The sequence below is a fragment of the Acinetobacter shaoyimingii genome (assembly GCF_011578045.1).
Classification (GTDB): domain Bacteria; phylum Pseudomonadota; class Gammaproteobacteria; order Pseudomonadales; family Moraxellaceae; genus Acinetobacter; species Acinetobacter shaoyimingii.
In genome coordinates, this window is record NZ_CP049801.1 from 2,998,912 (window position 1) to 3,056,582 (window position 57,671).

The 57,671-nt window shown below is 39.9% G+C and carries 52 protein-coding genes, 2 tRNA genes and 3 rRNA genes (2 of these 57 only partly in view); 27 read left to right on the forward strand and 30 right to left on the reverse strand.

Annotated elements, in window-relative coordinates:
- The 3 genes from ilvC to G8E00_RS13545 all read right to left on the reverse strand — a co-directional run.
- Positions 1–387 carry the 5' end (the start) of a ketol-acid reductoisomerase gene (gene ilvC, locus G8E00_RS13535; protein WP_166012146.1) on the reverse strand. 630 nt of this gene lie to the left of the window's left edge, so the window shows 387 of its 1,017 coding nt (coding positions 1–387); the start codon lies at positions 385–387; its stop codon lies beyond the left edge, outside the window.
- Between the two features lie 110 nt (positions 388–497).
- Positions 498–989 (reverse strand): acetolactate synthase small subunit, encoded by a 492-nt coding sequence (ilvN, locus tag G8E00_RS13540; RefSeq protein ID WP_166012147.1) that lies wholly within the window; start codon positions 987–989, stop codon positions 498–500.
- Positions 989–2,713: an acetolactate synthase 3 large subunit gene (locus G8E00_RS13545; RefSeq protein ID WP_166225413.1), complete on the reverse strand. Its 1,725-nt coding sequence runs from the start codon at positions 2,711–2,713 to the stop codon at positions 989–991. The genes ilvN and G8E00_RS13545 overlap by 1 nt, the downstream gene beginning before the upstream one ends.
- A 602-nt stretch (positions 2,714–3,315) precedes the next feature.
- Here G8E00_RS13545 and G8E00_RS13550 point away from each other — a divergent pair.
- From G8E00_RS13550 to G8E00_RS13580, 7 genes are all read left to right on the forward strand, one after another.
- Positions 3,316–3,651, forward strand: a complete 336-nt coding sequence (locus tag G8E00_RS13550) for a DUF4124 domain-containing protein (RefSeq protein WP_227591373.1) — start codon at positions 3,316–3,318, stop codon at positions 3,649–3,651.
- A 120-nt stretch (positions 3,652–3,771) separates the two neighbouring features.
- Complete coding sequence (gene leuS / locus G8E00_RS13555; RefSeq protein ID WP_166225417.1) at positions 3,772–6,393, forward strand: leucine--tRNA ligase; 2,622 nt, start codon at positions 3,772–3,774, stop codon at positions 6,391–6,393.
- A gap of 232 nt (positions 6,394–6,625) precedes the next feature.
- Positions 6,626–7,186 (forward strand): LPS-assembly lipoprotein LptE, encoded by a 561-nt coding sequence (locus tag G8E00_RS13560; RefSeq protein ID WP_166225419.1) that lies wholly within the window; start codon positions 6,626–6,628, stop codon positions 7,184–7,186.
- Positions 7,187–7,196: 10 nt separating this feature from the next.
- Positions 7,197–8,183 (forward strand): DNA polymerase III subunit delta, encoded by a 987-nt coding sequence (holA, locus tag G8E00_RS13565; RefSeq protein WP_166012152.1) that lies wholly within the window; start codon positions 7,197–7,199, stop codon positions 8,181–8,183.
- A 118-nt stretch (positions 8,184–8,301) separates the two neighbouring features.
- Positions 8,302–9,666: an efflux RND transporter periplasmic adaptor subunit gene (locus G8E00_RS13570; protein ID WP_166012153.1), complete on the forward strand. Its 1,365-nt coding sequence runs from the start codon at positions 8,302–8,304 to the stop codon at positions 9,664–9,666.
- Positions 9,667–9,668: 2 nt separating this feature from the next.
- Positions 9,669–11,648 carry a MacB family efflux pump subunit gene (locus G8E00_RS13575; protein ID WP_166012154.1) on the forward strand — a complete coding sequence of 660 codons (1,980 nt, stop codon included), beginning with the start codon at positions 9,669–9,671 and terminating at the stop codon, positions 11,646–11,648.
- Between the two features lie 9 nt (positions 11,649–11,657).
- Positions 11,658–13,061: an efflux transporter outer membrane subunit gene (locus G8E00_RS13580; RefSeq protein WP_166225422.1), complete on the forward strand. Its 1,404-nt coding sequence runs from the start codon at positions 11,658–11,660 to the stop codon at positions 13,059–13,061.
- Between the two features lie 83 nt (positions 13,062–13,144).
- On the opposite strand, the gene G8E00_RS13585 is transcribed toward G8E00_RS13580, so the two are convergent.
- Complete coding sequence (locus G8E00_RS13585) at positions 13,145–13,891, reverse strand: putative type VI secretion system effector (protein ID WP_166225425.1); 747 nt, start codon at positions 13,889–13,891, stop codon at positions 13,145–13,147.
- A 418-nt stretch (positions 13,892–14,309) separates the two neighbouring features.
- Here G8E00_RS13585 and G8E00_RS13590 point away from each other — a divergent pair, with 418 nt between their 5' ends.
- Both G8E00_RS13590 and G8E00_RS13595 read left to right on the forward strand, forming a co-directional pair.
- A complete protein-coding gene (locus tag G8E00_RS13590) occupies positions 14,310–15,290 on the forward strand; it encodes a formylglycine-generating enzyme family protein (RefSeq protein WP_166225428.1) in 981 nt (326 codons plus the stop codon).
- A 155-nt stretch (positions 15,291–15,445) separates the two neighbouring features.
- Positions 15,446–16,429 carry a formylglycine-generating enzyme family protein gene (locus G8E00_RS13595; protein ID WP_166225431.1) on the forward strand — a complete coding sequence of 328 codons (984 nt, stop codon included), beginning with the start codon at positions 15,446–15,448 and terminating at the stop codon, positions 16,427–16,429.
- Between the two features lie 22 nt (positions 16,430–16,451).
- Here G8E00_RS13595 and G8E00_RS13600 read toward each other — a convergent pair whose 3' ends face one another.
- The 5 genes from G8E00_RS13600 to orn all read right to left on the reverse strand — a co-directional run bounded on the left by G8E00_RS13600 (position 16,452) and on the right by orn (position 25,256).
- Complete coding sequence (locus G8E00_RS13600; protein ID WP_166225434.1) at positions 16,452–19,544, reverse strand: hypothetical protein; 3,093 nt, start codon at positions 19,542–19,544, stop codon at positions 16,452–16,454.
- Positions 19,545–19,546: 2 nt separating this feature from the next.
- A complete protein-coding gene (locus G8E00_RS13605) occupies positions 19,547–22,378 on the reverse strand; it encodes a type VI secretion system Vgr family protein (RefSeq protein ID WP_166225437.1) in 2,832 nt (943 codons plus the stop codon).
- Between the two features lie 159 nt (positions 22,379–22,537).
- Positions 22,538–23,341, reverse strand: a complete 804-nt coding sequence (locus G8E00_RS13610) for an enoyl-ACP reductase FabI (protein ID WP_166012161.1) — start codon at positions 23,339–23,341, stop codon at positions 22,538–22,540.
- 246 nt (positions 23,342–23,587) lie between these two features.
- Positions 23,588–24,322 carry a Bax inhibitor-1/YccA family protein gene (locus G8E00_RS13615; RefSeq protein ID WP_166225440.1) on the reverse strand — a complete coding sequence of 245 codons (735 nt, stop codon included), beginning with the start codon at positions 24,320–24,322 and terminating at the stop codon, positions 23,588–23,590.
- Between the two features lie 376 nt (positions 24,323–24,698).
- Positions 24,699–25,256 carry an oligoribonuclease gene (gene orn, locus G8E00_RS13620; RefSeq protein ID WP_166012163.1) on the reverse strand — a complete coding sequence of 186 codons (558 nt, stop codon included), beginning with the start codon at positions 25,254–25,256 and terminating at the stop codon, positions 24,699–24,701.
- A gap of 123 nt (positions 25,257–25,379) precedes the next feature.
- Here orn and rsgA point away from each other — a divergent pair, with 123 nt between their 5' ends.
- The 4 genes from rsgA (at position 25,380) to secB (ending at position 27,713) form a co-directional block, all read left to right on the forward strand.
- A complete protein-coding gene (gene rsgA, locus G8E00_RS13625) occupies positions 25,380–26,441 on the forward strand; it encodes a small ribosomal subunit biogenesis GTPase RsgA (RefSeq protein WP_166225443.1) in 1,062 nt (353 codons plus the stop codon).
- A 91-nt stretch (positions 26,442–26,532) separates the two neighbouring features.
- Positions 26,533–26,946 (forward strand): rhodanese-like domain-containing protein, encoded by a 414-nt coding sequence (locus G8E00_RS13630; RefSeq protein WP_166012165.1) that lies wholly within the window; start codon positions 26,533–26,535, stop codon positions 26,944–26,946.
- A 12-nt stretch (positions 26,947–26,958) separates the two neighbouring features.
- Entirely contained in the window at positions 26,959–27,219 is a 261-nt protein-coding gene (grxC, locus tag G8E00_RS13635; RefSeq protein ID WP_166012166.1) for a glutaredoxin 3, read from the forward strand.
- 35 nt (positions 27,220–27,254) lie between these two features.
- Entirely contained in the window at positions 27,255–27,713 is a 459-nt protein-coding gene (secB, locus tag G8E00_RS13640) for a protein-export chaperone SecB (protein ID WP_166012167.1), read from the forward strand.
- Between the two features lie 90 nt (positions 27,714–27,803).
- Here the strand turns inward: secB and G8E00_RS13645 are convergent, their stop codons facing one another.
- Both G8E00_RS13645 and coaBC read right to left on the reverse strand, forming a co-directional pair.
- The gene (locus G8E00_RS13645) at positions 27,804–28,193 is read right to left on the reverse strand and encodes a cytochrome b562 (RefSeq protein WP_166225446.1); all 390 of its coding nucleotides are present in this window, start codon (positions 28,191–28,193) and stop codon (positions 27,804–27,806) included.
- A gap of 157 nt (positions 28,194–28,350) precedes the next feature.
- Positions 28,351–29,607 (reverse strand): bifunctional phosphopantothenoylcysteine decarboxylase/phosphopantothenate--cysteine ligase CoaBC, encoded by a 1,257-nt coding sequence (gene coaBC, locus G8E00_RS13650; protein WP_166225451.1) that lies wholly within the window; start codon positions 29,605–29,607, stop codon positions 28,351–28,353.
- 115 nt (positions 29,608–29,722) lie between these two features.
- Here coaBC and radC point away from each other — a divergent pair, with 115 nt between their 5' ends.
- The gene (gene radC, locus G8E00_RS13655) at positions 29,723–30,412 is read left to right on the forward strand and encodes a RadC family protein (protein WP_166012170.1); all 690 of its coding nucleotides are present in this window, start codon (positions 29,723–29,725) and stop codon (positions 30,410–30,412) included.
- Positions 30,413–30,512: 100 nt separating this feature from the next.
- On the forward strand, positions 30,513–31,424 hold the full coding sequence (locus G8E00_RS13660; RefSeq protein ID WP_166012171.1) for a bestrophin family protein: 912 nt from the start codon (positions 30,513–30,515) through the stop codon (positions 31,422–31,424).
- Between the two features lie 126 nt (positions 31,425–31,550).
- Here G8E00_RS13660 and G8E00_RS13665 read toward each other — a convergent pair whose 3' ends face one another.
- On the reverse strand, positions 31,551–32,402 hold the full coding sequence (locus G8E00_RS13665; protein ID WP_166225454.1) for a PHP domain-containing protein: 852 nt from the start codon (positions 32,400–32,402) through the stop codon (positions 31,551–31,553).
- Positions 32,403–32,448: 46 nt separating this feature from the next.
- Here G8E00_RS13665 and G8E00_RS13670 point away from each other — a divergent pair, with 46 nt between their 5' ends.
- The 4 genes from G8E00_RS13670 to mnmC are packed head-to-tail and all read left to right on the forward strand — an operon-like array spanning position 32,449 to position 35,913.
- Complete coding sequence (locus G8E00_RS13670) at positions 32,449–33,063, forward strand: inner membrane-spanning protein YciB (protein ID WP_166012173.1); 615 nt, start codon at positions 32,449–32,451, stop codon at positions 33,061–33,063.
- A 30-nt stretch (positions 33,064–33,093) separates the two neighbouring features.
- Entirely contained in the window at positions 33,094–33,399 is a 306-nt protein-coding gene (locus G8E00_RS13675) for a YciI family protein (RefSeq protein WP_166012174.1), read from the forward strand.
- A gap of 1 nt (position 33,400) precedes the next feature.
- The gene (locus G8E00_RS13680; protein WP_166012175.1) at positions 33,401–33,955 is read left to right on the forward strand and encodes a hypothetical protein; all 555 of its coding nucleotides are present in this window, start codon (positions 33,401–33,403) and stop codon (positions 33,953–33,955) included.
- Positions 33,956–33,993: 38 nt separating this feature from the next.
- Entirely contained in the window at positions 33,994–35,913 is a 1,920-nt protein-coding gene (gene mnmC / locus G8E00_RS13685; RefSeq protein WP_166225457.1) for an FAD-dependent 5-carboxymethylaminomethyl-2-thiouridine(34) oxidoreductase MnmC, read from the forward strand.
- A 96-nt stretch (positions 35,914–36,009) separates the two neighbouring features.
- On the opposite strand, the gene G8E00_RS13690 is transcribed toward mnmC, so the two are convergent.
- On the reverse strand, positions 36,010–36,321 hold the full coding sequence (locus tag G8E00_RS13690) for a rhodanese-like domain-containing protein (protein WP_166012177.1): 312 nt from the start codon (positions 36,319–36,321) through the stop codon (positions 36,010–36,012).
- A 91-nt stretch (positions 36,322–36,412) separates the two neighbouring features.
- Between G8E00_RS13690 and G8E00_RS13695 the strand changes: the two genes are divergently transcribed.
- The 3 genes from G8E00_RS13695 to G8E00_RS13705 all read left to right on the forward strand — a co-directional run bounded on the left by G8E00_RS13695 (position 36,413) and on the right by G8E00_RS13705 (position 38,109).
- Entirely contained in the window at positions 36,413–36,901 is a 489-nt protein-coding gene (locus G8E00_RS13695; RefSeq protein ID WP_166012178.1) for a YajQ family cyclic di-GMP-binding protein, read from the forward strand.
- 43 nt (positions 36,902–36,944) lie between these two features.
- A complete protein-coding gene (locus tag G8E00_RS13700; protein ID WP_166225460.1) occupies positions 36,945–37,448 on the forward strand; it encodes a DUF4442 domain-containing protein in 504 nt (167 codons plus the stop codon).
- 142 nt (positions 37,449–37,590) lie between these two features.
- A complete protein-coding gene (locus G8E00_RS13705; protein ID WP_166225463.1) occupies positions 37,591–38,109 on the forward strand; it encodes a nuclear transport factor 2 family protein in 519 nt (172 codons plus the stop codon).
- 56 nt (positions 38,110–38,165) lie between these two features.
- Here the strand turns inward: G8E00_RS13705 and G8E00_RS13710 are convergent, their stop codons facing one another.
- Genes G8E00_RS13710 through G8E00_RS13720 form a run of 3 tightly spaced genes read right to left on the reverse strand, consistent with a single transcriptional unit; the run spans position 38,166 to position 39,937 of the window.
- Positions 38,166–38,609, reverse strand: coding sequence for an acyl-CoA thioesterase (locus G8E00_RS13710; RefSeq protein WP_171522293.1), 444 nt, complete (start codon positions 38,607–38,609; stop codon positions 38,166–38,168).
- Positions 38,609–39,040 carry a thioredoxin TrxC gene (trxC, locus tag G8E00_RS13715; protein ID WP_166012182.1) on the reverse strand — a complete coding sequence of 144 codons (432 nt, stop codon included), beginning with the start codon at positions 39,038–39,040 and terminating at the stop codon, positions 38,609–38,611. Before trxC ends, G8E00_RS13710 begins: the two co-directional genes overlap by 1 nt.
- Entirely contained in the window at positions 39,041–39,937 is an 897-nt protein-coding gene (locus tag G8E00_RS13720; protein WP_166012193.1) for an alpha/beta hydrolase, read from the reverse strand.
- 134 nt (positions 39,938–40,071) lie between these two features.
- On the opposite strand from G8E00_RS13720, the gene G8E00_RS13725 reads away from it, so the two are divergent.
- The 3 genes from G8E00_RS13725 (at position 40,072) to G8E00_RS13735 (ending at position 42,482) form a co-directional block, all read left to right on the forward strand.
- Positions 40,072–40,407 carry a TIGR01244 family sulfur transferase gene (locus tag G8E00_RS13725; RefSeq protein ID WP_166225466.1) on the forward strand — a complete coding sequence of 112 codons (336 nt, stop codon included), beginning with the start codon at positions 40,072–40,074 and terminating at the stop codon, positions 40,405–40,407.
- Positions 40,400–40,825, forward strand: a complete 426-nt coding sequence (locus G8E00_RS13730; protein WP_166225469.1) for a beta-lactamase hydrolase domain-containing protein — start codon at positions 40,400–40,402, stop codon at positions 40,823–40,825. Before G8E00_RS13725 ends, G8E00_RS13730 begins: the two co-directional genes overlap by 8 nt.
- A 277-nt stretch (positions 40,826–41,102) precedes the next feature.
- Positions 41,103–42,482, forward strand: a complete 1,380-nt coding sequence (locus tag G8E00_RS13735; RefSeq protein ID WP_166225472.1) for a dihydrolipoyl dehydrogenase — start codon at positions 41,103–41,105, stop codon at positions 42,480–42,482.
- Between the two features lie 170 nt (positions 42,483–42,652).
- Here the strand turns inward: G8E00_RS13735 and G8E00_RS13740 are convergent, their stop codons facing one another.
- The 9 genes from G8E00_RS13740 to G8E00_RS13780 all read right to left on the reverse strand — a co-directional run bounded on the left by G8E00_RS13740 (position 42,653) and on the right by G8E00_RS13780 (position 51,994).
- The gene (locus G8E00_RS13740) at positions 42,653–42,991 is read right to left on the reverse strand and encodes a hypothetical protein (protein ID WP_166225475.1); all 339 of its coding nucleotides are present in this window, start codon (positions 42,989–42,991) and stop codon (positions 42,653–42,655) included.
- A 256-nt stretch (positions 42,992–43,247) separates the two neighbouring features.
- Positions 43,248–43,362 (reverse strand): 5S ribosomal RNA (gene rrf / locus G8E00_RS13745).
- A gap of 183 nt (positions 43,363–43,545) precedes the next feature.
- Positions 43,546–46,436: ribosomal RNA gene (locus tag G8E00_RS13750) — 23S ribosomal RNA — on the reverse strand.
- A gap of 455 nt (positions 46,437–46,891) precedes the next feature.
- Positions 46,892–46,967 (reverse strand) — tRNA-Ala (locus G8E00_RS13755).
- Positions 46,968–47,041: 74 nt separating this feature from the next.
- Positions 47,042–47,118: transfer RNA gene (locus G8E00_RS13760), tRNA-Ile, on the reverse strand.
- 61 nt (positions 47,119–47,179) lie between these two features.
- A 16S ribosomal RNA gene (locus G8E00_RS13765) occupies positions 47,180–48,717 on the reverse strand.
- The 16S, 23S and 5S rRNA genes sit together here with 2 tRNA genes alongside, the layout of an rRNA operon.
- A 465-nt stretch (positions 48,718–49,182) precedes the next feature.
- Positions 49,183–50,253, reverse strand: a complete 1,071-nt coding sequence (locus tag G8E00_RS13770; protein WP_166225478.1) for a DUF6670 family protein — start codon at positions 50,251–50,253, stop codon at positions 49,183–49,185.
- Positions 50,254–50,272: 19 nt separating this feature from the next.
- Complete coding sequence (gene pssA / locus G8E00_RS13775; protein WP_166010981.1) at positions 50,273–51,094, reverse strand: CDP-diacylglycerol--serine O-phosphatidyltransferase; 822 nt, start codon at positions 51,092–51,094, stop codon at positions 50,273–50,275.
- 42 nt (positions 51,095–51,136) lie between these two features.
- The gene (locus tag G8E00_RS13780; RefSeq protein WP_166010983.1) at positions 51,137–51,994 is read right to left on the reverse strand and encodes a 23S rRNA (adenine(2030)-N(6))-methyltransferase RlmJ; all 858 of its coding nucleotides are present in this window, start codon (positions 51,992–51,994) and stop codon (positions 51,137–51,139) included.
- Positions 51,995–52,110: 116 nt separating this feature from the next.
- Here G8E00_RS13780 and G8E00_RS13785 point away from each other — a divergent pair, with 116 nt between their 5' ends.
- Together G8E00_RS13785 and G8E00_RS13790 are read left to right on the forward strand one after the other, a co-directional pair.
- A complete protein-coding gene (locus tag G8E00_RS13785; protein WP_166010985.1) occupies positions 52,111–52,713 on the forward strand; it encodes a 2OG-Fe(II) oxygenase in 603 nt (200 codons plus the stop codon).
- Positions 52,714–52,852: 139 nt separating this feature from the next.
- Entirely contained in the window at positions 52,853–53,380 is a 528-nt protein-coding gene (locus tag G8E00_RS13790) for a hypothetical protein (RefSeq protein WP_166010987.1), read from the forward strand.
- Positions 53,381–53,465: 85 nt separating this feature from the next.
- On the opposite strand, the gene G8E00_RS13795 is transcribed toward G8E00_RS13790, so the two are convergent.
- From G8E00_RS13795 to G8E00_RS13815, 5 genes are all read right to left on the reverse strand, one after another.
- Positions 53,466–53,720 carry a DUF2789 family protein gene (locus tag G8E00_RS13795; RefSeq protein WP_166225481.1) on the reverse strand — a complete coding sequence of 85 codons (255 nt, stop codon included), beginning with the start codon at positions 53,718–53,720 and terminating at the stop codon, positions 53,466–53,468.
- A gap of 141 nt (positions 53,721–53,861) precedes the next feature.
- The gene (locus tag G8E00_RS13800; RefSeq protein WP_166010991.1) at positions 53,862–54,113 is read right to left on the reverse strand and encodes a DUF2789 family protein; all 252 of its coding nucleotides are present in this window, start codon (positions 54,111–54,113) and stop codon (positions 53,862–53,864) included.
- Between the two features lie 281 nt (positions 54,114–54,394).
- A complete protein-coding gene (locus G8E00_RS13805; protein WP_166010993.1) occupies positions 54,395–55,381 on the reverse strand; it encodes a malate dehydrogenase in 987 nt (328 codons plus the stop codon).
- A gap of 169 nt (positions 55,382–55,550) precedes the next feature.
- On the reverse strand, positions 55,551–56,213 hold the full coding sequence (locus tag G8E00_RS13810) for a ribonuclease T2 family protein (RefSeq protein WP_166226569.1): 663 nt from the start codon (positions 56,211–56,213) through the stop codon (positions 55,551–55,553).
- A gap of 41 nt (positions 56,214–56,254) precedes the next feature.
- A protein-coding gene (locus G8E00_RS13815; protein WP_406741471.1) for a lytic transglycosylase domain-containing protein crosses the window boundary here: on the reverse strand, positions 56,255–57,671 show its 3' portion. 488 nt of this gene lie beyond the right edge of the window; the window shows 1,417 of its 1,905 coding nt (coding positions 489–1,905); its start codon lies beyond the right edge, outside the window — the gene reads right to left on this strand; it ends in the stop codon at positions 56,255–56,257.

Below are 57,671 nucleotides of genomic sequence, written 5' to 3' on the forward strand. Positions count from 1 at the left end.
TGGCGCAACCATGATCACGTCTAAGTCTTTACGTGGCACAACTTGGTTATAAAGAATTGAGAAACCGTGAGCAAATGCTAAAGTCGCACCTTGCTTGATGTTTGGCTCGATTACATCACGGTAAAGTTGAGCTTGAAACTCATCTGGAGTCAAGATCATTACTAAGTCAGCTTGAGCTACAGCAGCAGGCACTTCAGACACTTTAAGACCAGCATTTTCAGCTTTTTTCCAAGAAGCAGAACCAGCACGTAAACCAACAGTTACGTCAACGCCTGAATCTTTAAGGTTAAGCGCATGAGCGTGACCTTGTGAACCGTAACCAATGATCGCTACTTTTTTGCCTTGGATGATAGAAATATCTGTGTCTTTATCGTAAAAAATTTGCATTGCTGTCTCCGCTAAAATGCATGTGTCCTTTTATTTGCTGTCATGATTTTTATAATATTCATGCCAGCAAATCCTTTCTTATCGAAAGGAAGAATACCTAAATTAAAATATTAAAGTGTTAAAACTTTTTCGCCGCGTGCAATACCTGACACGCCTGAACGAACAACCTCAAGGATGGTATTTTCTGCCAAAGCATCAATAAAACCATCAATCTTTTCAGTTGTACCTGCAATTTGAATCGTATACGTCGTTGGTGTGACATCCACAATCGAACCACGGAAAATATCAGCAGTACGCTTGATTTCAGCACGAGCAGAACCCAATGCTTTGACTTTAATCAGCATCAATTCACGCTCAATGTGCGCACCTTCAGACAGATCAACCACTTTCACCACTTCAACCAATTTGTTCAGTTGCTTGGTAATTTGTTCAATCTTGTGGTCATCACCATAAGTCGTCAATGTCAAACGCGACATGGTCGAATCTTCAGTTGGCGCTACGTTTAAAGTCTCAATGTTATAACCACGTTGAGAAAATAAACCCACCAAACGTGAAAGCGCACCAGCTTCGTTTTCAACGAGTACAGAAATAATATGTCTCATTATGTGCGCTCCCCTTTTGCTAACCACATATCTTGCATCGATTGACCTGCGATAAGCATTGGATAAACGTGCTCACTACGATCAACCATGACGTTAATGAATACGCATTTATCGTTGATTGCCATTGCTTCAGCAAGTTTTGATTCCAACTCATCTGCATGATCAATTTGAATACCTACGTGACCGTAAGCTTCCATTAATTTTGCAAAATCTGGCAATGAATCAACATAAGAGCTTGAATGACGACCTTCGTAATTCATATCCTGCCATTGTTTCACCATACCCAAAGCACGGTTATTTAAGCAGAGAATTTTTACATTTAAGCCATATTGCTTACATGTTGAAAGTTCTTGGATACACATCTGAATCGATGCTTCACCGGTAATACACACCACTTGTTGATCTGGGAATGCAAGTTTTGCAGCCATTGCGTATGGCAAGCCCACACCCATGGTGCCCAAACCACCTGAGTTAATCCATTGACGAGGACGCGTATATTTGTAATACAACGCACCAAACATTTGATGCTGCCCAACGTCTGAGGTAATAATCGCTTGGCTATTGGTAATTTTATCCAATGCTTGAACCACTTGTTGTGGCTTCATCACACCATCGACACCAGCTTCATAACGTAAGCCATGAACTTTACGCCATTCATTGATTTGTGACCACCAAGCTGCAATTGCTTCAGGATTTGGTTTAGAAACATTGAGCTGTTTCAATTGGACCAACATCTCTTGAAGTACAGGCTCAACTGCACCCACAATTGGGATGTGCGCCATAATCGTTTTTGAAATGGTCGCAGGGTCAATGTCAATATGAATGACTTTCGCATTTGGACAGAATTTTGCTGGGTTATTGGTTACACGGTCATCGAAACGTGCACCAATTGCCAAAATCACATCAGCATTGGCCATAGTCATATTGGCTTCATATGTACCATGCATACCCAACATGCCAATGAATTGCTCATCATTTCCTGGGAAAGCACCTAAGCCCATAAGCGTATTGGTCACTGGGAAGTTCAAAAGATGTGCAAGTTCTGTCAATAATTCAGATGCATTACCTTGAACAACACCACCACCCGTATAAATCACTGGGCGTTTAGCATTCAACAACTCATCAATTGCTTTACGAATTTGTCCTGTATGACCACGATGCGGTGGTTGATACGAGCGCATTTTTACTTTTTCAGGATATTCGTATGCAAATTTTTCAGCTGGGTTTGTCGCGTCTTTTGGAATATCGACAACTACAGGACCTGGACGACCTGATGATGCAATATAAAATGCTTTTTTAATAATTGCAGGAATTTCACTTGCATGACGCACTTGGAAACTGTGTTTAACGATAGGACGTGATACACCGACCATATCGGTTTCTTGGAATGCGTCTTCACCAATTAAATGTGTTGCCACCTGACCTGACAAAATCACCATTGGGATTGAGTCCATATAGGCAGTTGCAATTGGTGTGACTGTATTTGTTGCACCTGGACCTGATGTCACGAGTACGACACCAGTTTTACCTGTCACACGTGAGTATGCATCTGCCATATGACCAGCAGCTTGCTCATGACGTACGAGGTAATGATTGATTTTATCTTGTTTAAATAGCGCGTCGTAAATATGTAAAACTGCGCCGCCTGGATATCCAAAAACATGTTCAACGCCTTCGTCCGCTAAAGCACGAACAAGCATTTCACCACCAGATAAAAGTTCCAACGTATTCACCCTAATCTTTATTCCACGACGTTATGGGAGACATAAATCGTGATTCATTCATTGATTGTATGCACTGTTATAGCACACATATTTACTGGTTTTTGCTGCAATAAAAAAATATTTAGGTCCACAGCCGTTTGAGCTGTATCTGCATAATCAATATGTTGGGATAAACATATTTCAGCGAATTCATTTTCTCGGCTTAGAGAAAACGTTATTGCAAGCTATGAACTTTATTCGAAGGGTGATCGAATAAAACATATAAAACTAGTGCTGCATTTTTAGTTATTTTGGCGATCAAAGTCAAGGTTTCCATCGTGTTTTTTATTGATTATTTACCAAGCGCACGATTTGCAATCTATAACTTTTTATTTTATAAATTATAAAAAATATTTCAATGACTTATAAGATTATAAATTTACAAAAGAAATATTCACAACACACTCAACTAGATTAAAATACAATCAACAACGAACAGATATCGACTTTAGAAATTTCAACATACAAAAACAACGATTATCTTCTAAAATTGATTGAGTATATTTAGGGTAATAGCCATGATTCATAAAATATTTAATTTTAAATTGTTAGTGGGAATAACTGTGTTATCTGTTTTCACTCTAAATTCAACTTCTGTTGTAGCGGCTGAATATTACAAATGGGTAGACAGCAAAGGCACTACACACTACAGCAAAACACCGCCACCTAAATCTGCAAAAAAACGAACCACTGTAAAAACGTATGGTTATAGAGGTGATAGCTCTACTGCTGCCACACCCGTCAATAATGTTGAAAATCAAAATCAGCCTGCAGTAGTTGAAAATCAAAATACTCCAACTGTGGTCGAACAAACGCCTCCGCAAGTTGTAATTCCAGTAAATCCACAAAATGTTGAAGTTTCACCACCACAACTGGCTGAGCAACCTGTCTTAAAATAATGTGATTACATTTTATATTTAATTTTCACCGCGAATTGTATAAGCAAAATTCACTTTTAGGTGCATTTTGCGCTATGCTGTGCAACAAACTTTTTCACCGTAATTCATTAATACGTATATATGACTACTCACATTGACTCAGAATATCAAGCCAGTGCGATTGAACCTCAAGTCCAACAGGATTGGGAAACTCGCAAAGCCTTTAAAGTTGCCGACACTGTAGAAGGTCCACGTCGTTATATCCTCTCAATGTTCCCATACCCAAGTGGCAAGCTACATATGGGTCATGTGCGTAACTATACAATTGGTGACGTGATCAGCCGATTCCACCGTTTAAAAGGTGAAACTGTTCTTCAACCTATGGGTTGGGATGCTTTTGGTCTACCTGCTGAAAATGCTGCGATTGCACACCAAGTTGCACCAGCAAAATGGACTTTTGAAAATATTGATTACATGCGTAATCAGCTTAAAAAACTAGGTCTTTCAGTCGATTGGGATCGCGAATTTGCGACCTGTACACCAGAATATTACCGCTGGGAACAATGGTTATTTGTTCAGCTGTATAAAAAAGGTCTGATCTATCGCAAACTTTCAACAGTAAACTGGGATCCTGTTGATCAAACAGTGCTTGCAAACGAACAAGTGGAAAATGGTCGTGGTTGGCGTTCAGGTGCATTGGTTGAAAAACGTGATATTCCAATGTACTACTTCCGCATCACAGACTATGCACAAGAATTACTAGACGATTTAGAAACATTAAAAGACGGTTGGCCACAACAAGTCTTGACCATGCAACGTAACTGGATCGGTCGCTCACAGGGTATGGAAATCACCTTCCCTTCAGCAAATCCAGAAATCTATGCAGATGGTTTAACTGTATTTACGACACGTGCCGATACTTTAATGGGTGTGACTTATGTTGCTGTGGCAGCAGAACATCCAATGGCACTTAAAGCGGCTGAGAACAATGCTGAACTTGCAGCATTCATCGAAGAATGCCGTATGGGTTCTGTGGCAGAAGCTGACCTTGCCACTGCTGAGAAAAAAGGCATGGCAACTGGTCTTTCTGTGAAGCATCCAGTCACAGGTGAAGAAGTTCCAGTTTGGATCGCCAACTACGTGTTGATGTCGTACGGTTCAGGTGCGGTGATGGCAGTTCCATCACACGATGAACGTGACTTCGAATTTGCCAACAAATATGGCTTAACCATCAAACAAGTCATTGATGCTAAAGGCGCTGATGATAGCGATTTTGATGCAACACAATGGCAAGAATGGTACGGTTCTAAAGAAGGTAAACTAGTTAATTCAGGCGAATTTGACGGTTTAGATTTCCAAGGCGCATTTGATGCATTCCTTGCAAAACTTGAGCCGAAATCGCTTGCGAATGTAAAAGTTCAATTCCGTTTACGTGACTGGGGTGTTTCTCGTCAGCGTTATTGGGGTTGTCCAATTCCAATGATTAACTGTGAAAAATGTGGTCAAGTACCCGTACCTGAAGATCAACTTCCTGTTGTACTTCCAACTGACGTTGTACCAGACGGTTCAGGTAACCCATTGAACAAAATGCCTGAATTCTATGAAACAAAATGTCCATGCTGTGGTGGCGACGCACGTCGTGAAACAGATACTTTGGATACCTTCGTAGAGTCTTCTTGGTACTACGCACGTTATGCATCTCCTGACTTTACGGGCGGTATGGTAAAACCAGAAGCAGGTCAAACTTGGCTTCCTGTGAACCAATACATTGGTGGTGTTGAGCACGCGATTTTGCATTTGTTATACGCGCGCTTCTTCCACAAATTGATGCGTGATGAAGGTGTGGTACAAGGCAACGAACCATTCACCAACCTGTTAACTCAAGGTATGGTGCTTGCAGATACCTATTACCGTGAAGCAGAGTCAGGTAAGAAAACTTGGTTCAACCCTGCCGACATCGAACTTGAGAAAGACGAGAAAGGTCGCATCACGTCTGCAAGATATAAAGAAGATGGTTTGGATGTGATCGTCGGCGGTCAAGAAAAAATGTCGAAATCAAAAAACAACGGTATCGACCCGCAAGCGATTATTGACCAATACGGCGCAGATACAGCACGTGTATTCATGATGTTCGCAGCACCACCAGATCAATCTCTTGAATGGTCAGATGCAGGTGTTGAAGGTGCAAACCGTTTCTTAAAACGCGTATGGCGTTTGGCGACTGGTTTCCTTGAACAAGGTAACAATGCATCAAACATCGACAAAGCTACGCTTTCTACTGCTGCGCAAGACCTACGTCGTAAAACACATGAAACCATCCAAAAAGTGGGTGATGACATCGAACGTCGTCATGCATTTAACACTGCGATTGCAGCAATGATGGAATTGCTTAATGCAAACAACAAGTTTGAAGCAAAAGATGACAATGACGTGGCTGTTGCTCGTGAATCAATCACTACCCTGTTAACTTTACTTGCACCATTTGCACCGCACTTAAGCCAAACATTATTGGCGCAGTTTGGTATCGAGTTAACAACTGCTCAGTTCCCTACTGTTGATGAGTCTGCGTTAACACGTAATACCCAAACGATTGTGGTTCAAGTGAACGGTAAACTTCGTGGCAAACTTGAAGTATCAGTTGATGCATCGAAAGATGACATCTTGGCTCAAGCCAAAGCATTACCTGAAGTTCAACAATTCTTGACGGGTCCAACCAAGAAAGAAATTGTTGTACCGAATAAACTCGTGAATTTGGTGGTTTAATTTAATCCCCCTAAATCCCCCTTTATAAAAGGGGGACTTCCCAACCCAAATAAAAAAAATGAGGTCTCCTCCCTTTTTTTAAAGGGAGGTCGGGAGGGATTAAAAAACAATTCCCAAACAAAGCCCGTTGCCAGCCAACGGGTTTTGACCTTACAATTCCTATTCAGTTAGGTAACAATTTTCTAACCATCTGACAGTATTTAGTTGGTGAACCAATCCAAAGAGGTCTAGCATGCATTTAGCTCAGCGTTTAACAGCAGTTGTTTTAACTTTAGGTTTAAGTGCAGGCTTGGTTGGCTGTGATTTCCATCTCAAAGGCACCAATCCCACGGCGACGCCTTTGGTGTATACAAAACTCCAGTTGGCTATGCCTTCAAATACTGAAGATTTTGAGAAAAAATTAAGTGTTTACTTGGCCGCTACAGGTGTTCAACTCAGCAATGCTGAAGATGCTTATGTACTACGTATTCTCGATTACAAACCTCAACGTCACGAACTCAAAGGACGTCTTATCGAGGTTCTGTTACGCTTAAATGTGACTTTCCAAATTGAAGATCGTGCGGGTAATCCATTAACGCAACCACGTACAGTCAGTGCATCACGTAGTTACCAATACAACATTGCAACGGTAAACACCGACGACCAACAAAATCGCTACTTGAAAGAAATCTTGATTGATGATGTAGCTCAACAAATTTCACGTCAAATTGGCGCAAATCGCTTACCGAAAGCGAATATCAGCAGTACCGTGCCAACAATCCAAAATAGTAATGTATCAAACACCTCTGAGTGATTGATTCCAGATGAAAATTGACTATCTCCAAGCGTTAAAGCGCATAGATGAAGCCCGAGGCGCTTGGATATTGCATGGTCAAGAACCCCTACTCGAACAAAATTTATCAGATGCTTTTCGTCAAAGCTGGATCACACATGATTTTGAACGTCAACGCTATGACATCAATAGTGTAAGCGATTGGAAAAATGTGTTTAATGCATTAAATAGCCTGTCATTATTTTCGCAAAATTTAGCGATTGAAGTACATGGCAACATTAAACCAGATGCCAGCAGCTTAAAATTACTCAAACATTATATTCAGCATAATGAGCATAATCTTTTACTCATTATTATGCCGAAACAAGACAGCGCCAGCTTGAAATCAGCATTTTTTCAATTGGTGGAAGCCAATGGCGTGGTGGTTGCCTTAAATGCATCTTCAGCACAAGATCGGCAACGTATTTTAGCAGTTGAAGCCAATAAACTCGGCATTCAACTGGATCAAGAGGCATGGCTTTGGCTTGAACAAAATCATGAGCACAATTTATTGGCCGCTAAAAATAGCTTAATGCGTGTTGCTGATACTTTTCCTGAATTAAATCAAATCGGAATTGAACAACTGCATGAATGCTTACAAGATCAATCTCGTTATTCGACATTTGATTTAAGTGATTCGATTTTACGAGGCAACCTCAATCAATCGATCAAAACATTTCAATACTTGGTGGCATCAGGTGAGCCCAATAGTCTCATTCTGTGGACATTGAGCAAAGAAATGCGTTTACTCATGCAACTGTTTGAGCAACCGCAAAATGCATTACAACTTGGCATTTGGAAAACCAAAGTCAGTCAATATCAGCAAGCCTTGCGCCGACTGAATCCACAGCATTTCCTGATGTGGCCTGATCTTCTTTTGCGTATAGATGCATCAATTAAAGGGATGAGTCAAGAAAACCCTGAACATTTAATTCAGCAGTGTATCGCAGAAATGTGTGGTTATCGTTTATTCAATTAACTAAAGCTTTTGTTAAATATCATATTTTTTATTTATCTTGTTTTAAAAAAAATTCACGCTTTATCCTTATTTCATCATTATAATTTGTATAATTTTCTTTCACCATGTACATACCAATATGCCAAAAATAAAACCGATTAAAGCTCTGTTCATTGCAATTGGCATTGCCTTGATTGCATTTGCTGCATGGTACTTCTTTATTAAGGAAGAACCTATAAAAAATCAGTATATTACCGCCAATGTAATGCGTAGCGATATTGAAAATTCAGTCCTTGCAACAGGTGTGCTTGAAGCAACCAAAATGGTCAGCGTCGGTGCTCAGGTCTCTGGTCAGGTCAAAAAAATGTACGTGAAACTCGGTGACCAAGTGAAACAAGGTCAACTGATTGCACAAATTGATTCGATCCGTCAGGACAACGATGTAAAAAACTCAGAAGCAAGTATTAAAAATCAACAAGCTCAATTGGCAGTTAAACAAGCAAACTTAGCCAAAGTTGAAGCAGAATATAACCGTCAAAAAGCCATGTATGCTCAAGATGCAACATCATTGGCTGAGCTTCAAGGTGCTTTAGCAAGCTATAAAACAGCTCAAGCTGACATTCAAGCGATCAATGCACAAATTGAACAATCTCGTTTGACCTTATCAACGGCCCGAGAAAATTTAGGCTATACCCAAATTGTTGCGCCAATGGATGGGACCATTGTGGCGATTGTGACTGAAGAAGGTCAAACCGTAAACGCCAACCAAAGTGCGCCAACGATTGTTAAATTGGCACAATTGAACAACATGACCATTAAAGCTGAAATTTCTGAAGCCGATGTCATGAAAGTTCAAGAAGGTCAAACAGTTTACTTCACCACACTGGGTGATAACGAAACCAAGCACTATGCAAAACTTCGTCAAGTTGAGCCAGCGCCAAACTCGATTAATACAGAATCTAATAGTAATTCTTCATCTTCTTCATCAAGTTCAGCGGTGTACTACAACGCTTTATTTGACGTTCCAAATGAAGATGGCAAATTACGCATTGATATGACTGCTCAGGTTTATATTGTTTTAGATGAAGCAAAAAATACCTTAAGTATTCCGGCATCTGCAGTACAAGCATCGAACCGTCCACAACGTAATCGTGGTGCAAATAATAGCAATGGTGCAGAAGCATCTGCTCGTGATGGTGAGCGAGGCGATAAAGGACAACGCGGTGAACGTCCTGAAGGCGAACGTCCAAAACGTCTTGAACTGAACGAAAATGAGAAAGCCCTCATTGCTCAAGGTAAAGCCTCTATGGCAATGGTACGTGTTGTCCAAGCCGATGGTTCTGCGAAACCAACACCTGTGCTGATTGGTTTAAACAACCGTGTAACTGCACAAGTGCTTAAAGGCTTAAAAGAAGGCGATAAAGTCGTTATTGCTGATGGTTCAGATACTTCAAACGATTCTGCAAAACGTGGTGGTGGTAGCCGCGGCCCAATGAGAATGTAATCATGAGTCAAACTCAAAAGCCTCTACTGGAGGTCAAGGATCTGACTCGTGAATTCCCTGCAGGTGAAAGCACGGTTCAGATTCTCAAAGGTATTAATCTAGAGATTTATCCAGGTGAACTGGTGGCCATTGTAGGTCAATCAGGTTCGGGTAAATCAACCCTAATGAATATTTTGGGATGCTTGGATAAACCGACGAATGGTAGTTACAAAGTCAAAGGTCGAGAAACTCGCGAGCTTGAACCTGATGAACTGGCACAACTGCGTCGTGAATACTTTGGTTTTATTTTCCAGCGTTATCATTTACTCGGTGATTTGACTGCTGCTGGCAACGTCGAAGTCCCTGCCATTTACGCAGGTGTCGATGGCGAAGCTCGTCACCAACGTTCAACGGAATTGTTGACAGATTTAGGTCTAGGTGAAAAAACTCAAAACCGTCCAAGTCAATTGTCAGGCGGTCAGCAACAACGTGTGTCTATTGCACGTGCGCTGATGAATGGTGGTGACGTGATTCTTGCCGATGAACCAACAGGTGCATTGGATAAGAACAGTGGTGTTGAAGTAATGCGTATTTTACGTGAACTCAATGCCAAAGGTCATACCATTATTCTGGTAACCCATGATATGAATGTTGCTAAAAATGCAACGCGTATCATTGAGATTAGTGACGGGAATATTTTATCTGATCGGCCCAATGTTCCAGAATCAGATGGTGAACCATTAGAAAAACAGCAACTGGTCAAACAAGCGCAAAAGAAAACCGCGTCTTGGCGGTCTGCATTTGATCGCTTAGGTGAAGCATTCAATATGGCACTCCTCGCCATGAATGCGCATCGTATGCGAACTTTTTTAACCATGCTCGGGATTATCATTGGTATTGCATCAGTGGTTTCTGTTGTAGCACTGGGGAATGGTTCACAGAAGCAGATTTTAGAAAATATCAGTAGTTTGGGGACCAATACCATTACCGTATATTCAGGTAAAGGCTTTGGTGATAATTCCAGAAGTTCTCAAGTTAAAACCCTGATTCCTGCCGATGGTGATGCTTTAGCTGAACAACCGTATGTCGATGGTGTCAGTCCAACAGTCACTTCAAGTGTCACTGCTCGATTCAAAGATACTGAAGCTTCCGCAACCGTCAATGGTGTCAGTGAAGACTACTTTTATGTCAAAGGTTTAACCTTCCAGTCAGGTCAGCCTTTTGATAAAGAAAGTGTCACTCAACAAACCCAAGATGTGGTGATTGATAGTAATACCAAAAACACCTTCTTTAGTGATGGTACTGATCCTGTAGGTCAAGTCCTGCTACTGGGCAGTGTTCCAAGCCGTGTCATTGGTGTGATTGATGCACAAAAGAACATGATGGGTAACTCCGACAGTTTAAATGTGTATCTACCCTACTCGACTGTGATGAGCCGAATGTTAGGTCAATCCAATGTACGTAGCATCATCGTACGTATTAAAGATGAATACCCAAGTGCTGCTGCAGAAAATGCGATTTTAAATCTGTTGGTTCAACGCCACGGTGCTCAGGACGTATTTACCCAAAATGCCGACAGTATTCGTGAAACTATTCAACAAACCACACAAACCATGACTTTATTGGTCTCTGCGATTGCGGTGATTTCTTTGGTGGTTGGTGGTATTGGTGTCATGAACATCATGTTGGTGTCTGTGACTGAACGTACGCAAGAAATTGGGGTACGTATGGCAGTCGGTGCACGTCAAAGTGATATTTTGCAACAGTTCCTGATTGAAGCCGTACTAGTCTGTATATTAGGCGGTATTTTAGGGGTGCTGTTATCGCTCGGTATTGGTCAGTTGATTAGTCATTTTGCCGGTGGAACATTCCAAATGGCGTACTCAACCACGTCTATTGTCGCGGCTTTCGTATGTTCAAGTATGATTGGTATTGTGTTCGGATTTATTCCTGCTCGTAATGCTGCACAGCTTGATCCAGTTGACGCACTGTCTAGAGAATAAGGATTTATCATGAAAATCAAAACAACTCGTCTGCTGACTGCACTAATTTTAAGTGGTTCATTGTTTGGCTGTGCAGCAATCGTGAAATCACCTTATGAACAGCCAAGTGTCAATGTACCAAGCAGTTTCCAAAACAGTAAAACCACGACACGTACTGTTTATCAAGATGTGCAGGCCGACCAGTGGTGGACACTGTTTGGTGATCAACAGTTGAATCAACTGGTCAACCAAGTGATTGAACGTAATACTGACCTTGCAGTTGCAGGATTGAATTTGCAGACTGCACGCTTGCAAGCAGGTTTGGCTGAAAATAAACAAGGCATCCGCGTCAGTTCAAGTGTCTCTACGGGTCATAATATTGACCTGAATTCAGGCGATGACTCTTCAAAAGGATTATCGCTCAGTGGTGGCGTCAGTTATGAAACTGATTTGTTTGGGAAGCTTGCACGCCAAACTGAAGCAGCCAAATGGGAAGCTTTAGCGAGTGAACAAGACTTACAAGCCACTGCGCAAAGCTTGATTGCGACCACAGCTCAGTTGTACTGGCAATTGGGTTATTTGAATGAACGCTATAACGTGGCACAGCAAAACTTAGCCAGCACACAAAAGACTTATGAATTGGTGCGTACTCAGTATCGTTTAGGTGCAGTGTCTGGTCTAGATTTGGCGACTGCTGAGCAAGCCGTTCAAAGTCAGAAGTCGACGTTGAGTCAAATTGCACAGCAAAAAGTAGAAACGCGTACCGCTTTGGCTGTGTTGTTACAACAGCCTGTGCAACAGCTAAGTATTCAGGAACCAACGCATTTACCTGCCACGACCTTACCCATGATTGAAGCAGGCTTACCTGCGGAATTATTGGCACGTCGTCCAGATTTAAATGCGTCGGAACTTCGTTTGCGTAAAGCTTTAGCGACCAAAGATGCGACCAAAGCCAGTTATTACCCGTCGATTAGCTTAACAGGTAACTTGGGTTCATCGAGCACGTCCTTAACTTCGCTTTTACAAAACCCTGCCCTCGCTTTGGGTGCAAATTTAAGTCTGCCATTTTTGCAATATAACGATATGAAAAAAGACATTGCCATTAGCAAGCTCGATTATGAGAAAGCGATTGTGCAGTACCGTCAAACTTTGTATCAGGCTTTTGCAGATGTTGAAAATGCCTTGTCTGCACGTATTGAGCTAGATAAACAAGTGGCGAATCAGGAGCGTAATGTTCAATTGGCCGAAAAGGCGGAGCGTTTAAATGAAATCCGTTATAAGAACGGTGCAATTGCGTTGAAAAACTTAATTGATGCGCAAAAGACTACACGTGATGCGCGTGTGAGCTTGGTTCAAACCAAGCAAAATCAATACAATGCGTATGTGACTTTAATGAAAGCTTTAGGCGGTAGTCCGATTAAACAGTTGCCTTAAATAAAAAATTAAAAAGCCCTGAGGGGCTTTTTTTAAAATTAACGATTTAAAAAATCTTAGAGTGTACTAACTTTGAATTTTTTTCAATTTTTCTTATCAAAATAGTCTTTTGGGTAAGGATCATCTTGAATTATATTTCTGTATTCAAAGACGCTTTCAAGTAATAAAGAGTGTTTTTCACTTAAGAGTCGACTTGGTAATAAAAAAACCTCTTCAGGATTTTTAAATCCCAATACTTCAAAGACTTGCTCAGACTTTTCTGACAAATGTAATAAAGAACGAATTACGCCCTTCATGATAAAAATAATCACAAAATAAAATAAAAATAATACTCCAAACCAAATAATAAAAATCTCTTTATCAAAATCAATCATAAAAATAAATAATAAAATCATACCTATAGCTGTACCTAAAAAGATCAACCGAGCACCTTTCATTGCTGAAGCTGTATAAGTTTTTTTAGATGCTCCCATACCCACTGGCATATGTAATAAGCCTGATTTAGGACTTAATATTGCATAGAGTTCATATAGATTTCCTTCTACTGGTCGAGCTGCACACACCACTTGTTCATTTTCTTCTAATAATGCACGGTGAAATTGACCGACACAGATTTTATCGTCTATTTTTGCCACAATACATTGCACATGTAAACGGCTTTGAGAAGCAACAAAAAGGGTCTGTGCAGAAAGAGATAAGCTCTCTGTAGCACCAGCTAAGAGTGCAGACGACATAATTTGGCTGTCACGACCAGACCCCATAGTACCCATCATTTCATTATGAATTTCTAAAGCCTCTAGTCTACCTTCTATTTTAATAAAATCTGACATTTAAACATTCCATATTGATTTTACAAACACTTCATACTCTTCACTTTCATTTTTAAATTGTTTTTCGTAACTATTGGACTAATGATGAATATATGCTCCGTACTGCATTTGGTTTTACCTTCTCAAGAATGTTTCTTGAGCCTTCTTCAAAAGATATTAATTCATCTGGTTTTTATAAAACTTCTGTCAGATGTGTAGCTAATAGCAATAACGCTATATTCTAATTATATTTTTACTGAGGTGCTTTATAGCTATATAAAACACTTCCCTCCTTATCCTAAATAACTTAACCATCATCAATATTATGAAAATTTTGGCACACCTATTAAAACGTTATTTAACAAATTCAAACTTTATAAATATCAAAAATTTATTTACGATGAAATCAATAAATTACAACTTTGATTAAAGCAAAATAATGAAACAAAATTTAATCGCAATTCTATTGTCTAGTTTGGCGCTGACAGCTTGTGCCAAAACATCTACAGAATCTGTGAATCAACAAAATTCGACCTCTTCATCAAAGGGCAAACAAGATCCAGAGCTTCAAAAGAAAATAGATCAGCTATTAGAAAAAACTAAAAAAGAACTCATTTTTGTCAAAGGTGGCTCATTTATGATGGGAGATTTTGGCCCTCAGCATAGTAAAGATGGGTTACGTTATGACGGTGACGGTGATGCTACCCCACTCCATAAAGTGACCTTGTCTGATTATAAATTGAGTGCAACTAAAGCCACTTATGCAGATTTTGATGTTTATACGGCAGCTACAGGTCAAAAACCTATTGGCGTATTTGACGAATTTTCAAAAATAGATCGAATTCCTGAAGTTGCTGCTGGCGTAAATTGGCAACAGGCACGTGATTATTGCCAATGGTTAGGTAAACAACTCAATTTAAAAATGGACCTACCAACAGAAGCTCAATGGGAATATGCTGCTCGTAATAGAGGTCAAATGGTCATGTATCCGACCAATAACGGAAAGTTAGAAAATGGAAAAAACATCTGGAGCTTTGACCAGAGAAACTTAACTAAGAAAAAATATAAAACCATAAGAATTGTCCCTGAATTAAAACAATTCCCCCCTACCCAAATGGGCTTTTATGACATGATTACTGATAATTATGAGTGGATGTTAGATTGGTATGATCCTGAATATTATAGTAAATCTCCGGAACACAATCCTCAAGGTCCTAAAACAGGAACCAAAAAAGTGGTCAGAAGTACGTATCCAGATGATGGTCAAAATATAAAAATGTCAGGTGGGCTAACCATTAGTCGTCATGCTATCCATCCTGTAGCCGATCCAGATTTAGTTGGAGAGTTAAAAGATTTAATAGACACAAAATCTGTTGATGTAAACAAAAATAATTCTGTACGTTGTGCTGTAAATTTTTAACTCTAATAAAGTGTATAAAAAATTTCTAAGAAAAACCTTCTTAAAAAATATTGCTATATTTATTCTCACGCAATTTAACAAATTCAAACTTTATAAATATCAAAAATTTATTTACGATAAAATCAATAAATTACAACTTTGATTAAAGTAAAATGATGAAACAAAATTTAATCGCTATTTTTTTGTCTAGCTTAGCACTAAGCGCTTGTGCCAAAACATCTACAGAATCTGTGAATCAACAAAATTCGACCTCTTCATCAAAGGCTAAACAAGATCCAGAGCTTCAAAAGAAAATAGATCAGCTATTAGAAAAAACTAAAAAAGAACTCATTTTTGTCAAAGGCGGCTCATTTATGATGGGGGATTTTGGCCCTCAGCATAGTAAAGATGGGTTACGTTATGACGGTGACGGTGATGCTACGCCACTCCATAAAGTAACTTTATCTGATTATAAATTGAGTGCGACGAAAGCGACCTATGCAGATTTTGATGTTTATACAGCAGCTACAGGTCAAAAACCTATTGGCGTATTTGACGAATTTTCAAAAATAGATCGAATTCCTGAAGTTGCTGCTGGCGTAAATTGGCAACAGGCACGTGATTATTGCCAATGGTTAGGTAAACAACTCAATTTAAAAATGGACCTACCAACAGAAGCACAGTGGGAGTATGCAGCCCGTAATCGCGGTCAAATGGTCATGTATCCAACCAATAACGGGAAGTTAGAAAATGGAAAAAACATTTGGAGTTTTGATCAAAGGAATCAAACAATTTCAAAATATAAAGCTACTTTAGATGTTATGCCCCTGTTAAAACAATACCCACCGACTCCAATGGGATTTTATGACATGATTACAGACAATTATGAATGGATGTTAGATTGGTATGATCCTGAATATTACAGCAAATCTCCAGAACACAATCCTCAAGGTCCTAAAACAGGCACTAAAAAAGTGGTCAGAAGCACTTATCCAGATGATGGTCAAAATATAAAAATGTCTGGCGGACTAACCATTAGTCGCCACGCTTTATACCCTATAGCAGATCCTGAAGATCTCGAATATTATAAAAACTCTAAATATAAAAATTCTATAGATCTGAATAAAAACAACTCTGTCCGTTGTGCTGCTAACTTATAAGCCGATGCAAAAAGAGTATAACTTAAACGTTATACTCTTGATCATCCAGGGATTTTGAATCCACCAAAACGTATGGATTTTCAAATGGTGCTAACATTTCAAAATTACTAGCCATGAGTACTTTTTGATCTTTATCATTTTCATAATTTTGTATTTCTTCAAAGATTTTAAACCTATAATCATCTTGATTACGTACTAACATATAGTTGCGATGATTTTGGATTTTTTTTACCCCTTTTCTATATTCTATATACTTTTTCAGCCAGTCATTTAAATCTCCACCATATTCTATACCTTGATTGATACAATAAATAATAGTCTTAGCCCTTTCATCATTAATTTTTTGATTTTCTAGTTTGTCATAATTTAGGAAACGAATCAGATCCCCTTCTACCTTACCAAGTTCAAATTCAGACAGCTTAAAACCTCTAGGGTGAATATGTTGAATCGTGTTTTTCCATTCTGCTTCAGTAATACAAGTCGCCAAAATATTGATGATTGCTGTTTTACGCTCTGGGAAAAACCTAACATCCACATCAGTTAATGATACACTTACCTGTATATCTAAAATTGGCGCAGTTCGATCTGTCCAATGGGAAACTGCATACAACAATATGCCTTTCGTTTCAGGTGTCGCATAGAACAATTCACGGCGTCCTGTATTTGAGTTAACTCTACGAGCAGTTTGTAAACGCCCTTGATCAACATCCAACCTATTAATCCATCTTAAAAACTCGGTAGATACTTTTCTTACATCTTTTGTTAGAGTATGATTATCTCCTATACAGTATGCCAATGCCTGTGAAAGCATCAAAAAACTGACTGAATTAACAAATGCTAAAGTCTTAAAACCTGCGTAACCAAGCTGTGATTTTAAGAAGCCTGCAAAATTTATTAATTGATCGGTTCCAACATCAAAAGCAGCAGTTCCTTTAGCCCCTACCCCCCAACACAAATGTGCAGCAACTAAAACTCTAAAAGTATTACTAGCAGCAGAATAACCGATTTGGAATTGACCTTCGGCACCAACACCAGCACTTACACCACCTGTAGCAGAAGCACTAGCTATGGTCACAAATTTTGCCTCTCTATCTTCAGAAAATCCAGGGTCAAACCATTCAATCCCACCTTTAAGTGTTCCACTAACCTGAATTCCAGCAAAAGCTTTAATTTCAGCATATGCGGTATTACGATTTTCTTTAGTTTCTTCCATTAACTCTAATTTACCTTCTCCAGCTTTAAATGAAGGCCTATTTTCTTTATTCATCATTTCGGATATGGATCGCTGGGGCTCTCGAGCTACTGCTGTAATTACTTGTTTTGCCCCTTGATGAGTAATATCAACGGATAAATTGCCAGCTACACCTAAATTTGCTCCAGAAAATCCAGCTATTTCACAGCCTATTAAAAAGCGTATTTCACCTAAAGAATAATTTTGATACTCAATATTCCATCCAGATTCACTTGGAAAGAATTTTCTCCATTCTTTTTTTCCCTCAAATAAAGTCCACTTTGCTGATGCATCAGCAGATACATTTAATTTAACACCAGCTGAAGACGCACTTAATTCTGCTTCCCCTTTTCCACCAGCAACTAAACGCATCCATTGAGCTTCTTGACTAACATCAATTCCATGACTATTCGTGTACTGTTCAGCAATTTCTCCACCTAGGCCTCCTATTAAGTTATAAACAGCCTTTTCATCACTGCCTATTTCACTTTTAGCACTTATAATTTTTGATGATATAGCATCAAAACTTTTTCTAATCTTACTAACATCGGTAACGCCATTACGACCAGAGGCATCTGTAATTTCTACTCTCATTTCATGATTCAAACGTGAATTCTTAAGTTTTTCATAAGCCGAAGGTTTTAAATATCTTCTTAATAAATTGGTTTTAGTTTTACCTTTAGTTGTTTCGGCTTCTGCAATCCAAACTTCTTCCAGATCATTCCTTGATTGAAACTCTCCATTAATTTTACTTAACGCTTCCTGCTGGCTAATATTTAACCTTTTCTCCATTTCACGAATTTCATCTAAGTTTCTTGCCTGAATTGCTCTTCTTAAATTAGCATTAGTTTGGTGAACATTTTCCACTGCTTTTGCTAAAAGATTAGTTTTTTTATAAAAATCTTCATATACTGAAGGTGGCAAAATAATTACTTCATTTGTATGCGGATTGATTACAACAGGTGGCTTTCTAACAGGTCCTAATCCTATTTTATGCATAGTGTCAGGACTTGTAATCCCTTGTGTAGTAGGAAAAATGATTTGATAAATGACCTGTTCATCTACACAAGTAAAGGGCTTGTATAAATTTGAATCATTTTTCTTATCACCTAGAAAATATCGAACTTTTACTCGCCTATATGTTTCAATTAGTTTTGTAAAACCTTTTTCATTACTAGGTGCAGGTTTTAAATTTACAATTGGTTTAGTGTCTCCTTGACCAAATATTTGATAATTAATGTTTGGCATTCCTTTTCCATTTGGTAGAACAAATTGAAACATGCAATAATTTTTAAATTTTAGTCTTTTAGGTTTTTTAGTAATAACTGTATTTTTCTTTTTATACTCACTATACGAGACAGGTTCTAAGCTTTTTTCAAATACATTAGGCGTATTCGGTTGCCCCAATACCTTAGGAAATCCATTTGAATTAGGATAACTTCCTAAGTTTCCAAAAATTTTTGTTCCTTTATTATCAAACTGACCTATTCTTTTATTATTTTGTTGAGCTGTTTTTCTTATATCAATAATACGTTGTTGCAATTGTTTCTGTGTTGATAAATATTGATTTTCCGTTGGAAATTTCAAGTTATCATCTAAACTTTTTTCATTTATTTCTATTATATTAGTACCTTCAGCTAAAATAGGCTTAATTAAAGTTTTTTTACTAAAAATTGTACTATATCCTTGCACAAAAATACTCAAAGTACCATTACTGACTATTTTTATTGGCTTAGTTCTACCATCTTTGTCAGTTACACCACTATAAGTTTCTTTACTACCTTTTTTCGGTTGAAAAATTAAAGTATAAGAAACATTAGCTAAACTTTCAGCTCTCTGATTATAAAATGAGACTGTATATTCTAATATTGTATATTTATTCATTGTTAAGCTTCATTATTTTGAACAATTATATATTTAGATGCATTTTCATCAGAAATATGGACAAAAATTTTCTCAGGCCCTACAGTTTCAAAACGCTTTGTTAATCCTGATGCATTTGTCTTACCCTTTTCCTGACTACCATCATCTCTAATAATTATGTAATCAATATTTTCTGCTGGTTGGCCATTTTCATCAACTATTTCATATGTTAAATAGCAGGGTGACGTATTCAAATTAATCTGAGGCACCGCTACTCTGGCTCCTCTAGTAAACAAATGCTGCCCCGCCTTCGCCTCAAACTTACCAGCAGTTGTTGAGAAAACACCAGAACCATTAATTTTCACCTGCGAACCACCCGCAGTTAAATTAATTTCTTTCGGGCTAGTGATATAAATCGTATCTTCAGTCGAAATAATTTGAATGCCTTTACGTGCAATCACATCCAGCGCATCACCCTGAGCCTGAACTTCAATTTTTCCTTTAGCAGCAAAAAGACGTGCGCCTTCCTGTGCCGCAAAAAGACTAATCTTTTCACTTGCATGCGCAAGTAACGATTTCTGCGTCGAGATGTTAATGCTATCACCTGCACTTTGGCTGATTTGACCATCTGCCGAAATATGCACGTCTTCATTACTCGACAACGCAATCGAATTCGGTGCAGCCAAAAGCATCACAGCTGACTTAAAGGCATCTGCCTTTTCCTGATCTTCTTTGGCAAGGGTATCAATAAAACCTTGTAAATTTTCTAGAACTTGCAGAGGATCCGTCTGCTGATTCTTCGCTACTTCACTTAAGGCTTTAGCGTTGTTTAAGCTACTTTCAATCTGTGATTTCGCTTCATTGGCATCAAGATGATTACCACTGGCTTGGTCTTGTTTATGTGTACTGAGGAGTAATCCATCACCAGCGCGCACTGCACCCCACTGATCTGTTCTGAGTTCAAAACCTTCGCCTCGCCCTTCACTTTCTGCTGTATCTTTAGGGTGGCTCAAGTTACCTAAGTTGAGTTGTGTTGACCCATGACTACTTTGCAGTTGAGTGGAGATTTGCCCAGTGGTGTCATCAAAACGCAGTTGACCAAAGCCTTCGCCTCCGACTTCTTTAGAACGAATCCCTGCTAACTTTTTGGTATCTGGCAGTTGACCTTTAATGTCAAACTTGGTTGGACTGCGTTGTGCTTCGTGAATACGTCCCACCACGAATGGTCGGTCAATGTTGCCATCAAAGAAGTCAATCACCACAATTTCATTGATACGTGGGAGGAAGCGTGCCCCATAGCCTTCGCCAGCCCATGGGGTTAGAACATCCACCCAAGCAGAGTCAGTATCATCATTGTTAGTGCCTGCACCACCATCAAACTGGTGGTCTTCGTTACGGGTAAACAAGAAACGAACTTTAATACGTCCCCATTCATCAACATGAATTTCTTCACCTGCTGGGCCTACGACTTTGGCACGTTGTGGATGTGCCGCAGGACGATGCGCCAGTGGGTTGTATTCTGGAACCGTGGTGATGTTACGACGTTGTAGGACTAAGCTGTTGGCTTGGCGTTCGTCATTTTGCTTGCTGTTGCTTTGATTGGTGCTGATCAGGTTTGTGCTGGCTGCACCATTAAAACGATTCTGCGTCCATTGGCTTTGTGCCAGTAATGCATTGATTTGATCATTCAGATCTTTGGGTAAGTTGTTCTGGTTATAGAAAGTCTTACCGATAATCAGGAATTCTTTGTCTGCACCACTGTGCTGATCGATTTCTGGATGTTCGTTAAATTCAAACCAATAACCGACCTGACTATCACGTACGGTAGAGGTCGCAATAAACTGTTTGCTTTGTGCATCGTAATAATTGCTGAGGTTTTGATTCAGTTTTTCAATTTGGCTGTTGCTAGATGCTGTGGCTTGGTCTTCACCGTTTAAGTCTTGCATCCACGCTGGGCTAAAGTGCCATGCTTGTTCTAAACCTAAACTGGCATTGTCCTGATTTTGACTGTGTTGGTGTTTGCTTTGGACTGAACCTGCGCCTTCTTCTTGTTCGAGGACATCGGCTTGCCAGCGTTGTACATGAACAGCAGTGGGTTGTAGGGAGCGTTGTCCAATAAAACTGGTGATACTGTCTTGTTGTTCTGTGGCACTACTACGATGAAAACGAATATTACGACGGTCTAATGCGGTGTATTGGCTGTTGTCATCGATCAAACGTAGTTTTTGGGCTTCAATTGAAGCTGATGAATTCGGCACAGTCAGTTGAGCTTCATCAATCAACCAGTTAATGCCTTCGCTACGCATTAAGCGAGTAAGGAAGTCGTAATCCGTTTCATTGCTTTGCATAATGAATGGACGGACATCGTACTGGTTTTTAAGTCCGCTAATGTCGAGGCTTAAGCTAGAAGCGAATAACGGGCTTTTGTTTTGCCATTCTTGAAAAATAGTATCGACCACATCCACCACGGATTTATTCATAAACACACGACTATTGCGTCGTTTATGCCACAGTGAAGTTGGGTCTTCTAAAGTGAGTTTATATAGGGTGAGTGAGCCATCACTTTGCCCTTGAGCAGCTTCAGTAATAATGCCCGTAGTACGGAATAACTTGCCATTGTCCGTGACTTGATCGACGGCTACTTGACTGCCAATGAATTCTTTTAAAGAAATGGTTGCATTGGTCGACAGACAGATGAGTTCTGCCTTTAACCCTTCATTTAAGGCATGTTGTCCATCTATTCGTTGTAAGAAGACTTGGCTATTTAAGTTGGAATTGGAAAATTGAACATGGATGGCACGTTTTTGTGCAGTCAATCCCAATTGTTCTAAGGCCGAAAAGATATTGGCAAGCATTTTTATTATCTATGTGAAGGTTTTATTTAATGCTGCTATTTAATCAAAAAAATCATTTACAAAATAGAACTTATGTATCAGAAGTTGTTATAAAATGTAAAAAAGGTCATCAATTTGACGACCTTTTTCATTAATTAAAAACTTAATTAAAGCAGTGACTTATTCATCACTCATTAAATCAAGGCTCATACCAACTGTGTTAAAACCAGCATCCACATACAGAATTTCACCGGTAATCCCATTTGCCCATGGTGAACATAAGAACAATGCAGCATTACCCACATCTTCAATGGTCACATTACGCTTTAACGGCGCAACTTTTTCATTTACATCTAACATTTTACGAAAGGCTTTAATGCCAGACGCTGCCAATGTACGAATTGGACCAGCCGAAATTGCATTGACACGAATGCCTTCTGCGCCCAAGCTTGACGCTAGATAACGAACACTTGCTTCAAGCGATGCTTTCGCCATACCCATGACGTTATAGTTTGGCATCACACGTTCAGAACCTTGATACGTCAGCGTCAATAAACAACCTTGACGTGCTTGCAGTAACGGCTTCGCAGCACGTGCCATAGCAACAAAACTATAAGCACTAATATCATGTGCAATTTTAAAACCTTCACGGTCGGTCACTTCAGTGAAATCACCATCTAAGGTATGCGCAGGAGCAAAACCGATTGAGTGAACAACGCCGTCAATTCCATCCCAATGTTTAGCAATTTCAGCAAATGCATTGTCAATTTCATCATCATTGGCAACATCACATGGGAAAACAAGCTTAGAACCAAACTGTTCAGCAAAATCATCTACACGTTTTTTTAATTTTTCATTTGGATAAGTAAAAGCAAGCTCAGCCCCTTCACGGTGTAATGCTTGAGCGATACCAAATGCAATTGATAATTTACTTGCGATACCCGCGATTAAAAAACGTTTACCTGCTAATAGTCCTTGTGCCATGTGACTCTCACTCAAAATAATTTACTGCATAATGCCAATTCTAGAGCATTTGCGAAATTGCATAATGCGCCTTTTTTTAAATCTTTGTTAAAAACTCAACAGATTAAACCATCCTTTAAGCTGATCGTATTCAACTTGAAGCCTTTCAGCAGATTGTTATTCATATGTAAAAAGCCAGCACATTGAGCGCTGGCTTTATAAGATCATTTAAAGATCAGATTATTTACTTCATTTTAATATTTAGATTTAGTCGTCACTTGACAATAAACCGATCAAACGTAGGAATGAATAGTACATCCATACCAAAGTTGCCAGTAGAGCAATACCACATAACCATTCCATTGCTTTAGGCGCTTGATTTGCTGCTGCAGTTTCAATCAAGTCAAAATCTAAAATCAAATTCAGTGATGCAATAACGGCAACAAATGCAGCAAAACCAATACCAAGTAAGTTATTTTCAAATAAGTATGGAATGCTTGAACCAAAAGCCAAACTCATTACAAATTGCACAACAAAAACTAAGGCAATGGCAATGGAAGCAGACATGACAATCGATTTGAATTTCTCAGTGGCACGAATCACTTTAAATTTATATAAACCAAACATCACAAAAGTCGTTACGAAAGTCGCAAATAATGCTTGGACTGGCACACCTGGATATCTCAATTGGAAAATCACAGAAATACCACCTAAAAATGCACCTTCAAAAAATGCATAAGGAATGGCAAGTGTACGTGCTGTATTCGGCTTAAATGTCGCAACCAATGCGAGAATTAAACCGCCAATTGCACCCACAATTGCTCCTGCATAGGCAATTGAAAAATTTTGAGTTAAAAAGCTATAGAAAAATAGTCCTACACCAATCACAGCAGCAATTACAGTCAATAGAATTGATTTTTGAATTGCACCTTGTACGGTCATCGGTTGGCTATAATCGGCCTGTGTTTCCACACGGGTTAAAATAGGGTTATTACTTTGCATATCTCTACTCATTTATAATATTAATCAAATGTCCAAATAGAGCTGGACGAATCTGTATTGTTTATCTTTTATCATGACTTCGCAAAAATGGAAAATAATTGCTGATCTCATTTAATTGATTTTGAATCAATGACATCGCTTCACGACGAGTTTTATTTCTTTGAATCATCGCTATTACAGCACTTGAGCTAAATCAGTAGCAATAGATTATATTTAAGTCAATCTTATCACTAAATTTTCACAAAATGTAAAAAAGGAGCTCCATAGCCCCTTCTCTAACCATCACTTCATCTGAATTTTAAAAGATCATTTATTTACATCATACAAATCATTCAAAAAGAAACATTCAAATGTGAACAAACTTCAGTCTTTAAAATTAGTCTTGATTCATGATGAAGAAATATTGTCGGTAATATTTCAATTCAGCGATTGAATCACGAATATCATCCATCGCCAAATGAGAGGCATTTTTCTTCAAACCACTCATAATTTCTGGGCGCCAGCGTTTTGCCAACTCTTTTACAGAAGAAACATCTAAATTACGATAGTGGAAAAATTGCTCTAGCTCAGGCATCAAACGGTGCATGAAACGGCGGTCTTGGCAGATCGAATTCCCACACATCGGTGATGATTTCGGATTCACCCATTTTTTCAAAAATTCTAAAGTTTGCTGTTCTGCATCTTGAGCGGTCAATTTACTACGACGAACACGTTCGATTAACCCCGACTGACCATGCTGACGTGTGTTCCATTCATCCATTGCATTTAAAATAATGTCTGACTGGTGTACTGCCAGTACTGGACCTTCTGCAAGAATGTTGAGCTGATCATCCGTCACAATGGTGGCAATCTCAATGATTTTATCATTGTCTGTGTCTAGACCTGTCATTTCGAGGTCGATCCAAATCAAGCGTGTATCTGGGGTGCTGCTCATAAAGTGCAATCTTATTGGACTATTAAAATATCAATAGTAGCAAATTAATTAGATCTTGGCTGTAATTCCCATCCTCATCATGCTATTTTTGCCATCTTATTGTTATGGTTTTTTAGGTTATGAATGGCTCTAATTCGTAAACGTCGTTTAACTGAGCAGCAACAGCGCCGCATTCAGAAACAACATCAAACACGTCAAGAAGATATAGATACGTCAAACGATTTAGAAGGTTTAGTCGTACAACATTATGGACGTCAACTCGAAGTCCAAGCGCTTTCAACACCCAAAGATCATCCCCTTAAGCCTGTGGTTCAGGATGGTGAACCTGAGCCATTCTGGAAACCGATTGAACTTGACAGTATTTGGCGCTGTCATACTCGAACCAATTTAGAACTTTTGGTAACGGGCGACCGAGTGAAATGGCAAGCAGATCCCAATACGGGACTGGGTATCATCACGGCGATTCATCCGCGTCGTTCTTTATTGACCCGTCCAGATCGTTATCACAAAGTCAAACCTGTCGCTGCCAACATCAGCCTCATTGTTATTGTTATTGCGCCACTGCCAGAACCTGCGCCGACGCTCATCGACCGTTATTTGGTGGCATGTAAAGATGCCAATATTCCAGCATTACTGGTCTTGAACAAATGCGATTTGCTTGAGGGCGAAGATGATCCTCGCTTAAAACTGGTCGAAGAATATCGTGCATTAGGCTATGAGTTTATGCTGACTCAGTCCAATGGCGATCTGAGTGATTTAAAGCAAAGACTCGATGGTGAAACAGTGGCATTTGTTGGTCAATCAGGGGTAGGTAAAAGCACGTTAATCAATGCGATTATTCCGGATGCTGCACAAAAAACCAACGTCATTTCAGACAATTCTGCCTTGGGTCAACACACCACAACATCCACTCGTTTGATTCGCTTTGGTGAAAATGGTGCACTCATTGACTCCCCAGGAATTCGTGAATTTGGACTTTGGCATCTCGACCTTGATAAGATCGATAACGGTTTCCCTGAAATCGCAGATTTTATCGGTCATTGCCAATATCGTAATTGTACCCATACTCATGAGAAACAATGTGCGATTAAGCAAGCTGTTGAAGAACATAAAATTTTATCTCGACGACTGGAGAGTTATTTGCGTTTAATTGAGGAAATCACTGAAGCGCAACAAAAAAATTAATTTTCTTATCGACAAGACTTGAAGCGGTGATTTTGATCACCATATATATACGCTATACTCTACGCAGTTTAAATTTGTCATTAGGTGATTTGTGGAACGTTGGTTGGAATTCATGGGGAATCACCCCTTCTTATTTGCAATTTTAGGTGCCTTATTGGTGCTGTTCTTTATTTTTGAAGGACACCGTAATGGCCGTAAAATTTCTCCACAATCTTTGGGTATTTTAGTGAAAGCTAAAAATGCGATGTTGATTGATCTTCGAGATGGGAAAGATTTCCGTGAAGGTCACATTAGTGGCAGCCGCAATATTCCATATAGCCAGATCTCAAGTCATATTGAAGAGTTAAAAGCATCTGATCGCCCTTTGGTCTTTATTTGTAATTTAGGTCAAGTTGCAGGTACTGCCCTTCAACAAGTCGGTCATGCAGATAGCTATCGTTTAGATGGCGGTATAAGTAACTGGAAAGCTCAAGGCTTACCATTGGTTAAAGGCACTAAAGCTTAAGGAACCTGAATTATGTCAGAACAAGTTACTGTTTATTCAACATCAGTATGTCCTTACTGCGTTCGCGCAAAACAGCTTCTAGAACGTAAAGGCATTGCATATAAAGAGATTAATTTATCTCAAGAATCACCTGAAGTTCGTATTGAGCTTATGCAAAAGACCAATCATCGTACTGTGCCACAAATTTTTATTAAAGATCAGTTCATTGGTGGTTTTGACCAACTTTATGCTTTAGAGCGTGAAGGCAAACTAGACGAATTGCTTGCATCATAATTGTTTCATCATACGGTTTAATTAAGGAATACATAATGAGTGAAGAACAACAAGCTCAACCACAACTCGCTTTAGAACGTATTTACACTAAAGATTTATCTTTTGAAGTACCTGGGGCATCAGTTTTTACTAAAGAATGGCAACCTGAACTGAACATTAACTTGTCATCAGCTGCTGAAAAAATTGACCCGACGCACTTCGAAGTGTCTTTAAAAGTGGTTGTCCAAGCAACAAATGCAGATGAAACTGCGTTTATTGTTGATGTAACTCAAGCGGGTATCTTCTTGATCGATCAAATCGAAGAAGAGCGTTTACCATACATTTTAGGCGCTTATTGCCCAAATATTTTGTTCCCATTCCTTCGTGAAGCGGTGAATGACTTAGTGACTAAAGGTAGCTTCCCTCAATTGCTTCTTACACCTATCAATTTTGATGCGGAATTTGAAGCAAATATGCAACGCGCACAAGCCGCTGCAGTGGAAGGTCAAGCTTAATTCGCTTGTACACATACATAAAAAAGACCGCTTTTGCGGTCTTTTTTATTGTTCGAAGAGCTTCTAAAATCTTGCATAAGTTCAATACATTTATTTGAATTTCTGGTGCCCTTGATTTTTAATGGCATCAATTTTTCCCAAATTTTTCTTTGCATCTAGCAGACGATTGGCATCGACCAGTTTTTTCGCTTCGTCAATATCGACCAATAACATATCGAGCATCAATCGATAAACTTTAATTTGTTCATCATCAGCTCGTAATTGTGCAAGTTGCGATGGTAAATGCTTCTTAGAGTTTAAAGTAGCGTTATACATTGCTGTTAATGCTTTAGAAGCATCTTGATTATTTTGCGCTTCATTAAATGCTTTATAGGCTACATTTAACTCTTGCATCGGTTGCTTCAAACCTGCCGCTATCACTGTTTGATTCAGTCCAACGCCGAATAACAAAATCATGATTAGATACAGACGTTTTATCATGGACTTTCCTTAAATTATTTTCATTGTTGTTTAATTTGTAATACAAGTTTTATAACATAAAAATGCAACCTTGATGGTTGCATTTTCAACGAGTTCACATGAATTTTACTATGAATATAACCCAGCAAAAATAGGAGTTAAATCCAAACTTATATCATTACAGCTCATGATTTAAAGCATCATGAATTGCTTCAACCAATTGCTGTGCAATTTCTTGCTTTGATGCCTTTTCCAAATCACGTTTTTCAAGATCATATTTTTCTGCAAAAAATACGGTCATGGCATTTTCATCAGAAGCAAAACCAATGTCTGCACGAGACACATCGTTACATGCAATCATATCGAGCTTTTTGGAAACTAGTTTACCTGTTGCATAGGCTTCAATATTTTGCGTTTCAGCCGCAAAACCTACCATAAATGGTCGTTGATCTTGCTGAGCAATGGTCGCCACAATATCAGGATTTTTTACCAAAGATACGGCCAGCTCATCGCCTGCTTTTTTAATTTTATGTTCTGCTACTTGTGCAACTCGGTAGTCGGCAACTGCAGCTGTCGCAATAAATACGTCACAGCCCTGCTCAAGTTGTTGCATACTTTGGTCAAGCATTTGCATCGCTGAAGCAACATTAATACGATGCACGCCATTGGGGGTATCTAAACTCACAGGACCTGCGATTAAATTGACTTTTGCACCTGCTGCATAGCATGCCGCGGCAATGGCAAAGCCCATTTTACCCGTACTATGATTAGAGATATAACGTACTGGATCAATCGCTTCACGGGTTGGACCTGCAGTGATCGTGACACGTTTACCTGCCAATAAACCAAATTTTTCTGCGATGGCACGTTGTGCTTTATGAAAGTACTGTCGTACTTGTTCAGCAATATCTTCCGGTTCAGGCATGCGACCTAAACCCACATCTCCACATGCTTGTGAGCCAGCATCTGGCATAATCACATGTACACCATCTTCAACTAAGGTATTTAAATTGCGCTGAGTCGGTTTTGCAGCCCACATCTGTTGATTCATAGCAGGTGCAACCCAAACAGGCGCATTGGTCGCCAAATAAAGCGTACTCAGTAAGTCATCAGCTAAACCCGCAGCAAACTTTGCCAAAGTATCGCAACTTGCTGGTGCAACCAAAACCAGATCTGCCCAACGTGCAAGTTCAATATGCCCCATGCCCGCTTCGGCTGCGGGATCGAGTAATTCAGTATGGACAGAATTTCCAGACAGGGCTTGAAAGGTTAATGGCGTGATAAATGCTTGCGCACCCTCAGTCATCACAACACGTACATTAAAACCGTAGTCTTTTAATCGACGAACGAGAATGGCACTTTTATAGGCAGCAATACCACCAGTAACCGCAAGGATAATATTTTTATTTGAAAATACACTGAGATCGAAGCTCACTATCTGGCCACCTTTCTGTTGCAGTGGCGCTCACAATAGCATTAAATATTTATCAACCCAAGTGATTCGATGGGCAATCATCAAAAAGTAGAATAAATTAAAACAGTGAATAATAATGAATAAATCAATAAAACAATGGCCTGAACAAGAACGGCCGAGAGAACGACTTCTGAGTCAAGGTGCGCAGAGTTTATCGGATGCTGAGTTGCTGGCAATCTTTTTACGATCAGGTTCACAGCAACATTCAGCAGTCGAACTTGCAAGAATTTTACTGCAACATTTTGGCGGATTAAGCCCAATCTTTGATGCATCACTCCAAGACTTAAGTCAGTTTCATGGTATTGGTGCAACCAAATATTCTCAATTAATGGCAGTGAAAGAGCTCGGACGGCGCTATTTAAATTATCATGTCAATGAAGGCACAGACCTCAGTCAATCTTCATTAATGTGTGATTATTTACGTTATGAATTGCTCGGTGAACGGCAGGAAGTATTTGCTGTGCTGTGTTTAGATGCACAACTTCGAAAAATTAATTTTAAAAAACTATTTTATGGTGCATTGAACCATTGTGACATTTCGATAAATACCTTGCTTCGCCATGCCATTCATCATCATGCCACCGCAATTGTGATTGCACATAACCATCCTCAAGGGAAGGTCAAACCTTCGCCTGAAGATTTACAAGTGACCCAAGACATTTCACAGGCATGTGCACTTGTTGAAATTAAATTGATCGATCACATCATCATTTCGACCAGTGATTCGTATTCCTTTGCGGAACATGGTTTTATTCAAGCGAGATAAAATATGAATTCGAGTATTCTTAGCCGTATTTCTTTGAAATAGCATTGACAAGTTTCTTTGAAGTGGTGAAGATCAATAAAAAATTATAGACCTCACTTTCATGATTGTTCGTGATCAAAGCGATACCTTAAAATTATTATTTTCATGGCGTGGAACGATCTTACCCAAAGTCCTTCCACCCCTCGGTTTTGTCATGCTGATTTCGGCCATTGTCGGTGGTATCGAGTTTATTGACTTATATCGTTTTCCTGAAATTCCACTGGTGGGATTCACATTAATTGGTGTTGTCCTTTCGATTTTTTTAGGCTTTAAAAATAGTGCATGTTATGACCGTTGGTGGGAAGCTCGAAAACTTTGGGGCATGCTAATTGCCAATGCTCGACATTTTGACCGAGACTGCCGTATTTTCCCTCAAGGTCGACGGGAAAGAATTATTCATCATGTGATTGTTTTTGCTAATGTCCTTCGTGATCGCTTACGTCATCAGACTGTTAGTCCAGACGTTTTACAACAAACCAGTGGCATGAGTCCTCAGGCATTAACTCAGCTTTATCAACAAGCCAATGCACCCCAATATACTTTAAGTCTGATTCAATGGGAGCTGATGCAAGCGCTGAAAGAAGGTGAAATTTCCGACATCATTTACACCCAAATGAATGCACATGTCACTGAATTAAGTTTAGTGCAAACAGGCTGTGACCGAATTGCGACGACGCCTCTTCCCTTTGCTTACTCAGTTTTGCTGAATCGTACGGTTTACTTTTTCTGCTTTATGCTGCCTTTTAGTTTAGGCTCTGTTTTAGGTTTGGTAACACCGCTGTTGGTGGGTATTTTAGCCTATACATTTTTGGGACTTGATGCCTTAAGCTCTGAAATCGAAGAGCCTTTTGGTACACAAAGTAATGACTTACCTTTGGACTCTATGGTTCGTACTATTGAAATTGAACTGCTGGGGACTTTAGGAAAACCCACACCACCACCAATTCAAGCCCAAGATCATAACTTGCTTTGAAGCAACACTTTGGTTTTGCAGGCTGATTTGACTGATTGATGACAATAAAAAACCTTCTATATGAGAAGGTTTTTTATGTTTTAGACTCTTTATTTTGAAAGACCTTTAAATTTTTTATTTAAAGTTTTATTTAAAACTTTCCCAAATGCCGACTTGACCTTCTTTGACACGCGGAATATTGCCCAACTTGATCCATGGCATGTTGTCGCCATGAAAATCACTGCCGACTGAGACTTTTAAATTAAATTGCGCAATCATCCGATCCACCATTTGACGTGTTGAAGCGGGTTCTATTGCAGGTGGAAGCTCTACAGCATCTCCACCATATTGAGCAAATAGTTCAATCAGACAGCGAACATTGGTGGCGGATAAATCATAACGAGTCGGATGCGCCAATACTGCAAAACCTTGGCTTTCATGAATCACACGAATGGTTTCTTCTAAGCCTAAACCATCAAATTTAACGTAGGCTTTTTTACCTTCTTTGATGTATTTATCAAAGGCTTGCTGTGGACGCGCAACAAAACCTTTTGCCACCAGCACTTTTGCAATATGGGTACGAGTCACACGGTCAGGCACATGATCGACCAAAGCCAAGACATCTTCATAAATATCGACATTGATCAATGGAAGCAGTAAATCACAAATCTGCTTTGCACGCTCTGCACGTATTCTTTTTTGTTGTTGTAGCAGCTGATATAGCGGCTCTGGATTTTGCATATTTAGGGCCACAATATGCACACCATAGTTTTTATTGGTGGTTGGTCTGGACCATTGGCTGGAAATTTCAACGCCAGAAATGATTCGAATCGGATGATCAAGTGCTGTTTGTTCGGCTTGAAACAATCCGTCCATGGTATCGTGATCAGTCAAAGCCAGTGTATGAATGCCCTTTTCCAAAGCTGCTCGCACAAGTAAGTCTGGAGCAAGCGTTCCATCGGAAATATTACTATGTGTATGTAAATCGACACCAATCATAGTTTGTATTATGCTATGTCACCTAACTTAGATTACGTACTGTAGCATGAAAGCGCTATTTGACTACCTACCAATTATTATCTTCTTTTATTTTTATAAAACGACAGATCCAAAAAATAATCATCATCCATTGCTTGAATTAATCGGAAGCTCTGGCAATACCGATCAAAACCATATTCTTGTTGCCACCTGTGCGTTATTGATTTCGACATTGGTTGTCTATGGTTGTTTATTCTTTGCACAAAAATTTAGACTGGAAAAAATGCAATGGTTTATTGTCATTATGTCTTTGATTTTTGGTGGAATAACGCTTATTTTTAGTGATGTAACCTATATTAAGCTTAAAGCAGTGATTTTAAATGTAGGAATTGGCCTAGGTTTTTTAATCACGCCATATTTCAACAAAGAACGCTTACCCATTATTCAAAAAATGCTGGGTTCGATGTTGGACTTAAGCCCTAAAGGATGGATTCGTTTGAATTGGGCATGGTGTGGGCAGTTCTTTTTATTGGCCGCATTGCATTACTTCTTCGGCTTTTTATATATGCAAGGTAAATATTGGGGAGAATTTACCGCATTTGGCGATATTATCGTATCGCTTACTTACCTTGCTGTTATATTATTTTGCTTACGAAAGCACTTTAAATCTGCAGAAGAATAATGTGCATTCTTAATCAATTGAGATCAAATCATGCCTTTATTTGTAATTACCTGTACCGACCATGAAGGTACTTTAGAAAAACGCCTTACTGTACGTCCTCAACATCTGGCACGTTTAGAAAAACTCGATGCTGAAGGTCGAGTCATTGTGGCTGGTGCAATGCCTAAAGATCGTGAAAATCCACAAGCTGGTTTTTATGGTAGCACCCTTATTCTTGACTTTGATACACGTGAAGAATTAGATGCATGGATTGCAGAAGAACCATTTTTAAAAGAAGGCATTTACGCCAGCATTGATGTCAAACCATTTAACAAAGCACTACCACATGGAAAGTAAGATGCGAATTGTTATTCGAACATTGTGTTGTATACCATTGCTTTGTTCAACAGCTTGGGCTGTTGAACAATCAAGCACAGCCGTTCCTTTGTCTGGAACAGAACATTCAACCACTGCTGTGATTAATCAAACCACTCAAGTCATTAAAACCGTAGCCAATCAAACAGCGCAAGTAGTTAAAGTTGCTGCTACTGCGAATACAAGCACTGCAATTCCAAATGCAAATGCTGCTCCGACGACAACAGATACTGAGAATAAACCACTCACAGCTGAGCAAATTGCCAAGCAAAAAGCGCTCAATGATGCAAAAGTTAAAGCATTGGTCAAAGATCAAGCCACTCGATTACAAGAACTTGAAAAAGCCAATTTAGACGCATTGTCACAAAATCAAGAATTACAATTGAAAAATGACAATTTGGGGGTACAAATTGAAGTTTTACAAAGTGAACGTAGCGCACAGATGTTTATTTACGGGGCTGCAACTATTGCAGTGGGGATTTTCTGTGGATTCTTAATGGCAAGTTATATCTACACCAAACGTCGTCGCCAATGGTAATGACTCAAATTTCTTGCATGTTTTAAAGGTTAATTGTTTTGTCTAAAGCCATACAAACTGCCGATTTAAATTGGCAGTGTATTGATGGAATTGAAATTCCTGTTTCAAAAGCGTTTGGGGATGTCTATTTTTCAAAAGACAATGGTCTACTCGAAACACGCCATGTTTTTATTGATGGCAATGACTTACCCTCTCGCTTAGCCGATTTATCAGATTTTGAATATTTCAGTGTTGGAGAGACAGGTTTTGGAACAGGACTCAATATCCTAACTTTATGGCAACTTTGGCAACAGATTCGACCAAACAATCACAGTCATTTGCATGCCATTTCTGTGGAAAAATTTCCGCTGAAAAAGTCAGATTTAGTTCGTGCTTTGAATGCTTGGCCTGAACTTAAGCCATTGGCAGACCAACTCATCGAAAAATACCCGCTCCCGATTGCAGGCTGTCATCGTTTATCATTTCCTGAAGAGCGCTTTAGCATTGACCTATGGTTAGGTGATGCGCATGATATGTTCCCTGAAATGGTCAAAACCCACACCGTCAATGCATGGTTTCTCGATGGTTTTGCTCCATCTTGTAATCCAGACATGTGGGAAGCGCATGTTTTAAATCATATTATTCGCTTATCGGATTATGGAACGACTTTCGCTTCATTTAGTGTTGCGGGTGTTTTAAAACGAGGCTTGAAACAACATGGTGTCAGTATTTCCCGTCCACGTGGTTTTGGACATAAACGTGAAATGCTTAAGGGCATTTGGCAGGCACCCGAAGTATCTAAAGCATTAAATCCCAGTTTAGATGTCGAACATTCGGCTGAAAAAAAAAATGCTCAAATCGCTAAACTCACTCAAGCACGTCAAATCGCCATTATTGGCGCAGGAATAGCAGGTTTATCATGTGCCTGGGCGTTTGCTCAACGTGGGCATCAAGTGCGCATTTATGACCAATCAGCGCCTCTAGCAGGGGCATCTGGCAATCCTTTGGCATTATTAAATCCAAAACTCTGCCCAATTGAACAAGCGTCTGAACATTTGATGACTTTGGCATGGCAACATGCACTACGACATTATCAAAAATTTGAGGCTTTTCGCGCGATTGAAGTCAATCAACTGGCACTCAAAAATGCGGATGAGCTACTCCAGCTTGCAGAACAATATCCTGAAGGAATTTTAGCAGCTCGATCAGCGTCACAAAGTCGTGTTGAAACTCAATTTGAGAGCTTAACATTGACTCAAGCTGGTGCTGTCTCTCCACATCAACTTAAAGATCAAATCCTTCAACATCCGCTTATCACGTTTCAACACGCTCAGATTTCAAATGTCTTGCAATACGGTGATCGAGTAAAACTCTTTCAAGATAAAAATGAAATTGATCAAGCCGATCATGTCATTGTCTGCACGGCCATCAACAGCGGACAATTTTTTTCAGATTACCCAAAATTAAAACCCATTCGTGGACAGGTCAGTTGGCTCAACAACCATAATAATCCCTTAAAACCAGATCAAGCCTATAGTTATGGTGGATATTGTATGCAATTGGATGATGATCATTTAATTTTAGGTGCATCGTTCTATCCAAATCGTGATGATGATGATGTCTTAGCTGAAGATCATGTGCATAACTATGATCTTATCCACAGTGTCTTTCCAAACTATGCACAAAAATTAGCACCAGTTGATGAATGGCATGGACGTGCTTCAGTTCGCGCTCAAAGTTTGGATTATTTTCCATTGTTGGGTAGATTCAATCACCAAGATCAAATATATACCTTGGCAGGTTTAGGCTCTAAAGGATTTTTATTTGCTCCACTGTGTAGTGAAATTTTAGTGGCTGAAATTTTGGGGGAAGCGTGTCTAGTTCCGAGCTCGTTATTTAAAAAATTGAGCGTGACTCGTTTTCAGAAAAAAGTTAAACAGAAAAAACCTTATTATCAAAAGACATTGCCTAGAAGCTAATGTTATCAGCCATACTCAGATAAACAGCTTAAATGCGTGCTGATTAAAATTTCTTTTATATTTATTTACAAAAAAGCGCCTTTCGGCGCTTTTTATTTAACTTTGTTCTAATGCAATACCTGCATCACGAACAGCACGGGTGCCCCCCATCAGAACAACGTACTCACGGGAGCTATCAAAGCCATCGAGCTTTTCAGCCGCGCGTGGTGCTTTGCTTCCGCCACCACATAGGATGTATATCGATTGATCCGAAGCCACCTGAGTCAAACTTTCTGGGGTTAATGCGTCAATGGGCTTATTTACGGCCCCTTTCACATGCCCTTCAGCATAAGCTTTTGCATCACGAACATCCCAGATAACAGCATTTTCTGGGAACTCAAATGTTGTAATTTCTTGTTTACGGATCATTGTGCACTCCTTTGATGTAAACAACACTTGGCAAATGAAGAAAACATCCCTAGCATCTCAGATATTCTTTCCCTTTGTAAAGGTCTAAACTATGCCTTCTTTCGATATTGTATCTGAATTAGAAATTTTTGAAGTTAATCATGCAGTTCAAAACACTGAAAAAGAGATTGCAACGCGTTTCGATTTCCGTGGTCAAGACGTCAAAATTGAACTGAGTGAAAAAAATAAAGAAATTAAAATCTCAACTGAGAGTGATTTCCAATGCGAGCAAGTCTATAACATGCTGGAAAATCATTTCTTCAAACGTAAAGTTGATATTCAGGCACTTGATCCACAAAAAATGACTGCTTCAGGAAAAAATGTCATTCAAGTGATTAAATTGAAAGATGGTCTTGACTCAGATACCGCAAAAAAAATTAATAAAGCCATTAAAGAAAGTGGCATCAAAGTGCAATCTTCAATTCAGGGTGATAAGATTCGTGTGACTGATAAAAAGCGCGATACATTACAACAAGTTATGGCGTTCTTAAAAGAACAACAATTTGGTATCCCACTACAATTTAATAATTTCAAAGATTAATCTCTTTTGAATAAAACATAAAACCAAACATAGGAATGTTGATATGACTCAGACCAACCGTTTATCTAAACTTGTTAAAGCGACTTCAAAATTTCCCAAAGGAATTCGAAGCACTGTACTAAGTAAAGTGTTTGGTCGAGTCGTTCCTATGGTGGGTACAGCCAAGATTCGTTATTTGGAAGTCAGCCATTCAAAAGTTGTAGTCAAACTCGAAAACCACAAAGCTATGCAAAACCACATCGGTCAAGTGCATGCCTGCGCAATGGCACTTATTGCGGAAACAGCAACAGGTTTTGTAACTGGCATGAATGTCCCAGATAGCTCAATCGTGCTCATCAAAAGCCTGCATGTCGATTTTAAACGTCCATCCAAAGGTGCGTTGACTGCTACAGCTACGCTGACAGATGAACAAATCAATGCCATGCAACATAGTGATAAAGGTGAAACCTTAGTCAATGTCATCGTGACAGATGAATCTGGTGAAGCACCCATTCAATGCCAAATGCTCTGGGCTTGGGTGGCTAAAAGTTCACTGAATAAATCTTAAAATTCACGCAATAAACTGTATTTGAATACTATTACACTTACCTATAAGTAAGTGTAATTTTTACAAAAAATCATTTTTTTATAGTGGAAAATGATGTTCAATCAGCTCAAAATATAAGCTTAAAAAAATATTGAGCCTAACAATGAATATAATTTCTTTACAAAAAACGCTAGTCCTGTCTTCCCTCGCTTTGTCCCTTTTCTGTGTTGGATGTAGCAATCATCCACAACAAGTGGCTGCTGCCGTAACTGGAAACACCCTAGACGCTATTTCTGCACAGCAAACAGCTGAACGTAATAAAAAGATCGTCACAGATTTTTATGAAGGAGTATTCATTAAGCATCAAGTTAAAGAATATTCAGACCTATACATTGGCAATCAATACATTCAACATAATCCGCATGTACCAGATGGTAAAGCACCCTTTGTTGACTACTTCACAGGATATTTTAAACAAAATCCAAAAGCTAAAAATGTGATTAAACGTGCTGTAGCTGAGGGAGATCTGGTCTTTTTACACGTACATTCAACTGAAAATGAACAAGATCTTGGCGTGGCAGTGGTCGATATTTTCCGTGTTGAAAACGGTAAAATTGTTGAGCATTGGGATGTTCAGCAACAAGTTCCTGAAAAAGCAGCCAACACCAATACTATGTTTTAAGAAAACCCAAATATAAATAAAAAATCCCAATGATTTATTGGGATTTTTATGCGACCTTAAGCCGATTGTGATTCTAAAAATTTTTGCTTCACATCTTCCGGAATTTGACGCTTTCCACCTTTCACATCCACGGCAACAAAGGTAAATACCCCTTCTGTTACGCGTTTTGCTGGGCGTGAGCTATCATGACTATCCCAAACCTCAATTTGCATTTGAATTGAAGTATTGCCCACTTTTAAAATTTTGGTGTAACACGTAATGACATCACCCACTTTTACGGGAACTAAAAATGTCATTTGGTTAATTGAAATCGTCGCACAACGTCCCTTACTGAAACGCTCTGCGTGAATTGCTCCAGCCAAATCCATTTGTGAAACAATCCAACCACCAAATACATCACCACTCCAGTTGGTATCTGCAGGCATAGCAATGGTTTGAAGGGAAAGTGTACCTTCTGGGCTTACATGAGTATCTGACACATTAACTCCGGAATTTGACATTAGCTGTGAGCATTTAATTGTTGATCTAACCATTCTTGCAACTGATTAGCACGTAAAGCTCCGCTTATTCTAGCAAGTTCGTTGGTTTTATTCATCAAAACTAAAGTGGGAATACTGCGTACATTAAATGCACTACTTAAACGTGGATTTGCTTCAGTATCAATTTTAGCAAAAATCACCTTTGGATTATGTTTCGCAACTTCAGCAAAATGTGGCGCCATCATTTTACATGGACCACACCATTCCGCCCATAAGTCGATTAAAATCGGCAAATCACTATGGGTGACGAAAGTACTAAAATTTTGTTCATTCAATTCTATTGGAGCAAGTGGAATTAAGGGTTGATGACATTGACCACAACTGGGCTGAGATTCAATTTTTTCTTCAGGAACACGATTTTTCGCATGACATGATGGGCAGACAATAATCATTTAACTCACTCCAATATAACGTTCTAAAAACTTTAATTGAGTTGAAATTGCTTTTTGCAACCATGGTTCATGATAAATATCAAAATGTGACATATCCCATTCAATATAATCTGTATTTGTTGCCATATTGGTTGCGAGCTCACGGCACAAATGGATCTGAGTCAGCTGATCATGTCTTGCCGCAATGAGTAATACTGGTTTATGTAAATCCGTGCAATATTGTATTGGTCGAAAACGTGCCAATTGGAAAAAAGCACGCGCGGGTACTTCCCCACTCCAGTAATAATCAGGATTAATAATTGACATATATCCCTGATATCCATCTTTGCAGGGAAAGAAGCTCAGTGCATAAGGATGAACCACTGGAAAAGTAATCGGTTTTAATCCAATTTTACTGCCCATATAGTCTTGGCTCGATAATTTTAGTGCTTTGGGAAGTTGCTTGATGGGGAACAGTTTCATGCTCTCAACGCCATCTAAGTAGGGTACTTGAGAGATGACTGCAAAGATATTTCGAATTTCAGCCGCTAATTTTAAGACATAACCACCACTGAGTCCTGTGCCCCAGAGCACAATATGGTGAACATCTAAATCTTTCTGCTGAGCAGCATAAGCGATGACTTTTTGCCAATCTTCCAATTGCCATTCTAATGAAACTAATTCACGTGGCTGACCTGTACTCCCTCCCCAACACCGATAATCGAAAAGGATGACTGCATAACCTGCCTGAGCAAATTTTTGCGCATAAGGAATCAATTGAAAATGACGTAAACCTGCAAATCCGTGTGCCATAATGATGACAGCAGGTTTATGGATATTCTGAGGACGATAATAATCACAAGCAATGGTGTCATCACCACTTTGAACATAAAGCGGCTCAACCCTATAGGTATACATTTTCATTTCATTGCACTCCCTGCATGAAATTTTCATTATTTTTTAAAATTTATTCTGATTGGCTCACCTCACAAAACGATGCTTAGTGCTATGATATTAGCATATCCATTTTATCAGATCGTGGGAGTGGCAAAATGAGTGATAATGTTGGCTTTGCAGGTCAAATTGCCCCTGAACAACTAACTCAAGTTGCAGAAAAAGGCTTTAAGTCTGTCATCAATAACCGTCCTGATATGGAAGGTGGTCCAGACCAACCAACCAGCGCACAAATTGAAGAAACTGCACGCGCTCTGGGTATTGATTATGTTTATCAACCGGTTGTTGCGGGTCAAATTACTGAAGTTGATGTTCGTGCTTTTGCCAATCACTTCAATGAACTTCCAAAACCTGTTTTAATGTTTTGCCGTACAGGTAATCGTTCAAACAATCTCTATCAAATTGCAAAACAAATGGATCTTTTAGATGACTAAAAGCGCTATTCGTTGTTTGCTTTGTAGCGTTTTATTCGTGACTTCAACATTTGCATTTTGTAACACTGACACCTTAAGTCGCTCACTGAATGACCGTGTCAGTGTAACAGGGCAAATGACCACTGAAAAATTTAAAAGCTTGCTTGATCAAGGTTTCAAATCGGTCATTGTAAATCGTCCAGATCATGAACAAGGCAATACTATTACAGCCAATGAGCTTAGAAATATTGCCGAACAATCGCATGTCAGTTTGATTTACCAACCTGTCACTTCGGGGCAAATTACAGACAGTGATGCTCAAGAATTTGCGAAATATTACAACAGTCTACCGAAACCTATACTATTAGTATGCAAATCTGGAAGTCGTTCAACAGTATTATTTAATCGAGCAAAATCATTGGGTCTGTTAAATGAATAAATTGATTGTTCTTCTTATCTGTAGTTTTATATTGGCCAGTTGTAGCTCTATGAATGTACGTCCAACGGTGGGTGTCAACGTCGGTGCTGGTCTATAAATAAAAATGACGCTTTTAGCGTCATTTTTTTATGTGTTAGAATTTAATCTACACAAGAAGATGCGCACATTTTTTCATTTTAACTTTAATTTTTATTGTATATAAATCATTACAAAGCAATGCTCACTTCGGCGTTATTTTTTATATAGTAGTAGATCATGAGTCTAAGAAACAAAATCTATGTACGATATTATTATTATCGGTGCTGGAACAGCAGGCATTGCAGCTTATAAAGAAGCGATTAAGAAAACACAAAATATTTTAATTATTAATGATGGCTCATGGGACACAACCTGTGCTCGGGTCGGTTGTATGCCAAGTAAAATCTTAATCTCCACCGCCAATCGTGTTTATGATATTCAACATGCAGATGAAGTTGAACTCACTGTAAAAGCTCAAATTGACACATCTCATGTCATGCAACATGTGCAAAGCCTTCGTGACCGTTTTACCAAAGCCACATTAAAAGATGTAAATAGCTGGGAAAAATCGCATAAGATTTCTGGTAAAGCTGAATTCATTGATGCCCAAACAGTTCAAGTAGCAAATCAAAAATATCAAGCCAAAAGTTTTATTGTTGCAGTAGGCTCTACACCAAGTTTTAATCGTGAATGGAAAGAATCACTTGGTGATCTACTCATCACATCTGACCAAATCTTCGAACTAAATGAACTACCTAAACGACTTGCGGTAATCGGCAGTGGCGTGATTGCGATTGAAATAGCGCAAGCTATGCACCGTCTAGGCGTTGAAACAACGGTTTTTGCACGTAGTGAAAAAGTCGGTTCTCTAACCAGTCCAACATTGCAAAAAAATGCCATTGAAGTACTGAGTAATGAATTGAATATCAAATTTAAAGTTCTGCCTGAACATGTTCAAAAATACCGAAATAAAGTTAAAATTGAATTCACTGAGCATGGTCAATCTCAACAATTAATCACGGATTATCTATTAGTCGCTACAGGTCGTGACAGTTTATTAAACACCCTAAAACTTCAGAATATTGATACTTCATTTTCAGATATTACAAAACTTCCAATTGACCCGCATACTAAACAACTTGCACAGCTCCCAATTTTTGTTGTCGGTGATGCATTTACATCAACCCCCATTCAACACGAAGCTGCACATGAAGGACGTCAAGCTGTTCAAAACTGTTTAAACTTTTCTAAACTAAAAAATATTAAAACACTTACACCCTTAGGCATTATGTTCAGTTCACCTGAAATGGCTGGCGTAGGACAGAATTTCAAAAGCTTAACCCATCAAAAAACAGCTTTTGTCACTGGTTATGCCTCTTATGAAAAGCAAGGTAGAGCAATAGTCAATGGTAAAAATCAGGGTGGTGTTGAAGTCTATGTTGATATCAAAACTAGAAAGCTCTTAGGTGCCGAACTTTTTATTCAATCTGCTGAACATCTTGCACATTTACTGGCATGGATGGTGGGGCAAAAGTTAACAGTAGATGAAGTCTTGGATAATCCATTTTATCATCCAACCTTAGAAGAAGGTTTACGTACAGCTTTAAAACATGCCAGACGGCAGCTTAAAGCAGTCTAAAAGCCAGCTTTACCCATTGGTTAAGATTGATTAGCTTGGTCAATGCCAGATTGGCAAACAGCTTCTAGATACAAGATATCAATTATCCTTTCAGCAATAGTACTGGAACGGTTTAATTGATATTTGCATATATTTAAACTTACAAAAGCCGCAGATGAGTTTTTTTTGCACTAAACTTTTGCAAACCCAATACCAATAACAAGCAAGATACATAATAAAATTAAGATAATGACCTGACTGACAATGGAAACCAACAAGCTTTTTTTAAAATTTTCGATTGAGAGAATAAACTGATAAACCAATGCTGAAATGAATATCATCACGATAAAAACAACCATCTCATTTTGAAGTTTTTTAATCAAAAATGCTTGAATGACCCCATTTAAAATGATGGCGCAAATGATACTCAAAAAATTTGTTCTTTCTGCACCAAATTTTTCAGCAACGATCTTAACTGGAAAATAGATAAGCAACATTACAAGTAAAAAGAAAAGTAAAATTCCCAGCATGATTTAACCCCAAATTAAATTATTTTAAATTATCAATATTTTATCCATAAAAAGAATAAAACTTAATCATCATACTGGATTCTAATTCTCATTCCATTATTAAAAATTTATAGTTTATGGAACTTACATTACAATAAATACTCCCGCTAAATCTCATGCTAACTACTTCACTCAATTATTCGCATAAACATTCCATAAAAAAAAGGCCTAAAAAAATCCCCCTCTACATTTTCGTAGAGGGGGATTTCGAATAATGAGCTGGCGATGACTTACTCTCACATGGCAAACGCCACACTACCATCAGCGCGAAGAGGTTTCACTTCTGAGTTCGGGAAGGGATCAGGTGGTTCACTCTTGCTATTGTCGCCAGCACAACTGTTTATGGATACTCGCTTAGTCTTACCTTTATGCTAAGTGTTTTTCCAAATGAGTGATTAACAGAGATACTTGAGTTTCTTTAATTCGTTCAGTTTAGCGCTTTATCTAACTAAATCAAGTTTGATCGTTTGATTTCGAATCAATCGAGCTTTATACAACAACTGTTTGGGTGTTGTATAGTCAAGCCTCACGAGTAATTAGTATTGGTCAGCTTCACATATCACTATGCTTCCACATCCAACCTATCAACGTTGTAGTCTTCAACGGCTCTTTAGAGGACATATAGTCCTTGGGAAATCTTATCTTGAGGTAGGCTTCCCGCTTAGATGCTTTCAGCGGTTATCCCTTCCGAACATAGCTACCCGGCGATGCGACTGGCGTCACAACCGGTACACCAGAGGTTCGTCCACTCTGGTCCTCTCGTACTAGGAGCAGATCCTCTCAAATTTCCAACGCCCACGGTAGATAGGGACCGAACTGTCTCACGACGTTCTAAACCCAGCTCGCGTACCTCTTTAAATGGCGAACAGCCATACCCTTGGGACCTGCTTCAGCCCCAGGATGAGATGAGCCGACATCGAGGTGCCAAACACCGCCGTCGATATGAACTCTTGGGCGGTATCAGCCTGTTATCCCCAGAGTACCTTTTATCCGTTGAGCGATGGCCCTTCCATACAGAACCACCGGATCACTAAGACCTACTTTCGTACCTGCTCGACTTGTGGGTCTCGCAGTTAAGCGCGCTTTTGCCTTTATACTCTACGCGTGATTTCCGACCACGCTGAGCGCACCTTCGTACTCCTCCGTTACTCTTTAGGAGGAGACCGCCCCAGTCAAACTACCCACCAGACATGGTCCTCGCTCCAGATTATGGAGCAGAGTTAGAACCTCAATATTACCAGGGTGGTATTTCAAGATTGGCTCCATCGCAACTAGCGTCGCGACTTCAAAGCCTCCCACCTATCCTACACAAGTAAGATCAAAGTTCAATGTCAAGCTGCAGTAAAGGTTCACGGGGTCTTTCCGTCTAGCCGCGGGTACACCGCATCTTCACGGCGAATTCGATTTCACTGAGTCTCTGCTGGAGACAGCGCCCCCATCATTATGCCATTCGTGCAGGTCGGAACTTACCCGACAAGGAATTTCGCTACCTTAGGACCGTTATAGTTACGGCCGCCGTTTACTGGGGCTTCGATCAAGAGCTTCGCTTACGCTAACCCCATCAATTAACCTTCCAGCACCGGGCAGGCATCACACCCTATACGTCCACTTTCGTGTTTGCAGAGTGCTATGTTTTTAATAAACAGTTGCAGGGGCCTGGTTTCTGTGGCTGTCAATAGCTCATCCCGCAAGGGGAATCACCGTCGACAGCGTACCTTCTCCCGAAGTTACGGTACCATTTTGCCTAGTTCCTTCAGCAGAGTTCTCTCAAGCGCTTTGGTCTACTCGACCTGACCACCTGTGTCGGTTTCGGGTACGATTCCTGTGTAACTGAAGCTTAGAGACTTTTCCTGGAAGTATGGTATCAGCCACTTCGCTAATAAATTAGCTTGCTATCAGTTCTCAGCATAGAGTACCCCGGATTTGCCTAAGATACATGCCTACAACCTTTCACCTGGACAACCATCGCCAGGCTGACTTAACCTTCTCCGTCCTCTCATCGCATTACACAGAAGTATTGGAATATTAACCAATTTCCCATCGACTACGCCTTTCGGCCTCGCCTTAGGGGTCGACTCACCCAGCCCCGATTAACGTTGGACTGGAACCCTTGGTCTTTCAGCGAACGAGTTTTTCACTCGTTTTGTCGTTACTCACGTCAGCATTCGCACTTCTGATACCTCCAGCAGACTTCTCAATCCACCTTCATCGGCTTACAGAACGCTCCCCTACCACTTGCAATAAATTGCAAATCCGCAGCTTCGGCACATAGTTTTAGCCCCGTTACATCTTCCGCGCAGGCCGACTCGACTAGTGAGCTATTACGCTTTCTTTAAAGGGTGGCTGCTTCTAAGCCAACCTCCTAGCTGTCTATGCCTTCCCACATCGTTTCCCACTTAACTATGATTTTGGGGCCTTAGCTGGCGGTCTGGATTGTTTTCCTCTTGACTACGGACGTTAGCACCCGCAGTCTGTCTCCCGGATAGTACTCATTGGTATTCGGAGTTTGCATCGGTTTGGTAAGTCGGGATGACCCCCTAGCCGAAACAGTGCTCTACCCCCAATGGTATTCGTCCGAGGCGCTACCTAAATAGCTTTCGGGGAGAACCAGCTATCACCAGGCTTGATTAGCCTTTCACCCCTATCCACAAGTCATCCCCTGGCTTTTCAACGACAGTGGGTTCGGTCCTCCAGTTAGTGTTACCCAACCTTCAACCTGCTCATGGATAGATCGCCTGGTTTCGGGTCTACACCCAGCAACTAAACGCCCTATTAAGACTCGATTTCTCTACGGCTCCCCTATGCGGTTAACCTTGCTACTGAATGTAAGTCGCTGACCCATTATACAAAAGGTACGCAGTCACCGAACAAGTCGGCTCCCACTGCTTGTATGCATGCGGTTTCAGGATCTATTTCACTCCCCTCACAGGGGTTCTTTTCGCCTTTCCCTCACGGTACTGGTTCACTATCGGTCAGTCAGGAGTATTTAGCCTTGGAGGATGGTCCCCCCATATTCAGACAAGGTTTCACGTGCCTCGCCCTACTCGACATCATCATATCAGCCCTTTCGTGTACAGGACTATCACCTACTATGGTCGCACTTCCCAGAGCGTTCCACTAAAGCTGATATGACTTAATGGGCTTTTCCCCTTTCGCTCGCCGCTACTGAGGGAATCTCAATTGATTTCTTTTCCTAAGGGTACTGAGATGTTTCACTTCCCCTCGTTCGCCTCGTATGACTATGTATTCATCATACGATACCGACCTTTGATCGGTGGGTTTCCCCATTCAGAAATCTTCGGATCACAGGATATTTGCCGCCTCCCCGAAGCTTATCGCAGGCTATTACGTCTTTCATCGCCTCTGACTGCCAAGGCATCCACCACATGCACTTAATTACTTGACTATACAACCCCAAACAGTCGTTCATCCCTACAAGCAGGATAAGCAACAGATCAACCAATTTCTTAGTCAATCATACAGTTGGCGTCTGTGCACTTAAGCACTATACAGCTTCAATTAGATTCATATACCAAAACGCTTGATTCAGTTAATTTCTCTCAAACTCACTTAACTTGCGTTACTTCGTTTCCGCTTTTGTATGAGTTTGAACAAATTATTTCAACTCAAATATATTCTGTTAATGATTCACCACGTCTTCGTCAGATCGTGGTCAACTGTGATAAATCACAGAAGTTAACAAGACGCGCATATTACGCTAACTTCTTATTAAATTCTATAATCTACGACTTCGTTCGATTAAAGCCTGCGCAAAGCAGTACTTATATGATCAAACACTACGCGCAGCGTAGCTGCTTGTCTTGCGTTTCGACAAAGCGTTGCTTTGTTATTTCGAAACTCTGGTGGAGACTAGGAGAGTCGAACTCCTGACCTCCTGCGTGCAAAGCAGGCGCTCTACCAACTAAGCTAAGTCCCCAGCTTATCATCTATAGATTCGATATATCTTTACGCTCTGTTCGCCTCAGTACTTTCATACTGCGTTAGTCAGAATGGTGGGTCTGACAAGACTTGAACTTGTGACCCCACGCTTATCAAGCGTGTGCTCTAACCAACTGAGCTACAGACCCTCAGATACATCTTCATGAAGAACAACTTGTTGTGGATTCTTACCAATCGTCAATCTTTCGTTAAGGAGGTGATCCAGCCGCAGGTTCCCCTACGGCTACCTTGTTACGACTTCACCCCAGTCATCGGCCACACCGTGGTAAGCGTCCTCCTTACGGTTAGACTACCTACTTCTGGTGCAACAAACTCCCATGGTGTGACGGGCGGTGTGTACAAGGCCCGGGAACGTATTCACCGCGGCATTCTGATCCGCGATTACTAGCGATTCCGACTTCATGGAGTCGAGTTGCAGACTCCAATCCGGACTACGATCGGCTTTTTGAGATTAGCATCCTATCGCTAGGTAGCAACCCTTTGTACCGACCATTGTAGCACGTGTGTAGCCCTGGTCGTAAGGGCCATGATGACTTGACGTCGTCCCCGCCTTCCTCCAGTTTGTCACTGGCAGTATCCTTAAAGTTCCCGGCTTAACCCGCTGGCAAATAAGGAAAAGGGTTGCGCTCGTTGCGGGACTTAACCCAACATCTCACGACACGAGCTGACGACAGCCATGCAGCACCTGTATGTAAGCTCCCGAAGGCACCAATCCATCTCTGGAAAGTTCTTACTATGTCAAGACCAGGTAAGGTTCTTCGCGTTGCATCGAATTAAACCACATGCTCCACCGCTTGTGCGGGCCCCCGTCAATTCATTTGAGTTTTAGTCTTGCGACCGTACTCCCCAGGCGGTCTACTTATCGCGTTAGCTGCGCCACTAAAGCCTCAAAGGCCCCAACGGCTAGTAGACATCGTTTACGGCATGGACTACCAGGGTATCTAATCCTGTTTGCTCCCCATGCTTTCGTACCTCAGTGTCAGTATTAGGCCAGATGGCTGCCTTCGCCATCGGTATTCCTCCAGATCTCTACGCATTTCACCGCTACACCTGGAATTCTACCATCCTCTCCCATACTCTAGCCAACCAGTATCGAATGCAATTCCCAAGTTAAGCTCGGGGATTTCACATTTGACTTAATTGGCCACCTACGCACGCTTTACGCCCAGTAAATCCGATTAACGCTCGCACCCTCTGTATTACCGCGGCTGCTGGCACAGAGTTAGCCGGTGCTTATTCTGCGAGTAACGTCCACTATCTCAGAGTATTAATCCAAGTAGCCTCCTCCTCGCTTAAAGTGCTTTACAACCAAAAGGCCTTCTTCACACACGCGGCATGGCTGGATCAGGGTTCCCCCCATTGTCCAATATTCCCCACTGCTGCCTCCCGTAGGAGTCTGGGCCGTGTCTCAGTCCCAGTGTGGCGGATCATCCTCTCAGACCCGCTACAGATCGTCGCCTTGGTAGGCCTTTACCCCACCAACTAGCTAATCCGACTTAGGCTCATCTATTAGCGCAAGGTCCGAAGATCCCCTGCTTTCCCCCGTAGGGCGTATGCGGTATTAGCATCCCTTTCGAGATGTTGTCCCCCACTAATAGGCAGATTCCTAAGTATTACTCACCCGTCCGCCGCTAGGTTAGGTAGCAAGCTACCTTCCCCCGCTCGACTTGCATGTGTTAAGCCTGCCGCCAGCGTTCAATCTGAGCCATGATCAAACTCTTCAGTTTAATACTTCGTAGCGCCTTAAAGGGCGCCAATCTTGGCTCATCAATTTTCTGACATTAATTTCTCAAATAAACTTCGAGTAATTTCTACCATCAATCAATGAAAATAATTTCGATCAATCAACCAGTAAAAATCCACACAAGTTGTTCTTCATAATCTCTTAATGATCTTCTTGTTACTTCGTCAGTAGCAAGCTAGGTCGGCTATATTACTCTCTATCTCTAGAAAGTCAACCAGTTCAACTAAATATTTTCCTTAACAAATCATCTTTTTTAAATCTTTAAAATCTCTCGCAGAAATCTTAAATCATTCAATCAAGTTATTGATTTATCAGAAGTTTTATTTAACATCACCGCCGATGGATGTGCATTCTACAGCATTCCACATGCGTTGCAACCCCCATTTTCAAGAAAAAGTACTGCTTGATTATTTATTCAACAAAAAGTGCATATTTATCGTTTTTTTAGCTATTTTTTAAGCGCACATGGTGCAATTTGCATGATTTGTTGCTGCAATTTTTCAGTTTCATCTTTTTCTTGCCACTTTAAAGGTCGACAATCGATATATTCACAATAACCAGAACTGCCCTCTTCGGTCTCATCATCAATCTGTACTTGATAACTAAAACTTCCAACAAAGCCCGCAGCAAGACCAAATTTAAAATCACCACGGCTTTCACATTGGATGATTATTTTTTTCTTGTTTGTTTCAAAACACCATTCAAACATTCGCGGCAAATACATCTCTTGCCCATTGGGTGTGGTGACTTTGGGATAAACCCGGTGCACTCTGAAATAAACATAATCATCGAACAGCTCAACGGTGCTCTGACTAAAATTTTTCAAATATAAGCGTGACTGTACAATTTGATTAAAACCATTTCGAATATGGCTCAGAAGCAATTGACGTTGATTGGATAGATTAATGACTTGATATGTAAAAAAGTGTAAGGGTAAATAAGGAACATTGACTGAACGTGCATATTCAAAAGCACCAAATTGATCAATCTCGTAATGTTGATCTTTATATTTGAGTTGACCTTGGCAATGACACATCAATGACCAATGATCAAATAATCCTATTCTTAATTTAGAAAATTGCGACAACAATGGCTGAAGTTCAATATCAAAATCAAAACTCAGCTCATCATCTTTACGATTTAATTTAAATTTAGGAACTTGCCCCGTTAAAAGTGCTTCATCTGCAAATTGATAATAATCATCTCTCAGCTGGCAGTCTTTTTCCAATGAATAATGGTGTGCATGCCCCACCATATGTGGACTGATGGTAGCAAGAGTGGAAACTGTATCTAATGCTGTCGTTTGAATTGCTGAATCATTTCGCAACATTGGGACATTGGGCTGACCAATTAATGTTGAAAAATTGAAGTAATGAAGTGGAGCGTTTAAATCTGGAAGGATCAATGCTTGATGAATGATTTTATAACGTCCTTTCGGCGCATGAAAATCAAGCTTCAAAGGAAATGGAGCTTGATCGAGTTGTTGTGATTCTTCAGATAAGTTCATGAACAACTGCATATCGAGCTCCTTTTCTTATCTATATATTTTGATTCCTTGCTAAGAAGGTTGTTACAAATCCTGAGAGCGCATAGATGATTGAGATCACCAAAATACCCACTGGAATGTTGTAAGTGATCGCTGCAAATATAAATACAGCAATCGGTAAAACGACAAACGGAACGCGCTTACGGTCTACAGTCTTAAACGAATAATATTTAATGTTGGAAATCATCAACAAGCCAACGGCAACAATCAGAACCGCATTCCAAACTTGAATCCCTGTTTCTTTTAAATCAAATATAGCAGGGAAATCACGTCCAACCCAAACCATACTTATAATCATAATCGCTGCGAGCGGACTTGCAACACCAATAAAGTAACGTTTATCGACAACCCCAATTTGCACATTAAAACGAGCTAAACGAAATGCTGCACAAGCGGTATAAACAAAACACGCAGCCAAACCGATACGGCCCAAATCATGCAAGCTCCAGCTGTACATTAAAATCGCAGGCGCAACACCAAAGGCTAAAAGATCTGATAAAGAGTCGTACTGCTCACCAAATGCACTTTGTGCGCCAATCGCACGTGCAACACGACCATCTAAACCATCTAACAGTGCAGCCAGAAAAATCGCATAAATAGCTTGAGTAAAATCACCATTCATACTGGCAATAATGGAATAGAATCCCGACAGCAATGCTGCTGTCGTGATTAGATTCGGCCACAGATAAATCCCACGACGTTTGACCTTTTGTCCTTCTTGAGTGTGTTCTTCTTCTTCCACCTCGAAAGTGATGACATCAAAAGCGATGTCTTTTGTAGAAGTTTCACTCTCAGGTTTATTTATATTTGTCATTCTCGTCTATCCTAGCTGTAACCTTATCTTCTAAATTTTGTCTTATTCGCCAACTAACCAACGAACCGCAGCATGTCCACCATTTTCACTCATGCGTAAATGTGGGAACAACCACTGCAATGCTTCGTCAGCATCTTCAGAGAACTTCCATGGTGGATTAATCACCAACAAACCACAACCATTTAAACCAACAGGCGTGTCATCAGGCCATACACAAATTTCGCAAACCAATTGGCGACGAATTCCTGTTTTCATCATTTTCTTTTCAAAACGATCAATCATTGCGCGATCTTTAATCGGATACCAAACTGCAAATACACCTGTAGGCCATTTCTTATAAGCAGCAACCAACAACTCTACAAGTTGTGGGAAATCCTTACGCTCAAGCTCATAAGGTGGATCGATCATCACCAAACCACGTTTTTCTTTTGGTGGAATCACACCCAACAAACCTTCGTAAGCATCACGCTCATGCAAACCAGCACGACGATCACGAATGTTCATATAGAGCTGTTGAAATACATCACGTTGCATTTCAAAAATTGTCGCTTTATCTATTTCACGCATACCTTCTAAAGCAAACCAAGGTGAGCCTGGATAAGCTCCTTTACCTGAAGCTTGACGCATGTCCTCAACAATTTTCAAATATTGTTGAACACCTTCTGGTGCTTGACGCTTGATTGAATCATCAAGTTTCACCAAACGATGAATACCATTTAAAAATTCACCAGATTTCTGCGCAGCTGAAGTCGATAAATCGTATTTACCAGCACCGCCATGCGTATCGACATAGCGATAAGGTTTATCTTTTGCATTGAGACGTGATAAAAGTTGCAGCAATAACACATGTTTCATGACATCGGCAAAGTTGCCTGCATGGAAATGGTGACGATAATTCATGTTCAGATAAATTCCTAAGTTCAACGCACATTTTAGCACGAAAAAATATTTCTTCACTGCACTTCGATTACTCTAAGATAGAGACCTCTTCTTTTTTGCTGTATTGATGTGCTTTTATGCAACCAAATTTAGATGATTTGACTTGGAATATCGATCAAATTTTAGATGATTTAGATCAGCACGGTTTTGCGCTGATCGATGATGCTTATCCTGAACATTATGTTCATGAATTGTCCAATGAATGTACTGCAAATTTAAATCGTTTTCGTGATGCAGCGATTCAAAACGGCATTGTCAGCAACATCCGTAGTGATCACATTCTTTGGATTAATGATGAGCTACCTTTAGCACAGCAACATATTCACCAATTAAATCAGTTAGCATCAGGATTGAATCGAAATTTCTTTTTAGGGATTAAAGACATAGAAGCACATTTTGCCTGTTATAACGCAGGTGAATTTTATGCCCTGCATCGTGATAATCCTCAAGGTAAAAACGGTCGAATGATTTCTTCTGTGTTTTATTTGCATGAACAGTGGCAAGACAATTGGGGAGGCGAATTACGCTTACAAGACAAACATGACCAATGGCACATCATTTCTCCTCAACCCAATCGTGTCGCTTTATTCCAAAGTGATTTAATGCATGAAGTCCTTTTGGCAAAGCATCAACGTTTATCAATTACGGCTTGGTTAAGAAGCGATCAAAACTTGTTTTAAGTTTAAAAACACAGTGACGACGTAAATTCTTGTGAAAACGATTGTTTTTCAGCGTTGCATCAATGCAATGCTGTATTCTCCTTTAAATTTTGAATTTCAACCCGATATACTTTGCAATCATTCATTAAGGTATTTGGCTATGTTGAAAAATACAAAACAAGTTATCGCGCGCATTGGTGAGACAGATCAATTGTATTTGGAAAATAATACGCCTGAACTTGCCTTAGAACGCGCAAATTTGCGCTTAGAATTGGTGACGTATAGCAACTCTCGTCAAGAACAATTGCATTTTTTGCAAGAAGCCATTGTGCTTTTAGAAACTGCACGTGTTGAATATGATGAGATGCCAATGCGTATCTACTTAGACTTGTCGTTGCATTTGGCGAAAGCGTATATGGTGTATTTTGAAATCACCAAAGAACAGCGTTTTGCGCTCATTACACAGCAAATTTTAAAACCGCTGACACAGCATGAAAATGGCGATATCTATTTCTTCTTGGCTTATGCTTCAGCATGTAAAAATGAACTGGCTTTAACACGTCATTGGTTGAAGAAATACAGCACTACAGCTGAATTTGACCTAGAACTTTTACAGAATCATCAGAGTTTTAAAGTATGTCGCTCTGAAGGATGGTTCAGCGAAATGCTTCAAAGCAAATTGCATTAATTTTTCGCTTTTAAATGTTAAAAAACTCTCCGTCATGGAGAGTTTTTTGTTTTAAAATTTGTTTGATGTTTTGCGATAAAAACCTTTAAGCCGGTCTTGCAAGTTTTGATGCATCCATATGCAATTGTTGATTTAACTCATCAATCCACATCACCCAATCATCATCTGCAACCAAATGACTGATCAGAAAATCGCGTTGAGATTTATTCCAAAATGGTGCGTCATGCAAATTTTCATTGGCTTTAAGCTGATGAGTACGCACATAAAGCTCAATCGCAGCGGGGCTACTTGCTAAACCTAACTGAGTAAACAGTAATTCTAAGGATGGTGTATTCTTCATGAGCTTAATGCCCTCCTTATCAGCTATTTTGTCATTCCTTATTGAATTAAGTTATAAGATATTTATAAAAAAACCTAGCATTATTGCTAGGTTTGTTGTTTCAATTTGTGTTTAAAAATAATTCTTTTTTTATTTTTTAAATCAAGATGATGCTTTCGTAGCATTTTGGCTGAGTAATTCATTCAATGTATCAACCACAATCGCCCACTCATCATCCTTTTGCCAGTGACTCACAATAAATTGACGCTGACTTTCAGTCCAAAATTTGGCTTCATGCATCATGACGCCAACTGGCAATTGATGCTGTTCAACAAATTGATCAATATCTTTCTCTACTGAAGATAAACCGAGTTGTTCAAATAAAAGTTCGAGCGTGGGTTGTTCATCAAACATGGTCTTTCCTTATGCGTTGATATCTTCGTAAATAATCATGTCTGCTATTATCTTTAATTTTTTAACATGTTGATATTATGATTTTGTTTCACAATAAGTGATCTCGATCTTGACAAGAGAATATCCATTGTCTTTGCTTCAAGCCTTATTTGTATTGTTTTAACCCATAGCATAAGTCATGACTGAAATGTCGAAAGGCTCTAAGCGTTTCTCTAATAATATTGGAAATAAAAAAGCACCCCAAATGGAGTGCTTTTTTTAATTTAATCGTTTAGATCAAATTATTTAAGCATGTCAGCAATCGCTGCGCGCTCTTCTTCAAGTTCGTTCAACGTATGGTTGATACGTTCACGGCTGAATTCGTCGATTTCTAAACCTTGAACGATTTTGTATTCACCGTTTTCAGTTGTTACAGGGAAACCAAACATTACGCCTTCAGGAATACCATAAGAACCATCAGATGGAATACCCATAGTTACCCATTCGCCATTTGTGCCAAGAGCCCAATCACGCATATGGTCGATTGCAGCGTTAGCAGCAGAAGCAGCAGAAGATAGACCACGTGCTTCGATGATCGCAGCACCACGTTTACCAACTGTAGGAAGGAATGTGTTTGCATTCCATTCTTGATCGTTGATCATATCTTTAACGCTTTCACCGTTGATTGTTGCAAAACGGTAGTCAGCATACATAGATGGAGAGTGGTTACCCCAAACTGTAAGTTTTTTAATATCTTTAACTGCTTTACCAGTTTTTGCAGCAATTTGAGATGCAGCACGGTTATGGTCAAGACGTAACATTGCAGTGAAGTTTTTCGCTGGAAGATCTGGAGCAGATTTCATAGCGATGTAAGCATTCGTGTTCGCAGGGTTACCTACAACAAGAACTTTAACATCACGGCTCGCTACTTCGTTAAGTGCTTGGCCTTGACCAATGAAGATTTCGCCATTCACTTTCAACAAGTCAGCACGTTCCATACCAGGACCACGTGGACGCGAACCAACCAATAACGCATAGTCAGCATCTTTGAATGCAACTTTAGGATCGTCAGTACCAATCATGTCCGCTAAAAGTGGGAATGCGCAGTCCTGAAGTTCCATCATTACGCCTTTAAGCGCTTGTTGAGCTTTCTCAAAAGGAACTTCTAACAATTGCAAAATAACTGGTTGGTCTTTGCCAAGCATTTCACCGCTTGCGATACGGAATAATAGGCTGTAACCAATTTGACCAGCAGCGCCAGTAACGGCAACGCGAACAGGTTGCTTCATGGAATTATCTCCAATTGAGGATAGTCAATGCGATTAAATAGCTAATCTATTCAATCTAATAATCATAAACGGGGAAGATTGTACTCCAATCATTTCCGTGTTGCATGCAAAAGAGAATGAATTTCAACAAAAGTATCATAGGAAATACTAATGGAATTTCACTAAAAGCCTAGTAAGAACCTTTTATAGAGAAGATGGTTGGACAGTTTGTTTGGATCGTACTTGGACAGCTTTTATACTGGCCATTGACTTTGTAACAAATTTTTAAACCCGTTAAAATGGATTTATTACCCTTCCCACTACAGGTCAAACGTAGACTTTCATGACTCAATTTTGGATTAAGACGTAGAAACTGATTGATTAAAGCATGTCTTTGCACTTTTTTATTTTCAGCTTCAGTCAGATCTAATGGAATCTTAAGCTGATCTGCTTTATTGATCATATTTCTAAAATATTGACTGGCATTCATAGGCACACAACCACCAATACTATACCAAAGACGATTTCGCGTATTTTCTTCAGGCATCACACGAGCAACAACTTTCGCTTGTAAAGGTGGTAAATATGGTGAAGATGCCGTTTTACAATCTTTCCGGTTAATCTCAGGCAATAAGCCATTGATGGTCAGCGAATACCCTTCTAAACAACGTCGGAGCTTATGTGTCGCTTGATCAAGTGAGCATACAGCGGGCGTGAGTTGTACATCCAGTACATAACCTTGTAAGTGATTGGGTGAGGCATGCGCTTGCATCACAGACAATAAGTAGCATGCGCCGAATAATATCAGCGTCAACTTATCATTTCGTTTTTGCAGGATCTGGTTACTCTTCATCGCCACAAACGCATTACCCTAGAATTTTATTTTACAAGGAGTTATTCAGTAATTCTTACATTGACAATAGGCATACGACTTTCAATGGACTGAGGTCCCTGTCCGAGCAAAATACCATAGTGCGCGGCGTTGGTCATAACCTTTTTAACGTAATCTCGAGTTTCACTGAGCGGAATCGATTCTGTATATTGGTCTGCTGCAATGCTTTGATACTCTGGCTGCCAGCGTCGAGCACGATTTGGTCCAGCATTATATCCAGCAGTGGCTAAAACAGGGTTAGAACTTAACTGACTCTGAATCATCGACAAATAGTAAGTTCCATAACGAATATTAGTATTGGCATCGCTTAGCGCAGCAGGGTTATAGGTTTCTCCCATTTTACGAGCCACCAATTTTGCTGTGTCTGGCATGATTTGCATCAAGCCGCCTGCACCGACATTTGAGCGTGCATGCGATACAAATCGGCTTTCTTGGCGCATTAAACCATAAGCCCAAGAAGGATCAATCCCTGCATTTCGACTATGGCTCACCACTAAACTTTGATGTGGTGTTGCATAACGATATGCGTAGTTATGACGATTAATGGTTCGCTCTGCCGCATAGATTGCGCGGTCGTACCACCCCATATCTGTTGCACGTTTTGCCGCTGCCAACAACAATCCATCATCTTTTTTCAAATACGCTTGGCGAACTGCCCAATTCCATTCACGATTGGTGTAGGCCTCTGAGGCACGAATATTCCTCAAAGCAAAGGCACGGCGGAAATGGATATCTTGCGTTAAACGCTGTAAATCATTAGTTGTAGGCTCTGAACGATCTTGAGCTTCGTTATAACGAATGCCTAAACGATCTTTCGCCAAAAGATTGTAATAATCATCTCCAGCTGCAGCCAAACGTTGATATATCATTTTTGCAGATTGTTTAGACTCTGGATCAGCTCTGCGCTCTAATGCCTTTGCAAGCCAGTACTGCCAACGCTCTTCCTGTTTCTGATTGACAGACATGCTATCTATCGCACGCAAAATACTTTCCCAGTTACCAAAACGAACGGCTTGACGTGCATAAATTTCAGCCTCTTCAGGGCTAAATGGAGCGCCATAGCTTGCATCTAAAGCATTTAAAACTTCTTTATTGAAGTTATTTTTCATGACTGTGGTACCGCCAATATAGCCCACGGTACGGTAAACATACTTTTGAATTTCAGGTGGCAAACCTTGTGCTGCTTTGTTTAAAGATTGCAGTGCCGTCGTCAAATCTGTATCTGCTGCACGTCCAAGTGCATAAATGAGATAAGCATGATCAGCGCTATTATTTTTAGGCGCAGACCATAAGTAATTGAGTGGATTGGCTTGAATCTGATTAAACTGACTCAGTGATAGATTCAATCCAATGGTTTGTGCCGTCGCAACAGCTAAACCTGACTGCCCTGCTCTTAACTGAGCATAGAGACGTTGCTGA

What these genes read in the sequence shown, in the direction of transcription:
- trxC (WP_166012182.1), bottom strand. Translation starts at nt 39,040, where the DNA reads ATGATTATTGTCTGCCCATCATGTCATGCGAAAAATCGTGTTCCTGAA.
- G8E00_RS13665 (WP_166225454.1), bottom strand. Translation starts at nt 32,402, where the DNA reads ATGATTGGTGTCGATTTACATACACATAGTAATATTTCCGATGGAACG.
- G8E00_RS13800 (WP_166010991.1), bottom strand. Translation starts at nt 54,113, where the DNA reads ATGTTTGATGAACAACCCACGCTCGAACTTTTATTTGAACAACTCGGT.
- G8E00_RS13680 (WP_166012175.1), top strand. Translation starts at nt 33,401, where the DNA reads ATGCGAATTGTTATTCGAACATTGTGTTGTATACCATTGCTTTGTTCA.
- G8E00_RS13660 (WP_166012171.1), top strand. Translation starts at nt 30,513, where the DNA reads ATGATTGTTCGTGATCAAAGCGATACCTTAAAATTATTATTTTCATGG.
- G8E00_RS13705 (WP_166225463.1), top strand. Translation starts at nt 37,591, where the DNA reads ATGAATATAATTTCTTTACAAAAAACGCTAGTCCTGTCTTCCCTCGCT.
- G8E00_RS13615 (WP_166225440.1), bottom strand. Translation starts at nt 24,322, where the DNA reads ATGCAAAGTAATAACCCTATTTTAACCCGTGTGGAAACACAGGCCGAT.
- G8E00_RS13560 (WP_166225419.1), top strand. Translation starts at nt 6,626, where the DNA reads ATGCATTTAGCTCAGCGTTTAACAGCAGTTGTTTTAACTTTAGGTTTA.
- pssA (WP_166010981.1), bottom strand. Translation starts at nt 51,094, where the DNA reads ATGACAAATATAAATAAACCTGAGAGTGAAACTTCTACAAAAGACATC.
- G8E00_RS13790 (WP_166010987.1), top strand. Translation starts at nt 52,853, where the DNA reads ATGTTGAAAAATACAAAACAAGTTATCGCGCGCATTGGTGAGACAGAT.
- G8E00_RS13810 (WP_166226569.1), bottom strand. Translation starts at nt 56,213, where the DNA reads ATGAAGAGTAACCAGATCCTGCAAAAACGAAATGATAAGTTGACGCTG.
- holA (WP_166012152.1), top strand. Translation starts at nt 7,197, where the DNA reads ATGAAAATTGACTATCTCCAAGCGTTAAAGCGCATAGATGAAGCCCGA.
- G8E00_RS13740 (WP_166225475.1), bottom strand. Translation starts at nt 42,991, where the DNA reads ATGCTGGGAATTTTACTTTTCTTTTTACTTGTAATGTTGCTTATCTAT.
- G8E00_RS13605 (WP_166225437.1), bottom strand. Translation starts at nt 22,378, where the DNA reads ATGCTTGCCAATATCTTTTCGGCCTTAGAACAATTGGGATTGACTGCA.
- G8E00_RS13735 (WP_166225472.1), top strand. Translation starts at nt 41,103, where the DNA reads ATGTACGATATTATTATTATCGGTGCTGGAACAGCAGGCATTGCAGCT.
- ilvN (WP_166012147.1), bottom strand. Translation starts at nt 989, where the DNA reads ATGAGACATATTATTTCTGTACTCGTTGAAAACGAAGCTGGTGCGCTT.
- G8E00_RS13690 (WP_166012177.1), bottom strand. Translation starts at nt 36,321, where the DNA reads ATGATCCGTAAACAAGAAATTACAACATTTGAGTTCCCAGAAAATGCT.
- G8E00_RS13730 (WP_166225469.1), top strand. Translation starts at nt 40,400, where the DNA reads ATGACTAAAAGCGCTATTCGTTGTTTGCTTTGTAGCGTTTTATTCGTG.
- G8E00_RS13575 (WP_166012154.1), top strand. Translation starts at nt 9,669, where the DNA reads ATGAGTCAAACTCAAAAGCCTCTACTGGAGGTCAAGGATCTGACTCGT.
- G8E00_RS13590 (WP_166225428.1), top strand. Translation starts at nt 14,310, where the DNA reads ATGAAACAAAATTTAATCGCAATTCTATTGTCTAGTTTGGCGCTGACA.
- rsgA (WP_166225443.1), top strand. Translation starts at nt 25,380, where the DNA reads ATGGCTCTAATTCGTAAACGTCGTTTAACTGAGCAGCAACAGCGCCGC.
- G8E00_RS13795 (WP_166225481.1), bottom strand. Translation starts at nt 53,720, where the DNA reads ATGAAGAATACACCATCCTTAGAATTACTGTTTACTCAGTTAGGTTTA.
- secB (WP_166012167.1), top strand. Translation starts at nt 27,255, where the DNA reads ATGAGTGAAGAACAACAAGCTCAACCACAACTCGCTTTAGAACGTATT.
- G8E00_RS13720 (WP_166012193.1), bottom strand. Translation starts at nt 39,937, where the DNA reads ATGTATACCTATAGGGTTGAGCCGCTTTATGTTCAAAGTGGTGATGAC.
- G8E00_RS13695 (WP_166012178.1), top strand. Translation starts at nt 36,413, where the DNA reads ATGCCTTCTTTCGATATTGTATCTGAATTAGAAATTTTTGAAGTTAAT.
- G8E00_RS13645 (WP_166225446.1), bottom strand. Translation starts at nt 28,193, where the DNA reads ATGATAAAACGTCTGTATCTAATCATGATTTTGTTATTCGGCGTTGGA.
- grxC (WP_166012166.1), top strand. Translation starts at nt 26,959, where the DNA reads ATGTCAGAACAAGTTACTGTTTATTCAACATCAGTATGTCCTTACTGC.
- G8E00_RS13580 (WP_166225422.1), top strand. Translation starts at nt 11,658, where the DNA reads ATGAAAATCAAAACAACTCGTCTGCTGACTGCACTAATTTTAAGTGGT.
- orn (WP_166012163.1), bottom strand. Translation starts at nt 25,256, where the DNA reads ATGAGCAGCACCCCAGATACACGCTTGATTTGGATCGACCTCGAAATG.
- G8E00_RS13670 (WP_166012173.1), top strand. Translation starts at nt 32,449, where the DNA reads ATGAAAGCGCTATTTGACTACCTACCAATTATTATCTTCTTTTATTTT.
- G8E00_RS13585 (WP_166225425.1), bottom strand. Translation starts at nt 13,891, where the DNA reads ATGTCAGATTTTATTAAAATAGAAGGTAGACTAGAGGCTTTAGAAATT.
- G8E00_RS13805 (WP_166010993.1), bottom strand. Translation starts at nt 55,381, where the DNA reads ATGAAGCAACCTGTTCGCGTTGCCGTTACTGGCGCTGCTGGTCAAATT.
- G8E00_RS13700 (WP_166225460.1), top strand. Translation starts at nt 36,945, where the DNA reads ATGACTCAGACCAACCGTTTATCTAAACTTGTTAAAGCGACTTCAAAA.
- leuS (WP_166225417.1), top strand. Translation starts at nt 3,772, where the DNA reads ATGACTACTCACATTGACTCAGAATATCAAGCCAGTGCGATTGAACCT.
- G8E00_RS13570 (WP_166012153.1), top strand. Translation starts at nt 8,302, where the DNA reads ATGCCAAAAATAAAACCGATTAAAGCTCTGTTCATTGCAATTGGCATT.
- G8E00_RS13610 (WP_166012161.1), bottom strand. Translation starts at nt 23,341, where the DNA reads ATGGCACAAGGACTATTAGCAGGTAAACGTTTTTTAATCGCGGGTATC.
- G8E00_RS13595 (WP_166225431.1), top strand. Translation starts at nt 15,446, where the DNA reads ATGAAACAAAATTTAATCGCTATTTTTTTGTCTAGCTTAGCACTAAGC.
- G8E00_RS13785 (WP_166010985.1), top strand. Translation starts at nt 52,111, where the DNA reads ATGCAACCAAATTTAGATGATTTGACTTGGAATATCGATCAAATTTTA.
- G8E00_RS13770 (WP_166225478.1), bottom strand. Translation starts at nt 50,253, where the DNA reads ATGCAGTTGTTCATGAACTTATCTGAAGAATCACAACAACTCGATCAA.
- G8E00_RS13780 (WP_166010983.1), bottom strand. Translation starts at nt 51,994, where the DNA reads ATGAATTATCGTCACCATTTCCATGCAGGCAACTTTGCCGATGTCATG.
- G8E00_RS13600 (WP_166225434.1), bottom strand. Translation starts at nt 19,544, where the DNA reads ATGAATAAATATACAATATTAGAATATACAGTCTCATTTTATAATCAG.
- G8E00_RS13675 (WP_166012174.1), top strand. Translation starts at nt 33,094, where the DNA reads ATGCCTTTATTTGTAATTACCTGTACCGACCATGAAGGTACTTTAGAA.
- radC (WP_166012170.1), top strand. Translation starts at nt 29,723, where the DNA reads ATGAATAAATCAATAAAACAATGGCCTGAACAAGAACGGCCGAGAGAA.
- G8E00_RS13725 (WP_166225466.1), top strand. Translation starts at nt 40,072, where the DNA reads ATGAGTGATAATGTTGGCTTTGCAGGTCAAATTGCCCCTGAACAACTA.
- G8E00_RS13710 (WP_171522293.1), bottom strand. Translation starts at nt 38,609, where the DNA reads ATGTCAAATTCCGGAGTTAATGTGTCAGATACTCATGTAAGCCCAGAA.